We start from the raw sequence: 57022 nt of genomic DNA, 5'->3' as shown, positions 1-57022 counted from the left end.
CCCGGACGTCGACCGACGGGCCGGCCAGGCCGCGATCCTTCGCCTCGACGACGACCTGCTCGATGAGGGTGATCTGCTCCTCGAAGATCTCCTGGAGCCGACCGCGAATCTCCTCGGCCTGGTTGCTGAGTTCGAGGGCGAGGTTGCCGAACAGGCAGCCGGCGACCACGCCGGACTTCTGTTGGCCGACGCGCTGGATCTCCTCGGTCGCCACGAACAGGTCCCGTAGCCGCCGTAGTGGATCGTGCTCGGTGCCGAGCAGTTGCTCCCACTGGCGACGCTGGGCGACCCAGTGCTCGTCGATGACGGCGCGGGCGAGGGCCTGCTTCGATTCGAAGAAGTAGTAGAAGCTGCCCTTCGGCACGCCGGCCGTCGCACAGATCTCGGCCACGCCCAGGGCCGAGTAGCCGCGCTGCTCGATCAGCGTGGCGGCAGCGTCGAGGATCTTGTTCCGCGCGTCACTGGTCCGTCCCATGCTTTGACGATACACGACCGGTCGGCTAGCTTTTAGTAGACCAGTCGTCTAGTGATCGTCCGGTCGGACCTCCAGGTCCGGCCCCCAGGGCTTCGGCCAGTCAGGAAGGGTTCCCATGAGCACCAGTCAGGCACGGAAGGTCGTCGTGGTCACCGGTGCGTCCCAGGGCATCGGCGCCGGCCTCGTCGACGCCTACCGCAAGCTCGGCTACGGCGTGGTCGCGACGTCGCGCTCGATCGGCACGTCCGACGACCCGCAGGTCGTCACCGTCCGGGGGGACATCGCCGACGCCGACACGGCGCAGCGGGTCGTGGACGCCGCCCTCGACCGTTTCGGGCGCATCGACACCCTGGTGAACAACGCGGGCGTCTTCGTCGCCAAGCCGTTCACCGACTACACCGACGAGGATTTCGACCTGGTGACCGGGATCAACCTCGCCGGGTTCTTCCACCTCACCCGGCGCGCCATGCCGCACCTGCTGGCCACCGGTGCCGGTCACATCGTCAGCATCACGACCAGCTTCGTCGACCAGCCCAACTCGAACGTCCCGTCGGTGCTCGCGTCGTTGACCAAGGGCGGCCTCAGCTCGGCCACCAAGTCCCTGGCCATCGAGTACGCGGGTCGCGGCGTACGGGTCAACGCCGTCGCGCCCGGCGTCATCAAGACCCCGATGCACCCGGTCGAGACGCACGAGACGCTCGCTGGCCTGCACCCGGTGGGCCGGATGGGTGAGACCAGCGACGTGGTCGACGCTGTCGTCTACCTCGAGTCCGCCCCGTTCGTCACCGGCGAGATCCTGCACGTCGACGGTGGCCAGAACGCCGGTCACTGACCTGACCCGATCCCGCAAAGGAGCAGATGATGCCGATCGTCACCATCCAGATCACCCGCGAGGGCAGCACGCCCGGCGCGTCCGCGGCGACCGCAGAGGAGAAGGCCGCCCTGATCAAGGGCGTGAGCGAGTTGCTGCGCGACGTCCTGAACAAGCCGCTGACGTCGACCTTCGTGGTGATCGACGAGGTCGCGACCGAGAACTGGGGTCGCGGCGGCCTCCCGGTCGACCAGTTCCGGCAACAGCAGAGCGCCCAGGCGTCCTAGACCCGGCCCCTCGCCGGTGCGGCAGAGCCTCCGCATCGGCGAGGGCAGGCCCCGTCGTCGGTAAGCCGTCCGGGCTGCTCCGAGGTCGTGAGCCGGGCGCCGACGACCCCGAATCGGCCTTAAGGGGCGTTAAGTCGCGGATCCCTCTCCTGGTGGCGGGCGCGTCGAGACGACCGTCGTCGATCCGTCTCTCCGGTAGAGGCGTGGGTCACACCATCGGCCGAGGGTCGGAGTGGCGGCCCGGAGGCAGTGCCGGCGTCGCGGCCCGATCAAGATCATTCGATGGGGGCGAGCGGACCGGTGCGTCGCCGTTCGTCCGGTCGTCGCGGATCGTGCCTGCTGGCGGGGCATGTCAAGGGTGGGTGGGGTCGATCCCGGCGGGGGCTACCATTTGACAACGTTGCCACCGGCACGCGAGGGTGCCTCGAGGGGCTGCGGGGGCGGCTGTGACGGGCGAATACTGCGCTACGTCTATATTGCCGGATTGTTACATTTTCAACAGGCCCTCGCCTTGCGGATGACCCTCCGGCCGCAATACGTTGCCGTCAACAACAAAACCAAGTGAAGGTTCAACCTTCCGGAGGCAACCGATGACGTTGGCGAGGTGGTACGAGCTATGAGCGACGTGCCGATCCTCCTTGAGATGCGCTCCATCACCAAGGAGTTCCCCGGAGTCAAGGCCCTCTCCGACGTCAACCTGGTGGTTCGCGCCGGCGAGATCCATGCCATCTGCGGCGAGAACGGTGCGGGCAAGTCCACGTTGATGAAGGTGCTCAGCGGGGTCTACCCACACGGCAGCTACGACGGCAAGATCGTCTACCAGGGGTCGGAGAGCAAGTTCTCCGACATCCGGGCCAGCGAGAACGCCGGCATCGTGATCATCCACCAGGAGCTCGCGCTCATTCCAGGAATGTCGATCGCCGAGAACATCTTCCTCGGCAACGAACCGCGCAAGCGGGGCGCGATCGACTGGAAGGCCGCGAACCGGATGGCGCTGGACCTGATGGCCCGGGTCGGTCTACAGGAAGACCCGGACACCCTGGTCAAGGACATCGGCGTCGGCAAGCAGCAGCTCGTGGAGATCGCCAAGGCGTTCGCCAAGGACGTGAAGCTGCTCATCCTGGACGAGCCGACCGCGGCGCTGAACGAGGCCGACTCCCGGCACCTGCTGGACCTGCTGCGCGGCTTCCGCTCCCGCGGCATCACCTCGATCATGATCTCGCACAAGCTGAACGAGATCGAGGCGATCGCCGACCAGATCACCATCCTGCGCGACGGGCGGACCGTGGAGACCCTCGACGTCAAGGCGGACGGGGTCGACGAGGACCGGATCGTGCGCGGCATGGTCGGTCGCGAGCTGAGCAGCCGGTTCCCGGATCGCACCCCGAAGATCGGCGACGTCTTCTTCGAGGTCCGCAACTGGAACGTCCGGCACCCGATCTCCGCCGACCGGCAGGTCTGCAAGAACGAGAGCTTCGTGGTGCGCCGCGGTGAGATCGTCGGCTTCGCCGGTCTGATGGGCGCGGGCCGCACCGAACTCGCGATGAGTGTCTTCGGCCGCTCCTACGGGGTGTACGAGTCGGGCACGATCATCAAGGACGGCAAGGAGATCGTCCTGAAGTCGGTGGCGGACGCCATCGACCACGGGCTCGCGTACGTCAGCGAGGACCGCAAGGCGATCGGCCTCAACCTGCTCGACGACATCAAGTCGTCGACGGTGGCCGCCAAGCTCTCCAAGATCTCGCACCACGGCGTCCTGAGCCAGGTCGAGGAGTACCAGGCGGCCGAGGCGTACCGCAAGGAGTTGCGGACCAAGGCCCCGACGGTCGACGAGGGCGTCTCCAAGCTCTCCGGTGGCAACCAGCAGAAGGTCGTCCTGGCCAAGTGGATGTTCACCGACCCGGACCTGCTGATCCTCGACGAGCCGACGCGCGGTATCGACGTCGGCGCGAAGTACGAGATCTACGGCATCATTCAGCGGCTCGCCGACCAGGGGAAGGGCGTCGTCGTCATCTCCTCGGAGCTGCCTGAGCTGATCGGGCTCTGCGACCGCATCTACACCGTGTTCGAAGGTGCCATCACGGGCGAGATCGCCCGGGCGGACGCGGACCCGGAGACCCTCATGAAGCAGATGACCTCGACGAAGAAGTTGGCCACCCGATGAGCCGTATCAAGGACCTTCAGAAGAACCTGTTCGGAGGCACGACCTCCAACGCCCGCCAGTTCGGGATGATCTTCACCCTGGTGGCGATCGTCGTCCTGTTCCAGATCCTGACCGACGGCCTGACGCTGCGGTCGGACAACCTGATCGCGCTGTTCCAGCAGAACTCGTACATTCTGATTCTGGCCATCGGCATGCTCATGGTGATCGTGGCCGGGCACATCGACCTCTCGGTCGGCTCGGTCGCCGCCTTCGCGGGCATCCTGGTGGCCAAGTCGATGGCCGAGTGGTCGCTGCCCTGGCCGGTCGCCATCCTGTTCGGCCTCGCGATCGGCGCGATCATCGGTGCCTGGCAGGGCTTCTGGGTCGCGTACATCGGGGTGCCGGCGTTCATCGTGACCCTGGCCGGCATGCTGCTGTTCCGTGGTGGCAACCAGTTCATCGGTAACGCCAACACGATCCCGGTACCGGAGGGCTTCCGGGAGATCGGCTCCGGCTTCCTGCCCGAGTTCGGTCCGAACACCGGCTACAACAACGCGACGCTGCTGCTCGGCTTGCTGGCGGCGGTAGCCGTGGTGTGGCGGGAACTCAAGGCCCGCAGGACCCGTCAGGCGATGGATGCCGACCCGGCACCCGTGTGGATCTCGATCCTGCGGATGGCCGTCATGGTCGGGGTGATCGCCTTCGCCTCGCTGCGCTTCGCCAGCGGTCGCGTCGGCACCAGCTTCCCGATCTCCGGCATCATCCTGGTGCTCCTCGTGATCGCGTACTCCTTCTACACCCGCAACACGGCCGGTGGCCGGCACATCTACGCGGTGGGCGGCAACTCCCGGGCGGCCGAGCTGTCCGGCGTGAAGCTCAAGCGGGTCAACTTCTTCGTCATGATGAACATGTCCGTCCTGGCCGCGCTGGCCGGCATGATCTTCGTGGCCCGTTCGGCGGCCTCCGGCCCGCAGGACGGCAACGGCTGGGAGCTGGACGCCATCGCCGCGGTCTTCATCGGTGGCGCGGCCGTCTCCGGCGGTATCGGCACCATCAGCGGCTCGATCGTCGGTGGTCTCGTCATGGCCGTGCTCAACAACGGCCTGCAGTTGATGGGCGTGGGCACCGACCGCGTCCAGATCATCAAGGGCCTGGTCCTGCTGCTGGCCGTCGCGATCGACGTCTACAACAAGAGCCAGGGGCGCTTCTCCATCATCGGGAGCCTGATGCGGCCGTTCCGCCGCGAGGACTCCGCCCCACCCGCCTCACCGCCGGACGCGGAGCGCGAGCCCGCCAAGGCAGCGGTGTCCGGCTGACGGCCACCGACCTCACCACCCGTCTCATCATCGAGAAAGGCAAGTCCTCACCATGCGTAAATTCTTTGGCACGTCGGTGGTCGCGGTCAGCGCCGCCGCCATGCTGGCCCTCGCGGGCTGCGGCTCCGGCCGCGACGGCGACAGTGGCTCCAACGGCGAGGCCGCCAAGGGCTTCGCGGCGAACTCGCTGATCGGCGTGGCCCTTCCGGCCAAGACCTCGGAGAACTGGGTCCTCGCCGGTGACCTGTTCACCAACGGCCTCAAGGAGGCCGGTTTCCAGGCTGACGTGCAGTACGCCGGCGCGTCGACCACGGTCGCCGACCAGCAGGCCCAGATCACCGCCATGACCACCAAGGGCGCCAAGGTCATCGTCATCGGCGCGACCGACGCCGCGCAGCTGTCGACCCAGGTCGCCGCGGCGCACGCCGCCGGTGCCAAGGTGATCGCGTACGACCGCCTCATCACCAACACGCCGGACCTCGACTACTACGTCGCGTTCGACAACTTCAAGGTCGGCCAGCTCCAGGGCCAGGCCCTGCTGGACGGCATGAAGGCCAAGAAGCCGAACGGCCCGTACAACATCGAGCTGTTCTCCGGCTCGCCGGACGACAACAACGCCGGTGTCTTCTTCAACGGCGCGATGGACGTGCTCAAGCCGGAGATCGACAAGGGCAACGTCGTCGTCGCCTCGGGCCAGAAGGACGTCAAGCAGACCGCCATCCAGGGCTGGAAGGCCGAGGGTGCGCAGGCCCGGATGGACCAGCTGCTGACCTCGACCTACGGCAACAAGGAGCTGGACGGCGTCCTCTCCCCGAACGACACCCTGGCCCGCGCGATCCTGACCTCGGTCAAGGGCGCTGGCAAGCCGACCCCGGTCGTCACCGGTCAGGACTCCGAGGTCGAGTCGGTCAAGTCGATCGTCGCTGGCGAGCAGTACATGACGATCAACAAGGACACCCGCAACCTGGTGAAGGAGACCATCAACATGGTCAAGGCCCTCCAGGCTGGTAACGCTCCGCAGGTGAACGACACCAAGTCCTACAACAACGGCAGCAAGGTCGTCGACACGTACCTGCTCCCGCCGGTCGCCGTCACCAAGGCGAACGCGGCTGAGGCGTACGCCAACGACCCGAAGCTCGCGCCGCTCACCAAGTAGTCAGCGCACCTAGGTAGCAACGCCGATGGGTCCCGGGTCTTCACTACCGGGACCCATCGTCGTCCCCGCACCCCCGCACCAACCGGCATCGACCCGGAAGGAGGTCTGACCGTGGCGACACCAGTGCGGGCCAGGCCAACCGGCGTCGGCCGTGCCACCGACTCACCGTTGCCGTCGGTCCCCGGCGCCAGCCAGGAGGAGATCCGGCGGCAGAACCTCGGCGCCGTGCTGCGCCACGTCCACCTGCACGGGCCGACCTCCCGCGCCGAGCTGACCGGCCGCCTCGGCCTCAACCGCAGCACCATCGGCGCCCTCGCCGCCGACCTGGTCGCCAGTGGCCTGGTCACCGAGGACGTACCCACCACGGCCCGCCGCGCCGGCCGCCCCTCGCTGGTGATCAGCCCCCGTTCCGACCGGGTCTACGCACACGCCCTGAGCATCGACGCGGACCGGCTGCGCGCCGCCCGGGTCGGTCTCGGCGGACGCATTCTCGACCTCCGCGAAGTCGCCCGACCCGATGGCATGTCGGCGGTCGACGCCGTCCGGCCGCTCGCCGACCTGGTCCGTGACATGGAACGATCCGTGGCCCCCGACGCGCTGCTGGTCGGCGGCGCGGTCGCGGTCACCGACACCACCCGCAACCCGGACGGCAGGATCAGCGTCGCGAGCGTCGAGGCGACCCTCGGGGCCGCACTCGAGGCCGAGCTGAGCGCCTGCCCGGGCTTCGTCGCCGGCGACCTGGCCGACATCGCCGGCCTGGCCGAGCACGTACGGGGCGTGGCCGCCGGCGTCGACGATCTCATCTACCTGCACGGCGACCTCGGCATCAGCGCCGGCATCATCGTCGGTGGTCGATTGGTGATCGGCCACCGGGGCCACAGCGGCAAGGTCGGCCACATGGTGGTCAACCCGAATGGTCTGCCCTGCGGCTGCGGGTCACGTGGTTGCTGGGAGACCGAGATCTCCGAAGCCGCGTTGCTGCGGCATGCCGGCCGGGACCCGAGCGACCGCGCGGCGGTGGCCGAGGTGCTGCGCGCGGCGGCGGACGGCGACCGGACCGCCCGCGCGGCGGTCGCGCAGGTCGCCGACTGGCTCGGCTTCGGTGTGGCCAACCTGGTCAACGTGGTCAACCCGGACGCCGTGGTGTTCGGTGGGTCGCTTCGCGACATCTTCACCGCCGGCGCCGACGTGGTCCGCCAGCGACTGGACACCATGCCGCTGCCGGCCTCCCGCGAGCACCTGCGGCTGCGCGCGGCGGCACTCGGCCGCGACGCCGTCCTGATCGGCGCCGCCGAGTTGGCCTTCGAGAAGCTGCTGGCCGATCCGCTCAACGTCGGCGTCGCCGGTCAGCTGGATTCCTAGGGGATCTCCCGCACCACGCTGGTGCCGCTGCCTGGCCGGGACTCCCAGGTCCAGCTCTCGCGAAGCTCCAGGCGACCGTCGGCCGACACCCCCACCTCGGTGACGCAGTGCCCGGCGGAGGTCTGCCCGTCGGCGTTGAGTTGGACGTAGCGAAAGTCCAACCGGTCGCCCTCCCGGGTGCCGACGAGGTAGCCGCGCCGGATGGACCCACCGGTGTACTCGGCCCACACCTCACCGGCCCGTTCGTGGTACGCGAAGACCGTCTCGGTGCCCACCTCGCCCGTCACCACATCCGTCACCGGGGCAAACCGTCGGCCGTCCAACGAGATCGTCATGCCACCGACGCTAGTCGATCCACTGCTCCCGTACGGCATACCGTATGTTGTACGGTAAGGCCGGATGCTCGACGCGGGAAGGGGACAGGCGTGACGACGAACGGTGCGGCGATAGCCGCGGAGGGGTTGCGGAAGCGGTATCGGGACCGGTTCGCTCTGGACGGCTTCGACCTTCGGGTGGACACCGGAACGGTGTGTGGCCTGCTCGGCCCCAACGGGGCCGGCAAGACCACGTCGGTGCGGATCCTGTCCACCCTGCTGCGGCCGGACGGAGGGCGCGCCGAGGTCGCCGGGTTCGACGTGACCCGCCAGCCCGACGAGGTGCGCTACCGGATCGGTCTGGTGGGGCAGCACCCCGCGCTCGACGAGGCACTCAGTGGCCGGCAGAACCTGCTGCTCTTCGGCCGGCTGTTCCACCTGGGGCGCCGCCGGGCCGAACGGCGGGCGGTCGAGTTGCTGGAGCGGTTCGGTCTCGTCGACGTCGGTGAGCGACCGGTCCGCGCGTACTCCGGGGGCATGCGTCGCCGGCTGGACCTGGCTGCCGGCATGGTCCTGGCCCCGGCCGTGCTGTTCCTCGACGAACCCACCACCGGGCTGGACCCGCGCGGTCGCAACGAGGTGTGGGAGTCGATCCGGGAGTTGGTCCGTGCGGGCACCACAGTGCTGCTCACCACCCAGCACCTGGACGAGGCCGACCAACTCGCCGACCGGATCTCGGTGGTCGAGGCCGGCCGCGTCATCGCCGAAGGCACCCCGGACGAGCTGAAGGCACGGCTCGGCGGCGACCGGATCGAGTTGGTCCTGGGGGAGACCGCCGATCTCGCCGTCGCCGTCGCGCAGATGCGTCGGGTGGTCGACGACGAACCAACTGTCGACGTGGACCGGCGCGCGGTGAGCGTCGGTGTCGGGCACCGCGCCGGTGCACTCGTCGAGGTGCTGCGGGCGCTCGACGCCGCGCAGGTCACGGTGGCCGACGTTGCCCTCCGTCGTCCCACTCTGGACGACGTCTTCCTGCACGTCACCGGCCACCGGGCCAGCGCGGAGGCGGCCGCGTGAGCGCCCCGGCCGTACCTTCGACGGTGGACCTGACGCCCGGCCGGCCCGCTGCGCTGGCCGACAGCGGCACCCTCGTCTGGCGGGGTCTGGCCCGGTGGCGACGGGACCCCGGGCCCCTGGTCGCGTCGCTCGGCTTCAACATCCTGATCGTGCTGATGTTCGCCTACCTGTTCGGCGGGGCGATGCGGGTGCCCGGCGGAGGCAGCTACCGGGAGTTCCTGATGCCCGGCATGTTCGTGATGACCATGGTGTTCGGCATCAGCCTCACCACGATCGCGGTCGCCGAGGACCTGGAGCGCGGGGTGACCGACCGGCTTCGCTCGATGCCGGTCGCACCGCTCGCCCCGCTCGTCGCCCGAGCGGTGACCGACCTGCTGTTCGCCCTGGTCACCCTCGCGGTGCTGCTGGTCACGGGCCTCACGGTCGGTTGGCGGGCGCACGGCGGGCCCGGTGCCACGCTGGGCGCGGTGGGGTTGATCCTGCTGTTGCGGTTCGCCCTGATCTGGGTCGGCATCTTCCTCGGCCTGGTCACGCGCGGACAGACGGCCGTCGTCGCCGTGCAGACCCTGGAGTTCCCGCTCGGCTTCCTCTCCAACGCGTTTGTCGCACCGGCGACCATGCCGGCCTGGCTCGGCGCGGTCGCCGCGTGGAACCCGCTGTCGGCGACCGTCGGCGCCGCCCGTGAGCTCTTCGGCAACCCGGGCTGGGGTGGTGACTCCTGGGCGGCACAGCACTACCTGTGGTTGGCCGTGGCCTGGCCGATCGCACTGGTCGTCGTGTTCCTGCCGCTCTCGGTCGCCCGGTACCGGCGGCTGAACGGCTGAGCCGCCGACGGACGCGCCCCCGGTGGCTCCCACCACCGGGGGCGCGGTCGGTCAGCCGCCGGGACGCAGCACCCGGCCGGGGCCGGCGGCGTTGTCGGCGGCGGCCTGGGTGCGCTGCGCTCCGGTGACGCACACGTCGTCCCCGATGAACGCCTCTCGCCACACGTAGCCGGCGACGCAGGTGTGCGGGCCGTACGGACCGTTCACCCAGCGGCTCGCGGCGACCGCGTTGTCCGCGAGCACCTGGGATCGGGTGGTGCCGGTCACGCAGACGTAGTCGGACTGGTCGGCGTCGCGCCACACGTACCCGCTGACGCAGGTGTTCGGGCCGGACACCAGTCGGGCCGGGTTGCGACGGGACGCGGCGGCGGAGTTGTCGGCGGCGGCCTGGGTGCGCTGCGCTCCGGTGACGCAGACGTCGTCCCCGGCGTACGCCTCTCGCCACACGTAGCCGGCGACGCAGGTGTGCGGGCCGTACGGACCGTTCACCCAGCGACTCGTCGCGGCGGCGTTGTCCGCCCACACCTGGCTGCGGGTGGCGCCGGTGACGCAGACCAGGTCGCCGGCGCGGGCCTCGCGCCAGACGTACCCCTGGAGGCAGCGGTTGACCACGTCGGTGGTGACGGTCACCGAGGCGGTGTTGCCGGAGAGCCAGTTCACGCCGATCTGCACGCCGTTGGCGTTGAGCGACTGGGCCGGACCGCCGCCGGGGCCGGTGCGCAGCAGGGTGGGGGTGCCGTTGCGGACCTCGTGCAGCAGCACCGTGTCGGCCGGGATGCCGGCGCTCCAACCGGTCTTCCGCCGGAACTCGACGGTGTAGTAGTGGAACAGGTCGGCCGGGTCGAACGGGATCCGGACCAGCTGCGGGCCGCTCGCGGCGGGCACCTCCAGCGGTGCCAGGGTGAGGCTGCGCGAGCCGATGCCGTCGGCGGCCATGGTGAAGATCCGGTTCTTCGGCAGCCAGCCCAGCTCGTCACGGTTGGGTCCGTTGAGCCCGACCGCGCTGGTGCCGTAGTTCGCGGTGCCGAAGGCGTAGATGTGCATCGCGCTCATCTCGTCCCACGGGTCGTCGTACTCGCCCGGCTGGGACCACGGCGCGTTCTGGTAGGTGGTGTCGTTGGAGAACGAGTGGCCCAGGTTGTAGCCGTGCAGCATCTCGTGCGCGGCGAAGCCGACGTTCCAGGCGCCCGGGTCGAGCAGCACCCGACCGCCGGCCGCGCCGGAGTCCACCCAGTCGTTGAGCATGACCGCGATCCGGTTGCCGGCGGGCACCGCGTAGCCGGCGGCCGCCGCGGTGTCCACGCAGCGCTGGGTACGGGTCCACCGGTCGATCGACTGGAACTGCGCCAGGGTGTACGGCATCGTGTACCAGCCCCGGACCACCGAGCCGGCCAACGACACCCGGCCTCCCGACTGGTCGGCCAGGTAGTCCGCCACCCCGCCGGTGCCGACGCCGGCCGCGGTGAGGAAGTTGGCGAAGTGCGACGGCGGTTGTGGCTGCGCCGGCTTGTCGCTGAACTTGCACAACAGCACCGACCAGGGGGTCGCGTTGCGGATCGGGCTGGCGTTCGCCGGGGCGGCCGGCAGCGCCACCGCCCCCAGTACGGCGCAGGCGAGCGCCACGGCGGAGGCGGCGACCCGATGGAGGACTCTAGACTTCACGCGAACGCTCCCATCGCTGCGGCCCACCGGACGTGGGCCCTGCGGTCCACATCGGAGCACCGATAGTGACCGGACCGACGCATTCAGTCGCGTTGGCGACGGGCTGGAATCCGACTGCGCTGGTCAGCAGCATGTCGGTGCTCGGCGTTAGGCTCACCGGCGTGGGTGTGCACCAGCTCGATCGCGCGCAGGCACGACGGATCGCCGTGCGCGCCCAGCTGTTGGCCGATCCACGACCGACCGACCTGCTCACGGTGGTGCGGCAACTGACGCTGCTGCAGATCGACCCGACGGCTGCCGTCGCGCCGAGCGCCGACCTGGTCTGTTGGAGCCGGCTCGGCTCGTCGTACCAGCCCGCGCAACTGCGTCAGGCCCTCGAACGGGACCGGACCCTCTTCGAGCACCAGGCCATGCTGCGACCGATGGACGACCTGGGGCTCTACCTCGCGACGATGGCCGCCTGGCCCCGTCACGAGCGGCAACGCGAGTGGCTGCGCGCGAACGACTCGTTCCGGCGGGACGTGCTCGACCTGCTCGGTCGCTGCGGGCCACTGCTGTCCCGCGACATCCCGGACACCTGCGCGGTGCCCTGGCCGTCGTCGGGCTGGACCAACAACCGCAACGTCACCCAGATGCTGGAGTTCCTGGTCGCCCGGGGCGAGGTCGCGATCTCCGGTCGGCAGGGCCGGCAACGGCTGTGGGACGTCGCCGAGCGGGTCTACCCGGCCGGCATATCCGTCGTGGCGTTGGAGCAGGCGCTTCGGGTCCGCAACGAGCGCCGGCTACGTGCGCTGGGCATCGCCCGGGCGAAGACGCCGGTCCTCCCCGGCGAGCCGGCGGAGGTCGGTGACGCCGGTGAGCCGGCGGTGGTCGAGGGAGTTCCGGGGGTCTGGCGGGTGGACCCGGCCGCGCTGGGGCAGCCGTTCACCGGGCGTACGGCGTTGTTGTCGCCGTTCGACCGCCTGGTGCACGACCGGGTCCGCCTCGAAGAGCTCTTCGAGTACGAGTACGTGCTGGAGATGTACAAACCGAAGGCGAACCGCCGGTGGGGCTACTTCGCGTTGCCGATCCTGCACGGCGACCGGCTGGTCGGAAAGGTGGACGCCACGGCCGACCGCCGGCGCGGCACGTTCACCGTGCACGCCGTCCACGAGGACGTGCCCTTCAGTCCGCAGGTGAGCCGAGCCGTGCGCGACGAGCTGCGTGACCTGGCGTCCTGGCTCTCGCTGACCCCGGAGGGTCTGCGCTGACGGGTGATCGCCGAGGCCCCCGCGCCCCGACGAGCACCCGTCGCTGCCCACGCGATCCGACGTGGACGCCTACGCGATCCGGCGGACCCGGCGCACGGCGAGATAGAGCAGCAGCAGGGCGAGGGCGACGAAGACGCCCGTCTCGATGCCCTGGAACAGCCAGAACCGGTCCGCCGGCTGGTAGAGCTGCCAGTTGTACGCGCCCGGCTCGAGGCCCAGCTCGGCCCCGCAGATCCGACCGTCCGGCCCCTTTCCGCCCGGCGGACACTGGATCCGGGTGTCCTCCGCGATCATCGTCCCGTCGGGGTTACGGACGCCCTGGGTGAGGATCCAGTCACCCCGGCTGACCTCCGGAGGTCCGTCCCCCTCGATCGGGAACGTCTGGGTGCGGGCCGGCTGGTAGTGCGGCCGGGCCAGGACTTCCACCGCCGCCCGTACGCCGATGAACCCGGCCAGGGTGATGCCCATGGCGGGCAGCATCCGCTTCCAGACGGTGCCGGCGAAGATGCCGAGCGCCACCGCGAAGAGGGTGTACCCGATCGGGACGACGCCCTGCAGGTCGAAGACGATCATGCCGAACCGGCCCTCGTACGCGGCCTGGGTGAGCGGGTCGACCCACCACGACATGCCCAGCCCGTAGACCGCCGCGAGGATCACGACGGCCGCGCCCACCAGCCCGAACTTCACCAGGGCCCAGCGGGTCCGGCCGACGCCCTGGGTCCAGACGAACCGGTGCGTGCCCTGCTCCACCTCGCGGGCGACCAGCGGGGCACCCCAGAACAGGCCGACCAGCGCCGGCAGGGTGATCAGCAGTACGGCCACCAGGTTGAGGCTGCCGTAGCGCTCGGTGAAGCGGTGGAAGGCCGCGTCGCAGCCGGTCCGGGCCGTTGCTGCCACGTTCGGGTCGTTGAGTTGGCGTACGCACTCCGCCAGCCCGAGGTCGGCGAAGCTGCTCCGCATGGACAGGCCGATCGGTACCAGCAGAGCGGCGAGCGCCGCGAGCCCCAGCAGGGTGTAGAACGCCTGCTTGCGGTGTTGTCGCCAGGTCAACCAGATCATGCTGCTACCCCCCACTCGCTGTGACTGGTCTGCGTGGTCCCGTCGGCCAGGTAGGCCAGCACGACGTCCTCCAGGCTGACCTCGCGGACCGTCCAGGCCGGGTCGGTGACCGGGCCGTCGGTGCGGACCAGCAGCGTGGACTGCCGGTCGGTGTGGCTGGCCCGGACCACGGCGGCGACGCCCCCGATAGCGCCGCCGTCGTGCCGGGGGCCGACCAGTTGGCGATGCTCGGCGACCAGGTCGTCGACCGCGCCGGTGAGCTGCACCCGGGAGGCGTTGAGCACGATCAGGTAGTCGCAGACGCGCTCCAGGTCGGCCAGCAGGTGCGAGGAGAGCAGCACGGTGGTGCCGGACTCCGCGACGCTGCCCATCAGCGACTGGAGGAACTCCCGCCGGGCCAGGGGGTCGAGGCTGGCGACCGGCTCGTCGAGCAGCAGCAGCCGGGGCTGCTTGGCCAGTGCCAGGGCGAGCGCCACCTGGGCTCGTTGCCCACCGGACAGCTTGCCGACCGGCTTGTCCGGCGGTATGCCGAGCTGCGCCAGCCGGGTGCGGGCCAACGTCGCATCCCACCGCTTGTTCAGCTTGCCGCCGGCGATGACCAGCTCGGCGGCGGTGAAGTCCCGGTACAGCGGGGTCTCCTGGGCGACGAACCCGATGTCGGCCAGGCCCTCCGTGTCGCCGTACGGGGATCTGCCGAAGATCCGGACCGCGCCCGCGTCGGGCTTCAGCAGGCCGACGGCCAGGTGCAACAGCGTGCTCTTGCCCGCACCGTTCGGCCCGACCAGCGCGGCGATCCGGCCGGCCGGCAGGTGCAGCGAGCAGTCCCGCAGCGCCCAGGTGCTGCCGTACCGCTTGCCCAGCCGGTCGGCCTCCAAGACATGGTCCATTCTCTGTCCTCTCGTTCCGCTCATGCGGGTTCCTTCTGCGGGGTGTCCTCGGCGAGGGTGGCGCGCAGCGTGGTCTCCACCAGGGCGATGACGTCCTCGGCCGTGAGGCCGGCGGTCTGCGCCCGGTGCAGCCAGGCCACCAGGTCGTCGCGTAGCTCGGCCTGGTTGGGCAGGGACGCGCCGGCCAGGGTGCGCTGGACGAACGTGCCCACCCCGGGTCGGCCGCCGACCAGACCCTCGATCTCCAACTCCCGGTACGCCTTCAGCACCGTGTTCGGGTTGATCGCCAGGGATTGGGCGACGTCCCGGACCTTCGGCAACTGGTCGCCCGGCGTCAGCAGGCCGACCCGTAGAGCCTGTTTCACCTGCTGCACGAGCTGCATGTAGGTGTTCACCTTCGACCGGCTGTCCAGTACGAACTCGATCACTCGCGATGATCCTTCCTGTTGTCCTACGACAGTAGGACTAATAGACAGCTTCACCGGGAAGGTGCCCGCTGTCAAGGCCGGCGCGGCGCGTCCTGCCCGGGCCCGGCGCGGCACCGTCGGCTGCCCGGCGTGTCGGCCGAGGTGGCACCGGTAGGCCACGAATCGGCACCGAGGGGTCAGCCGCTCGGGAAGGAACCGGCAGCGATCCAGGTGGTAGGGGAGGTCTGCGATGGTCACCAACGAACTGACGACGCCGAGGGCTACCCCACTACAGGAAGCCCGCGCCCGTGGGCGGGTACGCGGGCGACTGATCCTGCTCGGCCCGGCGTTCGTCGCTGCGGTCGCCTACGTCGACCCGGGCAACTTCGCCACCAACTCCGCCGCCGGTGCCCGCTACGGCTACCTGTTGGTCTGGGTCGTCGTCGTGGCCAACCTGATGGCGATGCTGGTGCAGACACTCACCGCGAAGTTGGGTCTGGCCACCGGCCACAGCCTGCCCGAGCTGTGCCGGGAACGCCTGCCGAAGCCCCTCAACAAGGCCATGTGGGTGCAGGCCGAGCTGGTCGCCATGGCCACCGACCTGGCCGAGGTGATCGGTGGCGCGGTCGCCCTGTACCTGCTCTTCGGCATCCCCCTGCTGCCCGGCGGGATCATCATCGGCACCACCGCGTTCGCCGTGCTCGCGCTGCGCTCGCGGGGATTCCGCGCCTTCGAGATCGCCATCGCCGTGGGGCTCGGCGTCATCGTCCTGGCCTTCGCGGCGAACCTGCTCGCCGCCGGCTCCGACCCGGGCTCCGCCGTGGCCGGCCTGGTGCCTCGACTCCGGGGCACCGACAGCGTGCTGCTGGCCGCCGGAATCCTCGGTGCCACAGTCATGCCGCACGTCATCTACGTGCACTCCGCACTGACCCGGGACCGCATCCCCGCCTCCGACGACACCGAGCGTCGGATCCTGTTCCGTGGTCAACGCACCGATGTGCTGCTCGCCCTGAGCGCGGCCGGCGCGGTCAACCTCGCCATGCTGTTGATCGCCGCCGCCAGCTTCCGGGGTGGCGGACCGGGTGGCGCGGACAGCCTGGAGGGCGTGCACGCCGGCCTCGGCGAGACCATCGGCACCGCTGCGGCGTTCGGCTTCGCGATCGCTCTGCTGGTCTCCGGGCTCGCCTCCACGAGCGTCGGCACCTACGCCGGCGAGGTGATCATGGAGGGCTTCCTGCGGCGGCGGATTCCGCTGCTGCTGCGCCGGCTGGTCACCCTGGTGCCGGCGCTGGCCGTGCTCGCGATCGGCCTCGACCCCACCCGCGCACTCGTGTTGTCCCAGGTCGTCCTCAGCTTCGGCATCCCGTTCGCGCTGATCCCGGTGGTCGCCTTCACCCGCCGTCGGGACCTGATGGGCAACCTGGTCAACCACCCGCTCACCACCGCCGCCGCGTCCCTGGTGGCCGTCCTGGTGGTCGCGCTGAACGCCTTCCTGCTCTGGCAGGTCGTCGCGGGCTAGACCGGCTGGCAGGCATGGCTGCGTCGGCTCGCCCAGCTCGGCCACGTCGAGGTGGTCAGGTTCGGCGGCCCTCGTCGCGGGCCGGGATCTCCTGGCGCTGTTCGAGGGCGTCCGCCGGGTCGGCGTCGGCCGGCAGCGACGTCACGTCTTCCAGTGCGCCCGCCGGCAGAGCGCCCTGCTCGGCCAGGTCCGCCTCGGACGCTTCGGGGTCGACGTCACCCGACATCCGGTCCGGCGGCCCGTAGTCGACGGCGTTCCGCCGTTGCTCCTGGGCATCCGCCTCCGGCGGAGGGAACGTGTCGCCCTGATCATCCCGGTACGTGCTCATCGGAGCCTCCTCGCGACGGTTGTCGACATGCCACCGGTTCGCTGCCTACCCACCACCACCGCCGTCACGCCCTGAGCTGCCGCGCCACGGCTTCCGTGGTCTCCGGATGGGCGGCCAGCAGTGCGGTCACCGCACCCGGTTCGGCGGGCGGATCGGCCGACGGCAGCCACCCGCAGTCGTGACCGAGCAGCCTGGCGACGGCATCGACGGCCTCCGGATGGGCGGCGAGTAGCACGCCCACCCGCCGCTGCGGCGCGGCGACCGTGACCGCCTGCGGTGGGGACAGGGGCGTCAGCCACGGCGGCACCCAGGAATCCAACTCGGGCAGCGCCCCCGGGAAGGTGCGCCCCGCCTCGCGGACCAGTAACGGGACCAACTCCGGCCCCTGGTCCCGCAGTGTCGTGATCAGGGTGGGCAGCCAGGGCAGCAGCACCGGGTCGGGCAGTCGGGCGAAGGCGGTGGACATCGTCTCGACGACGAACGGTGCCAACCCGGGCACCGGCTCCAGCGCGTGCACGAGGCCGGCAAGATACTGCGGGAAGGCGGGCACCACCAACGGGTTGGCCAGCAGCTCAGCGCACCGGGCCCGTAGCTCGGCCAGCGGTAACAGGCCGAGCTGGTGTCGGCCCGCCCAGAGCAGGGCGACCTTCGCCGGCGCCGTCGGGTGCGACTGCGCCACGGCCAGCTCCAACTGGGACCGGTCGCAGCCCAGCGACAGCGCCAGGCCCTCCACGGAGAACAGGAAGCCGAGCATCGCGGCCACCTGCCGGACCTCCGTCTCCTCCGCGGTGACGGCGGTCGGCAGCAGGGTGCAGTAGTGCGCGTACCCGGTGGTCACGAACGCCTCGCACCAGGCCGGCAGGCTCGGCGCGGTGGTTCGGTAGTGCGCCAGCAGGCCGCGGATGCGGCGCAGCACGTCCGGGGCGTCGTCGACGGTGCGCTCGGCGGCCAGCAGGTCCACCGCCCGCGCACCTAGCTCGTCCACCAGGCGCGGACTGTCGAGCAGTCGAATGGCGTCCTCCACGGCGGCGAGTGCGCCGGAGGCGGTGGCGTCGGGGCCGCGTACCGCCCGGCGCAGTCGTTGCTCCAGGACCTGCTCGACGGTCACCCCTTCGTAACCCAGCTCGATCAGCGCGCGTTGGTTGCGGCCGAGCGCCAGGTCCCAGCTCTCCTGGATCGAGCGGTGCCCGAGCCGGCGCTCACCCATGATCGGGCGCACCGCGTCCGGTGGCAGCAGGTGCCGCAGGATCCACAACAGGTCGGAGCAGGGGGCCAGCTCGGGGTGGCCGCCCAGATCCAGCAGCGCCCGCTGGACGGGCCGCTTCTCCAGGGCGAGACCGAGCGGCTGGAGCCGGTCGAGGACGTCGCGGGCCAGCGGCGGAAGGGAGTCGTAACCGACCTGACCGATCCGGTCGCCGCCGAGCAGGATCTCGCAGAGCCGCCGGACGTCCCGCCGGCCGGGCACCACGTCCTTCTCGATGCAGGTGACCGCCGCGTCGGCGAAGTCGTACGGAGTGGGTCGCACCCGATTGCGGAGGCCGGCCAGCAGGACCGAGGTCTCGAAGACGGCGATCGCGTCGGCCGTGCTGGCCAGGTAGCCGTTGCGGCGGGCGAGCCGGACGATGTCGACGCACCAGCCGCGTAGCTCCGCCTCGTCGAGGCCGTCCAGCTCGGGCGGTGCGGCGAGGAAACCGGTGAGTGCGTCGTTGACCGGGCCGGGGGCGGCGGGTGGCACCGCTGTGGCACGGCCTCGCCGGCCCCGGGTCGCCGCGGTGCGTTGGCCGTCCAGCCGGTACGGGGACAGCCGGTGACGGCTCACCGCCTTCGTCCAGGTCGCCGCGGCGATCGACACCGAGCCGGGCGCCAGGTGGAACTGCGCCTCGATGGCCGAGTGACTGGACGGGATCAGCCCGTACCGCCACCGGGTCTCGGTGCGCGGCGTGATGTCGAAGTCGGCGGCGGTGGAACTCAGCCCGAACTGCTCCACCCGGCTGGCGGCGTGGAACGCGCCGCAGACGTAGAGACAATCGGCGGGATCGACGCCGGAGGTGGCGAGGTGCTGACGCATCCGCGTCCACATGTACCGCTCGCGGTCCTCGTCCCGGTCCAGTCGGTCCGCGTCGGCCGGACGCAACCGTCGGAACAGGCTGCCGACCAGCACCATCACCTGTCGGTAGGTGTCGTAGTCGGCGTCGGCCAGCGGGCGTTCGACGTACTGGTCCCACCACTCCGACCAGTGCCGCACCTTGCCGTGGTGCAGCAGATAGGCCTCCAGCTCCGCGAACCGGGGCCGCAGGTCACCGATCTCCAGCCCGACGGCGTCGCCATGCAGCCCGGACTCGTCGGTCGGGTCGGCGGCCGGCCCGGAGTCGCCGTCCGGGGCGGTCAGATCCTCGCGTGGTGACCACTGGAAGACGTGGTCGGTGGAGCGGTCCACCAGCACCAGTTCCACTCCGGGGGTCTCCAGCGCGTACGCGATGGCCTGGTATTCCGCCGACGCCTCGGTGACCGGCGCGACGACGCTGAGCGGACCCCAGTCGGCGGGAAAGCCGGACAGCTCCGACGCGAACGCCTGCACCGCGACCGGGAGGCGGCAGTTGCGCAGCTCCCCGAGCAGCGGCTGAAGATCCTCACACAGCTCCAGGTAGATCACCCGGGGCTGCTTGGCCCGTAGTCGGCGCACCATCGCCAGCGCGGAGGCCGGCGAGTGGTGGCAGACCGGAAAGATCTCCAGCCGCTCGGCGAGCGCGCGGTCAACGTCGTCGACGATGCCCGCGAGGATCGCACCGAGCGCGTCGGGGGAGCCGGCGAACGTGGAGGCCGCGTCAGTGAGCTGCCCGCGCAGCGCGTCGAAGGGGCCGGCGACGGTGGGTGCGGTCACGACAGGGACGCGATCGCCTGGCGACCGCCGTCGAGGAAGCCGGCCCATCCGTCGTCGTCCTTACGCGCGCGCGGCTCCACCACGCCGTGCAGGTACTTGTTGAGGATCGCCAGGTCCTCCGGGCTGCGCCGGGCCAGCGAGCCGACCAGCGACCCGGCGATCGTGGCCGCCCGCAGTGTGCGGTCGCCGAAGAACTGGCTGTGCAGGATGGCGTCCTCCAGGACGCCGATCTGCTCGGCGGTGGACAGGGCCGACTCCAGCTTCTCGTCGTCGCTGGTCGCGGCGGCGGCACCGGCCCGCAGGTCGGCGAAGCTCTGCAGCAGGATGTCCAGCAGCGTGGGAGGCACGTCCAGCTCGATGCGGTGCCGGCGCAGCAGCTCCTCGGTGCGGAAGCGGACGATCTCGGCCTCGCTGCGCTTGTTGGTCACCACCGGGATCCGGACGAAGTTGAACCGCCGCTTGAGCGCCGAGGAGAGGTCGTTGACGCCCCGGTCGCGGCTGTTCGCGGTGGCGATGATCGAGAAGCCGGGCTGGGCGAAGACGATGTTGTCGTGGTCCAGCTCGGGGATGGCGACGTACTTCTCGGACAGGATCGAGATCAGCGCGTCCTGCACGTCGCTCGTGGAACGGGTCAACTCCTCGAAGCGACCGACCACGCCCTGCTCCATCGCCGTCATGATCGGAGACGGGATCATCGACTCCCGGGACTGCCCCTTGGCGATGACCATGGACACGTTCCACGAGTACTTGATGTGGTCCTCGGTGGTGCCCGCGGTGCCCTGGACGACCAGGGTCGAGTTGCGGCAGATCGCGGCGGCCAGCAGCTCGGCCAACCAGCTCTTGCCGGTGCCGGGGTCACCGATCAGCAGCAGGCCGCGATCCGAGGCGAGGGTGACGATGGCCCGCTCGACGAAGCTGCGGTCGCCGAACCACTTCTGCGGGATCTCCCGGGACAGGCCGTCGGCGCGCTCCGAGCCGAGGATGAACAGACGGACCATGCGGGGGCTCAGTCGCCAGGAGAACGGCTTCGGGCCGGTGTCGACCGACTCGAGGAAGTCGAGCTCGTCGGCGTACGTGACCTCGGCGGGGGCGCGCAGCATCTCGGACATGAGGGTTGCTCTCCTAGGTGAGGAAGTTCTTGAGCTCGACGACGAGTTTGCGGATGTGCCCCGAGATGACCGGGGTGCCGAGGTCCTTGAAACGTTGACGGAACCAGGGGTTGACGCTCTGCTGGCCGGAACTGCTGACAGAGCCGACCGGGATGACCCGTACGCCGGAGCGGTGCACCGCGACGAGGCCGTCGAACAATGGCTGAGACCTGTCGAACTCGTAGAAATCCGAGATCCACACCAGCACCGTGTTCTTCGGCTCGACGATTTTCGGCCGGGCCAGCGCCAGCGCCACCGGCCCGTCGTTGCCACCACCGAGCTGGGTACGGAGCAGCACCTCGAACGGGTCGTGCACCCACGGGGTGAGGTCCAGGGCTCGCGTGTCGTACGCGATCAGGTGCACGTCGACCTTCGGCAAGCCGGCGAAGATCGACGCGAGGATGGTGCAGTTGACCATCGAGTCGACCATGGAGCCGGACTGGTCCACCACGACGATGAGCCGGGCCGGGGTGGTGCGCCGGGCGGTCTGCCGGTAGTAGAGCCGGTCGACGTAGAGCCGCTCGTCCTCCGGGCTCCAGTTGGTCAGGTTCTGCCAGATGGTCCGGTCGAGGTCCAGGTTCCGGAACACCCGCTTGGGGGGCACCGACCGGTCCAGTGCCCCGGCGCTGGTCTGTTGCACCTGCGTTCGCAGCACCTCGGCGACCTCGTCGACGAAGCGCCGGATCAACGCCTTGGCGTTGACCAGTGCCACCCCGGAGAGGTTGGCCTTGTCCCGCAGCAACTGCTCGATCAGGGACATGCTGGGGGTCAACGCCTTGGCCAGCGCCGGGTCGGCGAGCACCTCCCGCAGGTGCATGCGCCGGACCAGGTCACCCTCCAGGCCCGCGAGGGTGGCGCCCAGCCCGCTGCCCTGCCGGCGCAGCTCGCCGGGCTCGCCCCCGAGCGCCTGCTCGAACCAGCCGGCGTCCGACTGCCAGCGGGCCAGTTGGTTGGCGCTGACCGCACCGGAGCCGGTGGCGAACACGTTGAGCAGCACCTTCGACACCAGCGCGGCCCGGCGGACCTCGGCCTCGCCGGGCCGGTGGGCTTCGGCGTCGCTGTCGCCGGGGCCGTCGTCGCCGGGGCCGTCGTCGCCGGGGCTGAGTAGCCCGCGCAGCTCCGCCGCGAGTGCCGGAAAGCGTTGCACGACGGTGTCCACCGAGACCGCCGGGTCCAACAGGGCGGTGGGCAGCCCGAGGTCGTCGACCACGGCGACGCTCGCGGACTCCAGGGTGGGCTGCTCGTCGCGGTCGAACAGGCGCGACAGCAGCCTCCAGTAGAGGACCTGGCGGCGGTTGGCGTCGGCGGACCCGCCGTTGGGGATCGGTTCGGTCATCGGCGCAGCAACCGTCCCGCGCGCTCGCGCAGCACGGCCACGGCGTCGCCCGCCCGAGCCTCCTCCTTGGCGATCTTCGGATCGGTGACACCGCGCGCCCAGTCGCCGTTGTGAGCCTGCACCGCACGTCGTTTCACGGTGGCGCGCACCGCCAGCGGCTGGAGCTGCCACCGACCGTCGTCCCAACGCAGCAGGCCCAGGAAGGTCGACGCGGCGGCGACCAGGTCGGCGGTGAGAGAGCCGGCTGCCGGTAACCGGTCGACGGCCAGCACGACCCGTTCGCCGTCCACCTCGACCGCGAGCGCGCCGTCCTCGTCGTGGACCGGGTTGCCCTCGACGAGCACCGGTTCGGCGATGAGCGTCGGGTGTCGGTCCAGTGGGGCGGTCGAGGCCGCGACCGCCGGGGGCAGCAGCACCCGGGCGGTGGCGAACGGGTCGGCGGGCTCGTCGAGTCGGGCCCGCTCGTCGACCCAGCCCAGATCGCCGCCACGCAGTGGCAGGTCGCTGACGGTCAGCGCCCGCTGCTCGGCCAGCGCGGTGAGCAGCATCGGGTGTGCCGAGAGCAGCCGCCAGACCGCTGGCCCGACGATGGTGTCCACCTTCGCGGCGGCGACCGCCGTGCGGACCAGCCGCGCCGGCCCACCGTCGACCGGCTCCAGGACGGCGTGCAACTGAACCTGCACGGCCGTGTCGTGGGTGTGCACATCCACACCGAGCGGCAGCAGCCGGCCGGAGACCCGTGGCGCCTCGTCGGTCGGCTGGGTGCCCTCGCTGAGCAGCACGCCCCGGGCCCAGAGGTCGGCCCAGCGCCGGGCGGGCACCTGCGCCATGGTGGCGACCGGGGCGCAGGCCCGCAGTTCGGCGGTGAGACCGTCGAGCAGCACCGCGAGTCGGCGTAGCCCCGGCTCGGCCAGGGCCGCCTCGACCACCGTCGCCGCGGCGGAGAGCCGCTCGTGGTCGACGCCGCGCCAGCCGGTGACGGCCACCTCGTGCCACCACGCCCGGGCGCCCGCGAGGGCGGGTAGCGCCTCGGCCGGCCCGGAGACGGCCATCGCCCATGGTGACCGCTGCCGTCCCAGCACCGCGTCGCACTGCCCGAGGAGAGCGTCGTGCGCCGCGCCGAGCAGCGCCGAGCGTGCCCCGGCGAGGGCGGTGAGGTGCTCGGGGCTGACCGACCCGGCGGTGGCCGCGCTGACCGCGGCGGCGACCGGGTCGGCCAGTGGGGTGCCGGCCATCGCGCCGGCGAACGCGGCCAGTGCCACCGCATCCTGCTCGCCGACCCGGCCGAAGCCGTTGGCGAGGGCGTCGTCGAATCCGGCGACCACGTCGAGCGCGTCGGTCAGCCCGACCGGAGCCTCGCGGAGCTGCATGACCTGGGTGCCGCGCATCAGCGGGCCGCCCCGGTCGCCGGGAACCACTGCAGCTCGGGCAGCGCGACCGTGCTGCCCGACTGCTCCAGGTAGGACAGGTGGCGCAGGAAGCGGCTGAACACCATCGCCGCCGATGTCGGCTCGTGCCTGGCGTCCAGCCGGGCCAGCAGTGCCGCACCGCCGGACACCCCGTCACCGACGTCGACCCGCAGGTAACGGGCGACCCGGGCGGCCCCGTACTGGAGGAGCGCCTCGTCGGCGAGCGCCTGCAGGTGCTTGCACGGAGCGCCGCGCAGGCCACCGCACGGCCGGTTGTTGTTGGTGCTGCAGTGATAGGCGTGGGTGCCGGCGGAGACCGACGAGACGTAGACCCGCTCGATGTCCGAGCCGCTGGAGACGACGCCCTGCAACCGCCCGTCAGCCAGTTCGACGAAGGGCACCTTGGCCAGTTTGCGGGGCCGTGCTGGCGGCACCACCGCCAGCACGCTGCGCCGTCGCCATCCGGCTCCGTCGGCGTCCGTCACGTCACGCCCTCCCACCATCGACATACCCAGGGTGATGCGCACGCCTGCCGGGGACCGGCGGCGCTGCGACGACACGATCATGGACGACGGGTACGACAGATCCGGTGGCGGCCCGCCGCCGGGCTGGCGGTCTCCGAGCCGTGGAGCCGGTCAGCCGACCGGTGCCTCGGGCGTCTGGTTCCGGCGGGCACCGGCGGCCAGTCCCAGCGCCAGCAGCGCGCACACCGCGCCGACCAGGAAGAGCAGTGAGGCGGCCGGCTGACCCAGCCACTCCCAGAACGGGTGCCAGGCCGGGTGTGACTCGCCGAGGTGGTGGCGCAGCAGCGACGGGACGGCCAGCAGCACCGGCAGCCACCACAGCACCACGGCCACGCCCAGCAGGACACTCACCGCCCCGCCGCGCCGTCGTCCCGCGGTGCGACGGCTGGCCCAGCCGAAGACCCACCACCCGGCCACCGCGCCCAACAGCGTGCCGAACACCCCGGCGGGGACCACCAGCGGCGGTGGCGCGCGGTGCAGCTCGACCGCAAGGTAGGTGGCGTCGACGGCGGTCTGCGACGAGACCGAGGCGTTCAGGATGGTGTCGCCCCGTCGAGCGGTCAGGGTGGTGTCGGTGATCGGCAGCGGGGTGGCGCACATCTTGTCGGCGCAGCTGATTCCCTCGGCCACCCGCGGGTCGTACACCCGCCAGCCGGCACCGGTCAGGCGGTCCCGGGCCACCGCGACGATCTGCTCGGCGGGCACCGGTGGCGCGCCGAAGGCGGCGGCACCGGTGGCGCTCTCCTGGTATTCACCGCCGTCACCGAACACCAGGGTCTTCACGGTGCCCAGACGCAACGCGTGCCCGTAGACGACGAAGAGCGCGGGCGGGGTGTCGATCTCGCCGAGGTCGTGGCCGGGAAAGGCCATGGTCAGGATGGCGCTGGCCTCGGCCCGGTCGGGTTGCGCTCGGGAGGTCTCCCAGGCGGCCCGGCTGGCCAACGCGCCGGTGAAGAGGCCGCAGACGAGCGCGGCGAGTGGCACCCAGACGACGGCCGCGCCCCTGCTCGGACGGCCCAGGCGGCGGAGCAGCCGCCGCCCGAACGGGCGGGCCGCGGAGGTGTTGGTCCCGGGCATGATCACCTTCCGATCGAGTACGAGGCGGAGCGACGGTACATCGACCAGGGGTGTGGACGGGTACCGCGACTACCACCGTCAGCGGCCGGGATCGGACAAGATGGGCGGGTGGCCGGGGCACGGCCGCGACGAGGAGGACGGGCGATGCGGGTACGCGGGCGGTTGAGCTGGGGGCGGCGTGCCCGGGTGGGGGCGGCGCTGGGGGCTCTGCTCACCGGCGTGGTCGCACCGACGGTGGCACTGACGCCGCCGGCGGCGGGCGCGGCGGCGGTCGGTGCGCCGGTGTGCCAGATTCGCGACGACCGGCTCCGCGAGATCTCCGGGATGGTCGCCACCGACGACGGGTACGTGGTCGTCAACGACGGCGCCGACGACGAGGCCCGTCTCCGGATCTTCTTCCTCGACCAGCGGTGCGCGGTGGTCCGGGCGGTCTCCTACCCGTCCCGGCCCCGGGACACCGAGGACCTGGCCGTCGGCCGGGACGGCACCGTCTGGGTCGCCGACATCGGCGACAACGACCGTTCCCGGACGACGGTCGGCGTGTGGCGGCTGGCACCGGGGGCGAAGCAGCCGGTGTTGCACCGGATGACGTACCCGGATCGCCCGCACGACGCCGAGGCGTTGCTGCTCGACGCCGACGGCCAACCGCTGATCATCACCAAGGGTGGCAGCGGCACCGTGTTCCTGTACCGGCCGACCCGCGCGCTGCGGGCGGGGGCGACGACGCCACTGGCCGCGGCCGGCCAGGTGGTCCTCCCGACGACCAGCACCAGCAACCCGTTCTCGTTCCTCGGGCGGGGTGTGGTGACCGGCGCGGCGACCGCGCCGGACGGGCGTCGGGTGGTGCTGCGCAGCTACGCCGACGCCTTCGAGTACGACGTCCCCGACGGCGACGTGGTCAAGGCGTTGACCTCCGGCACCCCCCGGACCACCCCGTTGCCGGACGAGCCCCAGGGCGAGTCGATCACCTACAGTCGCGACGGCGGGTCGCTGCTCACCGTCTCCGAATCCGCGGACCAGCCGCCGGGCACCCGTCCGACGATCCTGCGCTACCCGACCACGGCCGAGACGGCCACCACCGCGGCCCCGACGGGCTCCACCGGTCCGGTGGCGCCCACGGCGGTCCGTCCGGTCGCCGAGGACACCGGCGGTGCGGCCGACCGGACCTGGCCGCTGGTCGCCGGCGGCGGGACACTGTTGGCCCTGCTCGGGCTGGCCGGCGTGCTGCGGTGGAGGCACACCGCACGTCGCTGAGCGAACGGGGCCGGTGCGGCAGGATGGGTCCATGTCCACGCTGTCCACGTTGCGTCACCCGATCGTCGCCGCTCCGATGGCGGGCGGCCCGTCCACGCCCGCGCTCGCGGCTGCCGTCTCCGCGGCCGGTGGGCTGGGCTTCCTGGCCGCTGGGATGATCGACACCGGCCGGCTGGCCGCCGACGTCGCCGAGGTCCGCGCCCGCACCGACCGGCCGTTCGGGGTCAACCTCTTCCTGCCCGACCCGGGCGGCGTCGACGAGGCTGCCATCCTGGCGTACGCCGAACGGCTCGCCCCGCAGGCCGCCCAGCGCGGGGTCAGCCTGGGTGAACCGGTCGGCGGCGACGACGCGTACCCGGAGAAGCTGGCCGCCCTGCTCGCGGACCCGGTCCCGGTGGTGTCCTTCGTGTTCGGGCTGCCCGAGCGGGCGGCGGTGGCCGCCCTGCGCGAGCGGGGCACCGAGGTGTGGGCAACGGTCACCCGCCCGGACGCCGCGACGGCCGCCGCCGACCTCGGCGTGGACGCGGTGGTGGTGCAGGGCACCGAGGCCGGTGGGCATCGCGGCGGCCTGCCGGACGACGACGACTACGCGCTGCTGCCGTTGCTCCGGCTGACCGCCGCCCGCTGTGACCTGCCGCTGGTGGCCGCGGGGGGCATCGTCGACGGCCCCGCGCTGGCCGCCGTGCTGGCTGCCGGCGCCACCGCCGCGCAGCTCGGCACGGCCTTCCTGCGCTGCCCGGAGGCGGGCAGTTCACCGATGCACCGGGAGGCGGTGGCCGGCACCGCGCCGACCGCGTTGACCCGCTCCTTCACCGGCAAGCGGGCCCGTGGCGTCGCCAACGACTTCCTGCGCCAGTACGACGCCGCGGCACCGACCGGTTACCCACAGGTGCTGCACCTGACGCGTCCACTGCTCGCCGCCGCCCGGCGCGACGGGGACGCGTCGGTCGCGAACGCCTGGGCCGGACAGGCGCACGCGCTGGCCCGGGACCTGCCCGCGGCCGAGGTCGTCGCCGAGGTGAGCGCCGCTGCCCGGGCGGCGCTCACCGCGCTGGTCGAGCGGTCGACCCGCTGGGGATGACCAGCGCGCCGACAACCGGCCCGGGCGGGCGGGGCAGGACGGCCCGCGGACCCGTTAGAGTCTCGCCGTGATCGAGATCGGCGGGCAGGTCGACCTGTCCCACCCACCCGAGCGGGTCTGGCTCGCACTGACCGATCGGGAACTGCTCGGCCGGTGGTTCGCCGAGGCCGAGACGCTGGAGGGCGTACCGGATCGGCTGCTGCTGCACACCGACGGGTTGCCCGGCTTCGAGGCCAACGTCGAGGTCGAGGTGACCGAGCGGCAGGAGCCGGAACGTCTCGTGCTGACCTGCGACGAGGCCGGCCGGCTCAGCGAGCTGACCTGCGTCGTCACGGCCACGACGCAGGGCTGCCGGCTGGAGGTGCGGGAGGTCACCACGCACGGCGGGTGGTCCGTCGAGCAGCAGAAGCCACGCGAGCAGCAACTCCGGCAGGCGCTCACCGTACGACTGCCGGCCATCCTCGACTGGCTCGCCTTCCAGCAGGTCGACCTGCGGCGCGGCGACGGCGGGATGACCGCCGAACTGCCACTGGTCGGCGCTTCCCGCAACGGGTCCGCCCGCGGTGGTCGGCGTCGTCGGCGGGTGATCGCCGTGCTGGTCGGGCTGGCGGTCGTCGGAGGGCTGGCGGCGTGGGTGGCGCTCCCGACCGACGCGGAGCAGAGCGCCGCGCCGACCTCGTCACCGTCACCGTCGCCGTCCGTCACGTCCGTCGCGGTCGCCACCACTCCGCGTTCGACGGCCTCGGCGCGCCCCTCGCGGACGGCCGCGTCGCCGATCGTTCGCCCGAGCCGGACCCCGTCGGTGAAGCCGTCGCCCACCCTCGCGGCGCCACCACCGCCCCCGCCACCGCTGACCGCCCGCTACGAGACCGAGTCCAGCCGGCTGTTCGGCTACACCGGCGAAGTGGTGGTCGGCAACCCCGCCACCACTGCGTCGGGGAACTGGGCCGTGGTGGTCAACCTCGCCGACGGCAGCACGGTCGACGACGTCGAGGGCGCGGACTGGCGGCAGGACGGCAGGGCGGTCACCTTCACCGGCGCGGCCCTGCCGGCCGGAGGGTCACAGACGTTCCGCTTCGACGTACGCGACAACCGGCCCAAGGCCCGGGAACCGGAGAGCTGCACGGTGGGCGGCAACCCGTGCGCCGGCCTCTGACCTAGGCTGCGGTCATGGCACTGCTGCACCGCGCCACGTTGCGCCCCACGAAGCTCGACCTGCTGGCGGCCTGGCTGCCGGACCGATCCTGGTTCGCCGGGCCGATCGGCGCCTCCGGCGCGCTGACCGGCGCCGACGTGGTGAGCCGGGGCGCGTACCGCTTCGACGACCCGGCCGGTGAGGTCGGCATCGAGACGATGCTGGTCGGCACCGCCGACGGGCCGGTCCACCAGGTCCCGCTCACCTACCGCGCCGCGCCTCTCGACGGGGCCGAGGATTGGCTGGTCGGCACCACCGAGCACTCGGTGCTCGGCACCCGCTGGGTGTACGACGGCTGCGCCGACCCGGTGTACGTCACCGCGCTCGCCCAGGCGATTCTCGCCGGCGGTGGGCAGGCGGAGCAGTACTTCGAGGTCGACGGCCGACGCGAGGTGCGCGAGCCGACGGTGACCATCGTGGTCAGCGGCGCCGGCGAGGCCGAGGCGCCCGCGATCGGCGCCGTGCGCCGGGTGGTCGACGAGGACCACACGCTCATCGACACCGACGCCGTCGGGCTGGTCGTCGTCCGCCGGCCGGGCACCGGGGCGGACAGGTCGGCCGGGGCGATGTTGGGCGGCAGCTGGGACGGTCAGCCGACGACCGTGCCGCTGGCGTACGCCGAGCTGCGCTGAGCTGCGTTCTCCCTGCGGATGCGGTGGGCGGCCGGACTTCTCGGGCCGCCCACCGCGTTTCACCACTGGGCCGGAGGCGGGGGCGGCGACACGGGTGGCCGGTCGTCGCAGGTGATGGTGTTGGGCAGTAGCCACGGAGCGAGCCAACCGCCGTCGTTGCCGCCGAGGTCGGTCAGGGTGAACTCCGAACCGGCCGGGGTGAAGTGGAACGAACCGCAGTTGTTGACGCCGACCGCGCCCACGTTGCGGGCGTCCACGTTGGCGAACGAGGCGGACCCGGCCGCGCGGGCACTGACCACCGAGGTGCCGGTGCCGTCGACCCGGATGTCCCGGAACTGCACGTTGTTGATCGAGTAGAGGTCCTTCACCGGCCAGTCGCTGACCAGCATGATCGCGTTGTAGGTGCTGTCGAGGTACGCGTCGCCGGTCACCTGGATGCTCGCGTCGATGCTGCGGTCCAGCGCGAAGATCCAGATCGCGCCCAGTCCGATGTTCCAGTTCAGCTCGTACGTGCCGGCGCGGGCGGTGGTGTTGTTGGTGAACCGCAGGTACCCGGTGAACGGCTCGGCGCCGAACCGGGAACCGGCGTGGATGCCGCTGCCCTCGCGGACCGGGTCGACGACCAGGTTGTGCGAGACGGTGGTGTCGGTGCCGCCGTAGACGGCGATGCCGTTGGCCAGGGTCGGCGACTGCACGGTGTTGTGGTCGAAGGTGTTGCGCGCGTTCGCCGTCTTCTCCGACCACATCGCCAGGCCGTCGTCGCCGGTGTTGCGGACGAAGTTGTGTGCCACCACGGAGTCGGTCACTCCGGTGTGGAAGTTGAGCGCGTCGGCGATCTGGTCGACGATGATGTTGTTGGTGACCCGCACGTTGCGCATCGGCCCGTCGAACCACACACCCACCTTCGTGTGGTGCAGGTAGAGCCCGTCGATGGTCGAGTCACTCATCGCGCCGCCGATGGCGTTCACCTGGTCGGTGTCGATGCGCTCCCGGACGTCGCCCTCGATGGCGAAGCCGGAGAGGTGGACGTTGCGGCTGCCGCCGTCGGCGGCGTCCCGGCCGTAGAACCCGACGCCGGTGTGCACCGAGCCGTCCGGGGCGGGCGTCGGCAGGGCCACCTCGCGGCCCTTGATGACGGTGTGCCAGTTGCCGGCGCCCTCGATGGTCACGTCGTCGACGACGACGTGCCGGTTGACCTGGTAGGTGCCTGGCGGGATGTAGACCTTGAGGTGGGTGCGCCGGGCGAAGGCGATGGCCTTGTCCAGGGCGTCGGCGGAGTCCCGCCGGCCGGTCGGGTCGGCCCCGAAGGCCAGCACGTTCGCCGCGAGCAGCCGGATCCGCGGCGGGGCGACCAGTTCGGAGTCGAGCAGGTCGATGACCGTCCAGGCGGCGGCGCTGCCGGGTGGCGCGGCGAGCCGGATCCTGTCGCCGGCCCGGTAGGTGCGTCCGAGCAGGAGTCGCTGCTCGTCGTAGAAGTGGGTGGGCCGGAACGGGGTGCTGATGCTCGGGTACGGCGTGGTGGCCGCCGGCACGCACTGGCACTCGGTGATCCACCAGTCCGGGTGCAGCAGGCCGGCCTGCGGGTCGTTGGTGAACGGGTACTGGTTGTAGAGCCACGAGTACTGCGACGTGAGCGTCATGGTGCGCAGGTGCTTACCGTTCACCGCGACCCGAAGCGGCGCGGTGATCCCACCGCCCTGCGGCGCGTCCGGGATGCTGTACCGCACGGTGATTCCGTTGGCCGCGCTGGGCAGGACGAACTCCACGTACTCCCCGGGGGTGAGCCGGACCGCCCGGCGGCCGGAGGCTTCCGAGGGCAGCGTGTAGGCGGACCGGTCGGGGCCGATGATCTCGCCGTTGGTGCGGGCGTTCTCGGCCTCCTGCTCGACGAAGCCGACGTTCGCGCCGCGCCCGGCGACCAACGCCGGGTCGAGGGCGGCCCGGGTGACGACGGGCGTCGCGCCGGGGGCGACGGTCGGACCGGCGACGGCCACGGTGGGGGTGACGACCAGCAGGGTGAGGCCGGCCGCGAGCGCGGCTGCGGTGGCGGCCGGCCGGCCGGGGCGTCCCCGCGCCGGCATGATGGTCCGAAACATCGGTGACCCTCCTGGGTGGATGGTGGTGGGAGGTCCGCCCGGCGCCCCCGACGCCCGACATTGATCGTCATGATGTCAGCACCAAACACCGTGCTGCAAGGTTGCAAGCGAACAACGAAAAGAAGCGACAATCAGGCCGCAAGAAATGGACGGTCGTCGAGTTGAGGTGTCGCGCGTCGTCTGCCTCGGCCGGCTCACGTCGGGCGTAGGCTGATCCCCGTGGATCAAGAAGACCGGATCGCCCTGTTCCTCGACTACGAAAACCTCGCGCTGGGCGCGCGCGACCACCGTGGCGGCGCGGACTTCGACTTCCGGCCGATCGCCGACGCGCTGGCCGAAAGAGGTCGGGTGGTGGTTCGTAGGGCGTACGCCGACTGGTCGTACTTCGACGAGGATCGTCGGATGCTCACCCGGTCGCACGTCGAGCTGATCGAGATCCCGCAACGGATGGGCGCGTCCCGCAAGAACGCCGCGGACATCAAGATGGCCGTCGACGCGATCGAGTTGGCGTTCGAGCGCGACTACATCTCCACCTTCGTGATCTGCAGTGGAGACAGCGACTTCACGCCGCTGGTGCACAAGCTGCGCGAGCTGAACAAGCGGGTCATCGGCGTCGGGGTAGAGGGGTCCACGTCGGCGCTGCTCCCGCCGGCCTGCGACGAGTTCCTCTACTACGACCGGCTGGAGGGTCTGGACATCCCGCCGACCCGCAGCCAGCGGGCCCGTCCCTCTCGCCAGACCGGCGCGGACCAGCGTCCGCCCGAGCCCGAGCCCGAGGTGGACCGCCGACCCGCCGGTGAGGAGCCCGGCCGGGACGTGGACACGCTCGCCGTGCTGGTCGCCCAGACGGTGGCCGGGTTGCAGGGCAGCGCCAACGGCGAGGTCACCGCATCCCGGCTCAAGCGCACCCTGCTCCGCAAGGACCCGACGTTCAGCGAGTCCGACTACGGCTTCCGCACCTTTGGCGAACTGCTGCGCCACCTCGCCGAGCGCACCGTGATCGAGTTGGCCGAGGGGCCGGCGAAGGGCGACCCCGAGGTCTCGCTGCCCGAGCACGGCGACCGGGAGGTGGCGTTCGGTCTGCTGAGGGGCGTCGTGGCGGACCTGGGCAGTGGCGGCAACCCGGTGGCGTTGTCCGGGCTGAAGAACCAGGTGCGCCGGGCCCGCCCGGACTTCAGCGAGAAGAAGCTCGGCTACCGCAGCTTCCTACAGTTCTGCAAGGCCGCCGCCACGGTTGGCGCGGTCGACCTGCGCTGGAGCCCGGAAGCCGACGACTACCTCCTGACAACCTGAATCTGACGGCCCGCCGACCTCCCCGGGGGCCTTCGCGCGTCGATCAAGAGGTTTGCGTCATCGGGAGCGCGATTCGTGACGCGAACCTCTTGATCAACAGGGTTCGGGGTGGGAGTGGCGGGGAGGGGGCAGAGTGGGTTCCTGATTCGCTAGTCAGGCGCGGGAGAACCGCCCGTTATGGTCTCGAACCGTCAACACTTGGCCCGAACTGCGCCTGGATTGTCCTCCTTGCCCCGGTCCGGGCATACCTGCGCCGTACCCTCGGCGCGGGAATTGCTATACGGTCGGCGAATGAAGGTGGAGGAGCACTGGTGGAACGGAGACACGACCCCGCGCGGGCGCCGGGACGTGTACATCCGTACTGACGGGCAGGGTTGGGAGGTCCGCGCCCAGATCGGTGGGGCGTCGGGTCGTGAGCGGGTGCAGCAGTGCCCCAGCCGGGCCTCGGCGGCCATCCTCGCCGACGCCTGGCGCGGCACCCACCCATCCTGGCGCGAGCTGAAGCAGCGCTGATCCGGCACCGGGCCGGGTCGGCAACGCTCCCGGGCTTCGGCCCGGCGCGCCCGCCGACCGGCCCGGCGCTCGGTAACGTCGGTCCCGCAATCGCTCACCGGCTCACCCGCCGACCACGCCAGCTCACAGGTCACCGCTCCTGAAGCATGACGGAAGCAACGTCTGCCGGAAGCCCTAACGCCCAATCCGGTTGCGAGCAGTTGTCGCGACCAGGGCCGTGGCCTGTGGGTCGCCGAGGATATTGGATCTCCTTGATCAAGTGATCAGAAATAGGTTCCGGGGAGCGGATTCGGCTACCTTTCATCACTTGATCAGGGGCGACCGGCATGCCTCCGTGTCTCGGTCGACAGTCCGGGTACACGCAGGGCTGCCGGTCGCGCCTGATGGAGGTCGCCCATGTCGCAGGGTCCCGCTGAGGAGAACCCCAGGCTCGACGAGGAGGTCCGGGAGGCCGAGCGCCAACTCGCCAACCTCACCACCACCTCGTCGGACGACGCGCTGACCGACGACGACGCGCGAGCCCCGGACAACGCACCCTCCGAGGAAGACCCTCGCCGGGAGTGACTGCTCGCGACAGCCTCGCGCTCAGGGGCGGGTGATCTCCCGGCGGCTGTGTGCGCCGACCGTGGCCGGCTCCCGCCGGTGCGCGCCAGGGGGGCGGATGGACGAGGCCGTTTCCTGCCCACGGCTCACCGACAACTCGTTGCCGCGCGACCCGACGAACGGCCGTTCCAGCAGGTGGTAGCTGAGGGCGGTGCCGCCCAGGGCGATACCGATGCCGATCACGCCGACCGCGATGCTGGGCAGACCGAGCCAGTTCCTGCTGAGAAGCACGATCGGGAGGGTGTGCCAGAGGTAGAGGCTGTAGCTGATCCGCCCGGTCGCCACCAGCGGTCGCCAGGACAGCAGCCGAACCGGGCCTGCCGGGCGGGCCTCGTAGCCGGAGAGGATGAACAGCACGGCGCACCCGACAGTCAGCGGGAGTGCGACGAGGCGGTAGGCCGGCGAGTAAGGATCGGTGCCGAACGCCGTCCACAGTGCCACGAAGGTGAACGCGGCCACCAGGACCGGACGGCCGCCGATCCGGCGCCTGGGTGTCCAGCCCTGGGCCAGCGGAAAGGCGATCGCGGCGCCGACCAGCAATTCACTGGTGTGGGCGAGGGGGCCGTAGTAGAACCACCAGGCCGGCTGGACAGCCGCGACGAGGTAGAAGGCCCCGGCGGCAAGCAGCGCGAGGCGTACGGCGTGAGCCACCGGCATGCGGCGCAGCCGCAGCACCGCCAGGGGCCAGAGCAGGTAGAAGTACCACTCCACCGAGAGTGACCACGTCATCGAGAAGGGGTCGATCGGTACGCCCCCCAGTGTGATCCACAGCGAAGACGCCTGGACCGCGGCCACGAGACCGTGGCGCAGGGACGTCTCCGGGGAGAGCGCGCTGTCAGGTAGGAGCCAGGCCAGCGCGGTGATGCCCACCAGCAGCCCGACCAGCGGTGGGTAGAGCCGTCGTACGCGGTTCCGTAGGAAGCGCCCGTACGGCGGCACCCGCTTGACGAGCAGCGTGGTGATGATGAAGCCGCTGAGGACGAAGAAGAGGTCGACTCCGATGTAGCCACCCTCGAAGGCGGGGAGCCGCTGGCCGATCCAGTGGACTGCGCATACGGCCAGGATGGCGATGCCGCGGATGCCGTCCAGGTGGTCCACGCGACCCTTCACGCCAGATGTGGGCCTCGGGGAGGCGAGCCTGGTGACCTTGACATCGTTCACCGGTGGAGAATCGCACACTTTGCGAGTCTTATGATGGACTATGCCAGGTTCTGTCCATTGGCGACCCCGCACCTCAGCTCAAGCCCTGGCACCAGGCCCCGGGGGCCTGCCCGGCCGGTACATGCCGGGCAGGCCCACGGAACGCGAAGAGCGTTCAGCGCTTCAGCGTGAAGGTGAAGTCGCCGGAGAGCTTGCCGCTCAACCGGACCGCCGAAACGACCTTCCCCTCGGTGATCAGTCGGTCGACCTCAGCCCGCGACAGACCGAAACCGTCACCGATCAGTCGTGTCGGCCGGACCGGGATCCGTGCCGCGAAGCGGACCGCGACGTCGATCACGTCGCGGTCCAGGTGGTCCGATCGGCCCGTGTCGAGACGCCAGGCGTTGTCCCAGTCCAGGGTGAATCGGTTTCGACGCTGGACCGCCGGCTCCTGGAGCAGTTCGGCGGTCAGGCCGGAATCGTTGGCATGGAGCCGGTCCAGCAGCCCGGGTCGGATGGCGCTCACGGTCATCCGTTCCAGGACGGTGAGCTTCGCCGTCTCCCCGCACGCCGTGCAGAGCGCGAGGAGCCAGACGTCGAGGAGCTTGTGGTTGGCGTTGACGCGGAACTTGCCGCTCGCCCGAAGGCGCTGGGACGCGCACGCGTGACAACGGCGGCGAACGGTGGGCAGGCAGGTGGGCACGACGGCCCAATTTTCGAGCACAGAAGTACACCGGTTTCAGTGAGAAAGTCCGCAGCAAAAAGGAGCGCGGCGCAGATGCGCGACACGCGACAGATCAGCTCTCGGGAGGTCTCACAGGGTGTACAACGGCACGTCCTTGCCTGGACGACTGGTTGCGCAGCACGGTAACGGCGCACGGCGGCGCCGCTCCACTGGTTTTTCGCGCACGTCTCAGCAGCCCGGGTGGCGGGACGCGCCCACCGGTCGGGTGTCAGGCCCCGGTCAGGCGGTCGGGACCGGCAGCACCACGCCCTCGGCCGCCGACCGGTGCGCCAGCTCGATCAACTCGACCGTGTCGACCGAGTCCCGTGGGTCCACCGGCATCGGCGCGCCGTCGCGCAGCGCCGCCGCCACCTGCCTGTAGAAGCTCTGGTACGACCCGGGCTCGGTGGCCACCGGCCGCAGGTCACCCTCGACGCCGAGCATGCCGTACCGCTCCGGCGGGACCTCGCCCCAGCCCGGCTGGTCCGGCCGGCCGCCGTCGTGCAGCGCCGCCTCCTGCACGTCCAGCCCGTAGCTGGTGTAGCCGGCCCGGTCGCCCAGCACCCGCAGGCGAGGCCCGAGCTGGGCGGTCATCGCGCCCATCCACAGGTGCGAGTGCACCCCGTTGGCGTGGGTCAACGCCACGAAGGCGTCGTCGTCGACAGCCGCGCCCGCGCGGCGACGGTCCACCTCCGCGTAGACGCGGTCGACCCGACCGAAGAGCTGAACCGCCTGGTCGACGAGGTGGGCGCCCAGGTCGAAGAGGGCGCCACCGGCCTCCTCGGGCCCGGCCAGTTCCCGCCAGCCCGGCTTGATCGTCGGACGGAAACGCTCGAACCGGGACTCGAAGCGCAGCACCCGCCCCAACTCGCCCTGCTCCACCAGACGGCGGGCGGTCAGGAAGTCACCGTCCCAACGCCGGTTCTGGAACACCGTCAACGGCACCCCACGCTCGGTCGCCTCGTCGACCAGCGCGCGGCCCTCCGCGGCCGTCGCGGCCAACGGCTTGTCCACCACGACCGGCAGCCCGGCCGCGAGCGCCGCCCGCGCCATCGGCACATGCTGCCGGTTCGGCGTTGCCACCACGACTAGGTCCAGATCATCCGGCGTACGCCAGAACTCGTCGGCGTCGTCGACCAGGCGCGCGTCCGGGAAGAGCTGCCCGGCCTGCTCGCGCCGCTGCGGATCGCGGGTCACGATGGCGTCGAGCCGCAGCCCGGGCGTCGCGGCGATCAGCGGTGCGTGGAACACCCGACCCGCCAACCCGTACCCCAGCAGACCAACCCGCAGCTCCTCCGCCATGCCCGTGCCCCCATCTCCCTGGTCCGCGCCCCGATGCGGGCGGTACCGCGGAGGAGAATCTACGCCCCGAGCGGGCCGGCCCGATCTCGGCCCGGTGCTGGTCAGGCCGGTGGGTCGGCCCGCAGGTAGGTGAGGACCGCGAGCACCCGGCGGTTGGTGTCGTCGCTGGGTGGCAGGTCGAGCTTCAGCAGGATGTTGCCGACGTGCTTGCCCACCGCCGCCTCGGTGACGTGCAGCCGGGCGGCGATCGACGCGTTCGACCGGCCCTCGGCCAGCAGCGCCAGCACCTCGCGTTCCCGAGCGGAGAGCGCGGCGAGCGGATCGCGCGGGCGGTGCAGCAGTTGCCGGACCACGTCCGGGTCGATGGCGGTGCCGCCGGTCGCGACCCGACGCAGCGTGTCGACGAACTCGGTGACCTCGGCCACCCGGTCCTTGAGCAGGTACCCCACCCGCTGGCCGTCGCCACTGTCCAGCAGCGCCGCCGCGTACCCGGTCTGCACGTACTGGCTGAGCACCACGACCGGCAGGTGGGGTCGCCCGGCGCGTAACGCGACGGCCGCGCGCAACCCGTCGTCGCGGCGGCCGGGTGGCATCCGGATGTCGGTCAGCACCAGGTCCGGTTCGTGTTCGCGGACCGCGTCCAGCAGCTCGGGCGCGGAGCCGACGGCGGCGCACACCGTGAAGTCGAAGCGGGTCAGCAGCGCGACCAGGCCCTCCCGCAGCAGCACCTCGTCCTCCGCGAGCACCACCCGGGTCAGCGACGGCACGGCAGCTCCACCCGGACCAGGGTAGGCCCGCCGGGCGGACTGGACAGCAGCAGCCGGCCGTCCACGGCGGCGACCCGGTCGGCGAGACCGGTCAGGCCCGTACCCAGGCTCGGGTCGGCGCCGCCACGGCCGTCGTCGGACACCTCGACCACCAGGTCACCGCCGACCCGGGTGAGGCGTACGTCCGCCCGGGTCGCCCCGGAATGCCGGACCACGTTGCCCAGGGCCTCGGACACCACGAAGTACGCGGTGGTCTCGACGATCTCCGGTAGCTCGCCGTCGAGGTCGGCGCGAACGGTGACCGCGACAGTCGACGCGTCGGCCAACTCCTGTGCGGCGCCGGCCAGACCGAGGTCGGTGAGGCTCTGCGGACGGATGCCGTGCACCAGTTGCCGCAGCATCACCATCAGACCCCGGGCCTGGTCGTGCGCCACCGCGAGGGGTCGGGCGGCGGGGGAGTCCTCGGGTACGTCCAGCCGGGCCAGGCCGAGCTGGAGGGTGAGGCTGGTCAGGCGCGGCTGCGCGCCGTCGTGCAGGTCCCGCTCGATCCGGCGCCGTTCGGCCTCGTACGCGCTGACCAGGCGGGTACGGGAACGGGCGACCTCGCGCAACGCCGCCGCGTCCACCGGCGAGGCCAGTGCCCACCGCGCCACGGCGGCCTGGACGGCGGCGAGCAGACCCGCGGCGTACCAGAGCACCGGGATCAGCAGCACCCCCACGATCGCGTACGGAATGGCTTCGCCGGTGCTGTCGATCGGCTGCCAGAGCACCACCGGCTCGTTGGCGTCGCCGGCCAGCCAGGGGCTGGTGACCATCCCGAGGTCGAGCAACACCAGGATCAGGAACACCCAGTACACAACCGGCGTGAACCCGCCCAGCCAGAACAGGTAGGCCACCTCCCGCCAGGTCGCGGCGCTGCGGTAGCGGGCGACCAGGCCCGGCCACGTCGACGAGGGCAACGGACGATTGTCGACGAGCCGGAGCCGCCACCGCTCGCCGGTGGCCAGCGCGAAGCTCACGATCGGGGCCAACGCCAGCAGGATGAGGCTGCTGGTGATCAGGAATAGCATCAGCGCGATGCTCGGCGCTCGACCGTGCCGCCGGAGCGTGCTGGCGGCGGCCAGCATGGGTCCGCCGATGACGACCAGCCCGACGCCGAGAATGCCGGCGATCGGCACTGTGGTCACCAGGTAGGCCAGCGCGCGCCAGGGCCACGCGGAGATCAGCCAGCGGCGGCGGCGTAGCGCCTCGGCCAGGTGCGACGGGTGTTCCGTGGTCATGCAGCAGACGCTAATCGGGAGCGACCGGGTGCCCCAGCCGTCCAGATCCACTCTTCGGGGTATGCCCAGTACTACCCGCGAGCGGGTGTGCGGAGTCCGGAAACGGGAAGAACGCGCCGTCACGCGGCCCGCGTGACCTGTGCTGGCGGCGGCTGGAGAGACATGGGTGCCAGAACCTTCGTGGTGGTCGGCGGGACCAGCGGTCTCGGCCTCGCGGTGGGCCGACTGCTCGTCGACGAGCATCAGGTCGTGGTGTTCGGCAACGTGTCGGCCGAGGTCGCCGCCGCGACCGACGAGCTGGGTTGCGACGGCGCCGTCTGCGACATCTCCTCCTACGAGCAGGTCCGCGACGGGTTCGCCGAGGTGGTCGAGCGCTACGGCACGATCGACGGGGTGGCGGCCTGCGCCTCCATGTGGGCGGGCGGCGACCTGGGGGACCTGTCGGTGCAACACATCCGCCGGGCCGTGGAGATCAACGTTCTGGGCCTCACATACCTGCTGCGGGAGGCGGTGCAGCACCTGCACCGGCAGGGCCACGGCAACGTCGTGTACATCGGCGCGCTGGCGCTGGCGGCACCCCGGCCCGGCATCCCCGTCTACCGGGCCACCAAGAGCTACGGCAACAGCCTTGTCGACTCGCTGGCCGAGGCCCAGCACAGCAATCGGGTCAAGGTGATGCAGCTGCATCCCGGGCCGATGCCGACGCGGCTACAGGAACGGGTGGGCGCCGAGTTCCTGGACGAGGTGTACGCCATGCCCGAACAGGTCGCCACCGAGGTCGTCCGGCTGCTGCTGCTCGAACCCGACGACCTCTACGTCTCCGGTGAGCGCGTGTTGCGCGCGGACGGGCGGTGGTGACGGCCGCAGCCGGGCCCGCTGACCGTCCGGCCTCGGCGTGGGCGCCGCTGCGGACGGCGGTCTACCGCAACCTGTGGCTGGCCCTGCTCGCCGCCAACATCGGCACCTGGATGCAGACCGTCGGCGCGCAGTGGCTGCTGATCAACCACTCCAACGCCTCCACCCTTGTCGCGTTGGTGCAGACCGCCAGTCTGCTGCCGGTGCTGCTGCTGGCGTTGCCCGCCGGGGTGCTGGCCGACAGCTTCGACCGCCGGCACCTGCTGATCGCCGTGCAGCTGTTCCTGGTGGCGGTGGCGGTGGCGTTGACGCTGCTCACCCTGACCGGCCGGATGCCGCCCGCGCTGCTGCTCACCCTCACCTTCGCGTTCGGGGTCGGGCAGGCGCTGACCCTGCCGGCCTGGGCGGCGGTGATCCCGGAGCTGGTGCCGCAGGACCAGCTGCGGTCGGCGTCCGCGCTCGGTTCGATAAGCGTGAACGTGGCGAGGGCGGTCGGGCCCGCAGTGGCCGGCGTGTTGATCGCCCGTACCGGCGTCGCCCCGGTCTTCGGCATCAACGCGGTCGCCTTCGGCATCTTCGCGTACGCGCTGTGGCGCTGGCGGCCCGGTAACGCCCGCGCGGTCGAGGTGCCCGAGCGGTTCACCGCCGCGTTGCGCGCCGGCAGCCGCTACGTACGCCACTCGCCGACCGTCCGCCGGCTGTTGCGCCGTGCGCTGGTCTTCGTGGTCCCGGCCAGCGCGTTGTGGGCGTTGCTGCCGTTGGTGGCGAGTCGGCGGCTGGGGCTGGGCTCCGGCGGGTACGGGGTGCTGTTGGCCGCCCTCGGCGTGGGCGCCATCGCGGGTGGGGTGCTGCTGGCCGTGATCCGCACCCGGCTGTCGGCCAACCAGCTCCTGTTGGTCGCCGGGGCGCTGTTCACAGTGGCGCTGACAGTGGTCGGCACCGTGCGGGTGGTGCCGCTGGTGCTGCTCGCCCTGCTGCCCGCCGGGATGGCCTGGGTGACGGTGCTGGCCAACGTCAACGCCGAGATGCAGCTCTTCCTGCCCAGTTGGGTACGGGCCCGGGGCCTGGCTGTCTACCAGGTGTGCTTCGCCGGTGGGCAGGCCGCCGGTGCGCTGCTCTGGGGTTTGGTGGCGGACATGGCCGGGCTGGTCCTCGCGTACCTGGCGGCGGCGGCGCTGATGCTTGTCGGCACCCTGACGAGTCGGATCTGGCCGTTGCCGGACCTGCGGTCGGTGGACCGGGAACCGGCGGCGTACTGGCCGCAACTGCACCTGGCGCGCGAGCCCGACCCGGGGGTGGGGCCGGTGCTGGTGACAGTGCAGTACACCGTCCGGCCGGAGCGGACCCAACGGTTCCTGGCGGCGATGGACCTGGTGCGTGGCGCGCGGCAGCGGACCGGCGCGATGCGCTGGGGGCTGTTCCGCCCGGCCGAGATGACCGACCGGTTCGTCGAGGTGTATCTGGTGCCTTCCTGGGACGAGCACCTGCGCCAGCACGGTGGCCGGTTGACCGGTGAGGACCGCGCGGCCGAGCAACGGGCCCGGGAGCTGACCGACGGGGAGCTGGAGGTTCGACACCTGGTGCCCGCCGCCGCCGGCCCGACGCTGTCGGACGAGCGCGAGGCGCTCTGATTCCACACGCCCGGGCGTGTGCCCGGGGCAGGCCGACGCGGGCGTACCGCGTACGGCCGCGTTGTTAGGATGGCCGCACCATGGCGAGTGAGCGTAGGGCGACCGCGGACCCGGCCCGCAGCCTGGCCCTTCTCTGGCGCACCCGGGAGCCGACCAGCCGCAGCGCGGGTCCGGCGCTCAGCGTCGACCGGATCGTCCGGGCCGCGACCGACATCGCCGACGCGGAGGGCCTCGACGCGTTGACCATGCGCCGGGTCGGCGAGGCGCTGGGGGTCGGCACGATGTCGGTCTACACCTACGTGCCGGGCAAGGCCGAACTCGTCGCCGTCATGATCGACAGCGCGTACGGCGAGATGCCGCGCCCTACCGTCGAGGGCGGCTGGCGAGCCCGGCTGGAACGGATCGCGCGCGACAACCTGGCGCTCTACCAACGGCATCCCTGGATGCTGCGGGCCGAGACGACCAGACCGGTGCTCGGCCCGCACCTGGTGGCGAAGTACGACCACGAGCTCGGCGCGGTCGCCGACATCGGGCTCACCGACGTCGAGATGGACGCGGTGCTCACCCTCGTGCTCGGCCACGTGAAGAGCGCGGCGCGGGCCGCCTCCGAGGTGGTCGACCTGGAACGCGAGACCGGCATGACCGACGGCCAGTGGTGGCAGTCGCACGCGCCCTGGCTGGAGACCTTCCTGACGGCCGACACCTACCCGACCGCCTCCCGGGTCGGCACCGCGGCGGGCCAGCAGCACGGTGCCGCGTACGGCCCGGAGTACGCCTTCGAGTTCGGTCTGCAACGGGTTCTGGACGGGATCTCGGTGGTGGTCGCCGAGCGGGCGACCGCCGGCTAGCCCGGCACCGCCGTCGGGGCCAGCCGCGCCAGGGTGCGCGCCGACGGGCTGCCCGGCTCGGCGTGGTAGACGACCAGCGACTGGGTGGTGCCGCTGATCGCGAACTTCTCGTAGCGCAGCTCCAACTCGCCCACCTGCGGATGCTGGAACACCCGCAGTCCACCGCCCGCCCGGACGCTGACGTCGTGCCGTGCCCACAACCGTCGAAACCGTTCGCTGCCGGCCGTCAGCTCGTCGACCAGCTCGGTGAGGCGGGGGTCGTCCATCTCCGGGCCGACCTGGGCGCGCAGCCCGGCCACCGCGTTCGCCGCGACCGCCGTCAGGGCGGGGTAGAGCGCTGGCACGCTCGGGTCCAGGAAGACCGCGCGCAGCAGGTTCACCCCGGTCCTGAAGACGGGTGCCAGCGCGGTCGCCAGGGGGTTGGCGAAGAGCACATCCAGGTGCCGGCCGTGCACGAAGGCCGGCGTCTCGGTCCACGACCCGACCAGTTGCCGGACTCCCGTCGGCACCCGCTCCGGCCGTCGCGCCGGGCGGCGGGCCGGGACCGGTCCGCCCAGGCGGTGCAGATGGGCCGTGGCCTCCGCGTCCAGCAGCAGCGCCCGGGCCAGCGCGTCGAGCACCTGCGCCGACGGGTGCCGGTCCCGGCCCTGCTCCAACCGCAGGTAGTAGTCGGCGCTGATGCCGGCGAGCAGGGCCGCCTCCTCACGCCGCAGGCCGGGCACCCGCCGACGGCCGTGCGCGGGCAGCCCGACGTCGCCCGGCCCGATCAGCTCGCGCCGGGCACGCAGATACTCGCCGAGCGGGCCGGCCGTGCTCACCAACCCATCGTAGGAGCGGTGACCGGCCGCCCATCCTGGTCCTGCCACTACCAGGAAAACCAGGACCCGGACACCGCCCGCTGGTTGGGTGACAGTGGCTGAGGTAAGCGTGATCGGAGGATGGGACAGAGATGACTGAGCGAATCGTGACCCCGTTCGGCTTCGCCTCGACCGCCGACGAGGTCGTCGCCGGGGTCGACCTGACCGGCATGCGGGCCGTCGTCACCGGAGGGGCCGCCGGTATCGGCGTCGAGACCGCCCGCTCGCTGGCCGCCGCCGGCGCCGAGGTGGTGCTCGGGGTACGCCGGGTCGCGGCCGGCGAGCAGGCCGCCGCCGACATCGCGGCCAGTATCGGCGCCAACCGGGTCACCGTCCGCGAGTTGGACCTGGCCGACCAGGAATCGGTACGTCGATTCGTCGCCGCCTGGGACCAGCCGCTGCACATCCTGGTCAACAACGCCGGGATCATGGCCCTGCCGGAGTTGGAGCGCACCGCCGAGGGCTGGGAGATGCAGTTCGCCACCAACTTCATGGGGCACTTCGCGTTGACCGTCGGTCTGCACGACGCCCTCGCCGCCGCCGGAGGGGCCCGGGTCGTGTCGGTCAGTTCCAGCGGCAACCTCTTCTCCCCGGTGATCTTCGACGATCTGCACTTCGCGTTCCGTCCGTACGACCCGTTGCTGGCGTACGGGCAGTCCAAGAGCGCCGAGGCGTTGCTCGCCGTCGAGGTGACCCGCCGCTGGTCCGGCGAGGGCATCTACGCCAACGCGTTGAACCCCGGAGCCATCGCCACCGGTCTGCAGAAGCACACCGGTGGGCTGCGCACCCCGAAGGAACGGCAGAAGACGCCGCAACAGGGTGCCGCGACCTCGGTGCTGCTCGCCGCGTCCCCGCTGCTCGACGGCGTCGGCGGTCGCTACTTCGAGGACTGCGCCGAGGCGGCGGTCGTCACCGCGCGGCCGGCCGACTACAGCGGTGTGGCCGCGTACGCGGTCGACCCGGGCAACGCCGAGCGGCTCTGGGAGGTGGCATCGGACCTGATGTCCCGGGGCGTCGTCACCACCGGCCGTTGAGGACGACCGCCGGGCCCGGGGGAACGCGCCCGGTCCCGGCTGCCCAGGTGGTACGACTGGGGCGGCAGTTGACGTCAGGGAAGGCGGGCGATGACGAACGGGCTTGCCGGCCGGCTGCTCCAGCGACGTGAGAACCCCCGCCGGACGTCGTTCCTGGAACTCTTCTTCGACCTGGCGTTCATCTTCGCGCTGACCCGGCTGTCCCGGGCGCTGCTCGACGACATCACCGTGGCCGGCGGCTTCCGGACGCTGATCATGCTGGCGGCGCTCTGGTGGGTGTGGTTCGTGACCGCGTGGTCGGCGGACTGGTTCGACCCGCGCGCCCCGCTGATCGTCGTACTCCTGCTCTGGGTGATGTTCGGCGGCCTGCTGATGGCCTCCGCCGTGCCCACCGCGTTCGACTCGCACGCACTGGTGTTCGCCGTCGCCTACGTCGCCATCCATCTGGGCCGGGGCGCGCTGTTGCTCCCGGCGCTGCGGGGGCATCCGCTACAGGTACGGAGCGCGCGGGTGGCGATCTGGTTCGCGATCTCCGGCGTGCTCTGGATCGTCGGGGCGGTCGTCGCCCCGGCCCGGGAGATACTCTGGGCGCTCGCCCTGCTGCTGGAGTACGCCCTCGCGCGACTGCGTTGGCCCTTCCCGTGGCTCGGGCGCAGCACCTGGCCCGACCTTCAGGTGAACGGGGAGCACCTCTCCGAGCGCTACCAACAGATCTTCATCATCGCGTTGGGTGAGCTGATCCTGATCGCCGGCATGACGTACAGCGATTCTGCTCTGGACCGGGAGAGCACCCTGGCGTTCGTCCTGGCGTTCGTGACCGCGGTGGCCCTCGCCCGTCTCTACCTGGTGCCGGCCGGCACGCGGCTCGGCGCCGCCGTCGTGGCGGCCGGGCCGCCCGGCAGCAAGCTGGCGCTGATGGCCGGCTACCTGCACCTGGTCATGATCGGCGGGGTCCTCGCCACCTCGGTCGCGATGGAGATGACGATCGATGATCCGGGCACCCGCGACCAGGGACAACTGGCCCTGGGCGTGATCGGTCCCGCGCTGTTCCTGACCGCCCGGATCCTGCTCGCGGCTGCGGTCGACAGCGGCCTGCCCTGGGCGCGCCTGATCGGCGTGCCGGCCCTCATCGTGGCCGGGCTGGCGACCTGGAACCTCCCGCAGCTGGTCAGCAGCGCGGTCGTCGCCGGGGTGTTGCTGCTGATCGTCCTGGTTGACGCGATGCCCATACCGTGGCAGGCCGACGCGGCCAGCCGGCAGCACGGGTAGCCGCCCCGATGTCGGAGGGAGCAGGGCAGCACGGCGGCCCACGGCGCGAGCACGACGTGGTGGAGTTGCGGGTGCACGGCGTGTCCGGGGCAGAGCCCAGAGTCATTCTCGATCAGGCACCGGCCCGGCAGGTCGCCGGCGACGACAGCGGGGGCTTCCACCGCGCCGAACGGTCCGACAGCGGCGGCCCGGACGCGGTGACGCTCGAGGCGTACCGCTGGGGTGACCTCCCCTCGGGCACCGTGGCCCGGACCCTCTCCCTGGTCTTCCTGCTGCCGTTCATGCTCAGCAACCTGGCGGTGTGGATGCGGCCCACGGCCCGTCACAGCGCCGCCGGGGTCACCGTGCTGTGCCGACTCCTCGCGCTCGATCTCACCGTGCTGTACGTGGTGTCCGTCGCCGGGGCCGCGCTCGACCTGCTCGCCTGGCGGTGTCTCGGTGCGACGCGCTGCAGAGGCCCGTTCGACGCGATGTTCGGTCTCGACGGGCGGCAGGTCGGGCTGCGGCTGGCCGTTCTGTCGCTCCTGCCGCTCGCCGCCGTGGCGTTCCTCCGGCTGCTCGGCAGCCGCCGGCCCCGCCCGGCCGGCAAACCCCTGTGGGTCGTCGAGCCACTCGTGGGGCGGCTGCGGGCGATCCACGTGGCCGCCGCGCTCGCCGTGCTCAGTCTGATACTGCTCGCGGCCCGTACGGCAGACGGCGCGACGGCCGTGACGGCCCTGCTGCTGACGCTCAGCGTCGCGGTGCTGCTGGCCTGTGCCGGACTGCTCGTCGTCCCCGGCCTGCTGGACCGGGCGGCAACCATGCGGATGGTCACCCGAACCGCCACCACGGTGCGCGCGGTGGCCGTCGGCCTGACCGTGGCCACCCTCGCCACCATCGTCCTGGACCAGCGTGCCTGGCCCTCGTCCGCCGCGCTGCCCGGCTACGACACCATCGCGACCTGGGCGTTGCTCGCGGAGATGATCCTGCTCGTGTCGCTGAGTGCGCTGGTGCTGTGGCATCACGGTCGCGGGGAACGCCGCAACGCGCTACCGCGGGGGTTGGGCGCAGCGGTGGTCGCGGCCTTCGCGGTCGGCCTCGCCGGAGCGTTCTCGGCGAACCTCGTCTACCAGAGCGGAAACCTGCTGGGCGGCTACCGTGGCGACGGCGGGCCGCCGCTGCCGTACCAGTGGACGATCCTGGCGTTCTTTCTGCACGTCGCCGTCGGCGTCATGGTGTGCGGGGCGTTGACCCTGCTGTCTCGGCCACACCGTCGCCGCGCGGCAGCGGCGGTGACGGCCCGCGACTTTCCGACGGTGACGCCGCAGGGCGTGGGGCGGCTGCGCCAGGTGAGGAAGGCGGTCGCCCGGGCGCGGTTCGCCGAGTGGCTGGGACTGCTCGCCGTCGCGTGGGCCGCGCTCGCCGTGATCGGGCTGGCCACCGGCCTGTCGAGGCTGTTCGACCTGGCACCGGACGAACTGGCGACGCGGGCTCTCGGGCTTCCGGCCGGGGTGGTCGGCATGGGGCTCGCCCTGGGTAGCTACCTCGTGGCGGCCCTGGTGGTGGCCCTGCTCCTGGGTGGGGCGTTCGCCTACCGCACGGCGTGGTTTCGCCGGCACGTCGGCATCCTGTGGGACCTGGGCACCTTCTGGCCCCGGGCGGCGCACCCGTTCGCGCCTCCGAGCTACGCCGACCGGGCGGTACCGGAGCTGGCGGAGCGGATCACCCAGTTGACCGAGCGACATGACGGGGTGCTGCTCTGTGGGCACAGCCACGGGTCCGCGCTGCTCGCTCTCGCGGTGCTGCGGCTGCCTCCGCGCGCCCGTCAGCGGGTCGCGCTGCTCACCTACGGATCGCCGCTGGATCGCCTGTACGCCCGGCTCTTTCCCGCCTACCTCAACGAGGAGGTGCTACGACAGGTCGGGAAGCGGATCGAGTGGCGATGGCTCAACCTGTGGCGGGACACCGACCCCGTCGGTGGCTGGATCTTCGCCGCGCACCGGCCCGGTGATCCACCCCCGGACCCGACCGATCCGGCCGGCCGCGTCGACCGGCGGTTGCGGGATCCGGCGGACCTGCTGCCAGCGCCGGGGGAGCGCCGTCCGCCGCCGATTCTGGGGCACCATCCGGGCGAGTCCGACCCCGAGTTCACGGTGGCGGTGAGCGAGCTCGTGGGCCGCCTCCGTCGTTCTGGCTGAGGTCTCCTGACCAGGGGAGCCGCACTGCGCGGACTCGGTGCGGCTCAGGGATCCTCGGGCGAACGGTCGGTCTCCGCCACCATCGCGCGGACCTTCCGCAGGGTGGCGTCTGGGGCACGGATCGCGGCCCTCCAGCGGTCCAGCGTCCGGGTGAGCACCCGGACCACGAACTGCAACTGGTTGACCTGCTCGCGAAGCACGCCCAGCTCGGATCGCGCGCCTGACGCCTCGCCCTCCAACTGGGCGATCCGGGTCTGCAACGGCTGCACCAGGGTGAGGGCGGCCTCGGTGAGGGTGTCGGCGGCGTCGGCCTTGAACTTGCTCCGCTGCACCACCACGGTGGCGATCGCGGCGAGGCCGGTGCCTCCGCCGATGATGCCGAGCACGCTGAGCGCCAGCTGCACCCAGTAGGGTGCGGCCGGCGCCGGGGAGGTAATCACGTGACACCTGCCTGCAGGGGTTCGTAACTGACAACTTCGCAAGCCCGGGCCAGGCGGCGCAGGCCGACGGCGATCTGCGTGGCCCGCCAGAGCGATCCGACCGTCACCGCCACGACGAACGACGTCGCGGCGAGGGATTGTCGACCCGACATGGTCACCAGGGCCACCGCGTACATGCCGGTGATCGTGCCGAGCACCAGTACCGACGCGAGTTCGAGGCCGAGCCCGGTGGAGAGCCGGCCGGGCCACAGGATGCCCAGCATCCCGCCCACACCCACCGCGACCAGCCCCAGCTCCCAGGCGATCTGGACGGGCCCGGGCATGGCCGTCTGCACGGAGATCGGCCGGACGTCGAGGGTCATCATCAGAACGCCACAGACGGGTGCCGCGACCAGGGCGGCGATCTCGTACGGTTCGTGTCGGGATCGGATACGGGAGGTTCCCACGGCAACTCCTTGGTCGGGGACCGGCCTCCCGCAGCGGCAAACGGGCCGGTGCCGTCCGATCGCGACCATGGAGCGGCATGCGGCGCTGGTGCGTTGCGGCTGGTCAGTCGTAAGGCGAGGAGGGAGCGACTCGACGTCGTTGGCTGCCGGTATCTGCCTGTTTAGCACCGATGACCGGTCATCGTCCACTGGGTGTCGCGTCGCATTACCGCAGGTCAAAGCCTGTTCAGGCCCGGTTTCCGCGGATCGGGTCGGATGGAGTGCGGCGACCCGACCACGTCACCAGCTCGGTAGCCAAGAGTGTCGTAAATTTTACCGATGGTGATGGAGGTGTGGTCGGGTCGCCGATCGGTCAGCGGTCGAGCAGCGCCCGCAGCGCCTGGACCACCTCGGCCGGTGCCTCCTCCGCCATGAAGTGCCCGGAGGTGACCGTCCGGTGCTCCAGGTCGGGTGCCCAGGCCCGCCACACCCCGGCTGCGTCGTAGCCCAGCGCGGCACCCCAGTCCTGTTGGAGCACGGTCACCGGCATGCGCAGTTTGTTGCCGGCCTCGCGGTCGGCGGTGTCGTGGGCCACGTCGATGCCGGCCGACGCGCGATAGTCGGCGACGATCGAGGTGACCGCGTTACGGGACGCCCGCAGGTAGGCCGCCCGCACGTCCGCCGGCAGCGACTCCGGGTCACGGGTCCAGGCGTCGAGGAAGTGGCCGAAGAAGGCGTCGGGGCTGCCACCGATCAACTCCTCGGGCAGTCCGGGTGGCTGCGCCATGAGGTACAGGTGGAACGCGACCGCCGCGCTCGTGCCGTGCAGCACCTCCCACATGTCCAGGGTCGGCACCACGTCGAGCAACGCGAGCCGGCTGATCGCCGCCGGGTGGTCCAGGCCGGCGCGGAAGGCGACGAGCGCACCCCGGTCGTGGCCGGCCAGCGCGAACCGTTCGTGACCGAGTGCGCCGGCCAGCGCCACGACGTCGGCCGCCATGGTGCGTTTGGCGTACCCGGTGCCGTCGGTGTCGACGGGCTTGTCGCTGTCGCCGTAGCCGCGCAGGTCGGGGCAGATGACCGTGTGGTCGGCGGCCAGGTCGGCCGCGACGTGCCGCCACATGAGGTGGGTCTGCGGGAAACCGTGCAGTAGTACGACCGCTGGTCCGGATCCGCCCACGGCGGCGTTGAGCGTCACACCGTCGGCGACGCTCACGCGCCGGTAGTCGAATCCGTTGATCCTGGGGTCCACGGGAGAACCTCTCTGCTGAGCAGTGCCGGCTGGGGCGGTCGCCCCACGCCGTCGTACGTCGTCGAGCCTGCTCCGCGCTGATCAGCGGACGGTCAGCGTCGGATCAGTGCGGGCTGGCCGTCGCGCCTAGATTGATGCCATGACCAGGCAGCCGACGGCACCGGACACCGTGACCTTCGGCGTCCTCGGGCCGGTGACCGCCGTCACCGGGCGTGGTCCGGCGCCGCTGCGCGGGCACCGGCACCGCCTGGTGCTGGCCCGTCTGTTGATCGCCCAGGGGCGGGTGGTGCCGGTGCAGCGTCTGGTCGACGACCTGTGGGAGGTCGCACCGGACGGCGCGGTGGGCGCGATCCGGACCTTCGTCGCCGACCTGCGCCGGGCACTGGAGCCCGATCGGCCACCCCGGCAGCCGCCCCGGATCCTGGTCACCGAGCCACCGGGGTACGTGCTGCGGGTCGCCCCGGACGCGGTGGACGCCGGCCGGTTCGAGGCAGCCGTCGGCGAGACGGGCCAACTGCTCGCGGCGGGACGTCCAGCGCCGGCCCTGACCGCCCTGGACGAGGCACTCCGGCTCTGGCGGGGGCCCGCGTACGCGGACTGCGCGAACGAGGTCTGGGCGGCTGCCGAGATCAACCGACTCGACGAGTTGCGGATGCTGGCCGTCGAACGGCGGGCGGAGGCTCTGTTGGCACTGGGTCGGCCGGACGAAGCCGCCGCCGACCTGCCGGCTCACCTGGCCAGCTATCCGCTGCGGGAGGACGCCTGGCGGTTACTCGCGGTGGCCCGGTACCGCGCCGGTCGGCAGGGAGACGCGCTGGCCGCACTGCGCGAGGCGCGCAGCGTCCTGGCGACCGAGTTGGGCGTGGACCCGGGGCCCGAGTTGCAGAGGCTGGAAGCCGACGTCCTGGCCCAGGCGCCGCATCTCACCCCGACCCTCGGTGACGGCGCCACTCCCCGCCTGCGGCGGCTTGCTGGGCCGGGCCCGGCGCGGCAGCGTCCGTTCGTCGGCCGGGACGTGGAACTGGACCGCCTGCGGCAGGCCGCCGAGGCCGCACTCCGACGGCGCAGGCCCACCCTCGCGCTCCTCAGCGGCGACCCGGGTGCCGGAAAGACCGCGATGGCCGAGACGTTGGCCCAGCGGCTCGCCGCCGAGGGCTGGACCACGGCGTGGGGGCGCAGCCCGGAGTACGAGGGCGCCCCGCCGGCCTGGCCGTGGACCCAGGTCACCGACGCGCTCACGGGGCTGGCCGGCGAGGTGAAGGCCGCCGGGCCGGTCGACGAATCGGGCGACCCCGCCGGTAGGCGGTTTCGTCGGCACCGGGCGGTGGCGTCGTTGGTTGCGGCGGTCGCCGACCGGGGGCCGGTGCTCGTGGTCCTCGACGACCTGCACCGCGCCGACGGTGACACCCTGGACCTGCTGACCGCCCTGCTCACCGGGCCGCATCCGGCCACCGGACCGGTGCTCGTTCTCGGCACCTACCGGGCCACCGAGATCAGTCCGGAGCTGACCGCCGCCCTGGCGCGTGTCGCCGGGCTGGAGCCGACCCGGGAGTATCTCGCCGGCCTGTCCGCGCCGGCGACGGGTGAGTTGGCTCGCGCCGTCGTCGGCGCGGCTCTCGCCCCGGCCTCCGCCCAGTTGATCCACGACCGTAGCGGCGGCAACCCGTTCTTCGTCCGAGAGCTGGCCCAGTTGTACGCGAGCGAGGGGGAGGCCGCGCTGGCCTCGGTGCCGCCCGGGGTACGCGACGTGATCCGGCACCGGCTGGCGCAGCTACCCACGCCGACGCGCACCGTCCTGCGGCAGGCTGCCGTGCTCGGCCGGGACCTCGACCTGGAGGTCCTCACCTCCCTGGCGGGCGACTCCGCAGTCGTGTTGGACGCCGTCGACCGCGCCCTGCGGGCCGGTTTCCTCACCGAGCGGGAGCCCGACGGGCGGCTGCGCTTCACCCACATCCTGGTCCGCGACACGCTCTACGCCGACCTGTCCACACCGCGCCGCGCCGCCTGGCACGCGGCCATCGCCGAAGGGCTTCGACAACGAGAACCCGTCGAGCCCGCCGCGATCGCGCACCACCTGCTCCGCGCGGGCGGACGGGCCGCTGCCGGTCGTGCCGGGGTGTACGCCCGCACGGCTGCCGAGCAGGCCGAACACGGCGGCAACCCGCACGAGGCGGCTCGCCTGTGGGGGCAGGTGATCGAGGCGTACGACCGCGCCGGCGGCGTCGAGCAGCGCGAGCGGTTGACCGCACTGCTCGGTCTGGGGCGCGCGCTGGCCGTGACCGGGCGGTTGGCCGAGGCGCGAAGGCGACGTGCCGAGGCGATCACCGCTGCCGAGTCAGCCGGCGATCCGCTGCTGATCGAGGAGGTGCTGGCCGGCTTCGACGTACCCGCGATCTGGACGCGCAACGACGACGACCTGCTCTCTGGGCACATCGTCCGAGCCGCCGAGCAGGCCCTGACCGCGCGCGGTCCGACCGGCTCGGCGCAGCGCAGCCGACTGCTGAGTACCCTCGCGCTGGAGTTGCGTGGCACCACCACCGACCGTGGTCGCCGGGCGGCGTACGAGGCCGAGACGATCGCCCGGACGGTCAACGACCCCGGGCTGCTGGCCTTCGCGCTCAACGCCCGCTTCATGCACACATTCCAGCGCGTCGGCCTGGCTGCTGACCGGGCCCGGATCGGTGGTGAGCTGGTCGACCTGGCCGCCCGGCACGGGTTGGTGACCTTCGAGGTGCTCGGTCACCTCGTCCTGGTCCAGGCGTACTGCGCGCTGGCCGACCGGCCCGCTGCCGACGAGCACGCCCGCGCCGCCGACCGCCTCGCCGAGCGGTACGAGCTGCCGTTGGTCGCGGTCTTCACCAGGTGGTTCGCCGCACTGCGCCTGGCACTCGACGGCGAGTCGGCCGCGGCGGCGGACGCCTACCACGCGGCGGCCGGCCGCCTGCCCGCCGACGGCATGCCGGGCCTGACCCGTGGGCTGCTTCCGCTCGCGCTGCTCGGCCTGCGGCTGGCTGAGGCCGTCGACGACGACCGTCCGCTCGCCGGGGCCGACGGTCTCGACCGACCGGTTCCCGGCCTGGACGGGGCCGGCTGGGCGGCTGCGGACTGGGGGCCGCACGAGCCGTGGGTCCGGCCGTTGCTGCTGCTCGCCGACGGTGATCGGGACGCTGCGGCAGCGGCCTTGCGGGCACTTCCGGACGGGCCACACGATCTTCTCCGGGAGGCGCGTCTCTGCCTCGTCGGTGGGGCGGCGCGTGCCCTCGGTGACCGGGTCACGATGGAACGCGTCTACGCCGAACTGTTGCCGGCGGCGGAGGAACTGGCTGCCGGCAGCGGCGTGCTCACCCTCGGCCCGGTGGCCGGGCACCTCGCGGCCCTGGCCGGCGCACTGGGCCGTGCGGAGGAATCGGCCGAGCATCGCCGGCAAGCCCGCATGGTCACGGCCCGGGCCCGGGCCGCCACCCCCGCCCGCTGATCGCCACCCGCCGCCCACGGCGACTTGCCGATTCTCCTCGGAACCACCGGTGGGTGCGGTCAGATGGAACCACCGGCGCGTCCACCGCCGGCGGCGATCAAGGGGGTACGCCGTGCAGGCGCTCGTCATGATCGTGGTGCTGGGCGCCACCGTCCTGATCGGCACCACGCTCGGCGGACGGTACCGGGTGGCCCCGCCGGTCCTGCTCATCGCGTTCGGGGTGCTGCTCGGCCTGACGCCTCCGCTGTCCGAGGTGACCCTGGAACCCGACCTGGTGCTGCTGATCTTCCTACCGGCGATCCTGTACCGGGAGAGCCTCACCATCAGTCTGCGCGAGATCCGGGCCAACCTTCCGGTGATCGGGTCGCTCGCCGTGGTGCTGGTGGTGCTCACGATGGTCATGGTGTCGTTCACCGCGCAGGCGTTCGGGGTGAACCCCGCCGCCGCCTGGGTGCTCGGCGCGGTCCTCGCCCCGACCGACGCCGCAGCGGTCACCGGGCTCGCGAAACGGCTGCCCCGAAAGCTGCTCACCACCCTGCACGCCGAGAGTCTGATCAACGACGGCACCGCCCTGGTGGTCTTCGCGGTGACCGTGGGTCTGCTCACCCAGAGCGCGGAGCCGGGCGCGCTGGGCATCGGTGAGGAGTTCGTCGGCGCCAGCGTCGGCGGCGTGTTGGCCGGTGTGCTGGTCGGGGCGGCCGTGGTGCTGGTCCGCAAACGGCTCGACGACCCGCTTCGGGAGGGCGCGCTGAGCGTGCTCACGCCGTTCGCCGCGTTCCTGCTGGCCGACGCGGTGCATGCCAGCGGTGTGCTGGCGGTGGTGGTCGCCGGGCTGGTGCTGTCCTATGCCGGTCCACGGGTGATCCGCGCCCGGTCGCGGGTCCTGGCGTACGCGTTCTGGGACCTGTCCACGTTCCTGATCAACGGTGGGCTGTTCGTCCTTCTCGGCACGCAGATACCCCGCGCGGTGCGGGGCATCACCAGCACCTCGCCCGAGCGGGCTCTGGTGATCGTGCTGGTGGTCACGCTGGTCGTGATCGGCACCCGCCTGCTTTTCATCTACCTCACCGCGCGGTTGGCGCGGCTGCGGCGCCGCCGGATGGTGGACGACGGCGGCGGAGGTCCCTCCAACTGGCGGGTGGGGACCGTCGCGGGCTGGTCCGGTTTCCGGGGCGCGGTGTCGCTGGCCGCCGCGCTGGCTGTCCCGACCGTGACGGTCGACGGTCGACCGGTGGTCGAGCGCGACCTGATCATCTTCGTCGCCGCGCTGGTGATCGTGCTGATCATGCTGCTCCAGGGCACCACCCTGCCGTTGGTCGTGCGCTGGGCGGGGCTGGTCGGCGACCCGGAACGCGTCCACGAGGCCCGGAATGCCCGGCGGCGGGCCACCGAGGCGGGCCTGGCCGCCCTGCCCCAGGTCGCCGCCGAGATCGGCGCCGGGGAGGAACAGGTCCGTCGGCTGCAAGCCGAGTACCAGAGGCACCTGGCGGACGTCGACGAGAGCGGGGGGAGCACCGCCGAGGAACGCCGGGTGGAACGCCAACTGCGCCTGAAGGTCCTCGCCCACAAACGTCGGGAGGTCACCCGCCTGCGCGACAACCGGGAGATCGACGACCTGGTGCTGCAGGAACTCCAGGCCGCCCTGGACAACGAGGAGATCCGGCTGCTGGGGCGCGGACCGAACGAGTGAGCGTCAGCGGCTTCCGGTCGCAGCGACTCAGAGCACCTGGTCGAGGAACCGGCGCAGCCGAGGATGCTCGGCCCGTTCGAAGACCGCCTCGGGCGGGCCGGCCTCCAGCACCACGCCCCGGTCCATGAAGGCGACGGTGTCGGCGACCTGCCGGGCGAAGCCCATCTCGTGGGTGACCACCACCATGGTCATGCCCGCGGCGGACAGGTCGGCCATCACCCCGAGCACGCCCTTGACCAGCTCCGGATCGAGTGCCGAGGTGGCCTCGTCGAAGAGCATCACCTCGGGCCGCAGCGCCAGCGCCCGGGCGATCGCCACCCGCTGCTGCTGACCGCCGGAGAGCTGCGCCGGTCGTGCGTCGGCCTTGGCGGCCAACCCCACCAGGTCCAGTTGGGCCCGGGCGACGGCCTCCGCCTCGTCCTCGCCGAGTTTGCGGAGCCGGCGCAGCGCGAGCGTGACGTTGCGCAGCACGCTCATGTGCGGGAAGAGGTTGAACTGCTGGAAGACCATTCCGACCCGCTGCCGCAGGCCGTCCGGGTCGTCGCCCAGCACGCTGCGCCCGTCCAACAGCACGTCGCCACGGTCCGGCTCGATCAGCCGGTTGATGGTGCGCAGGAGGGTGGACTTGCCGGACCCGGACGGGCCGATCACGCAGGCCGTCGCGCCCCGCGGCACCGTGAGGTCGACGCCGCGCAGCACCCGGTTCGGCCCGAAGGCGAGGTGCACGTCGCGTACGTCGAGGCTGACCGAGGTGGCGGTGGTGGTGGTCATCGACGGTCTCCCTGGATCGTGGCGGGCAACGGCAGTTCGTCGTCCTCGTCGTCCGGTGCGGTGGCTGGCCGGCCGTGGCGCAGCCGCCTGTCGATCCAGTTCACGACGTGCGTCAGCGGAACGGTCAGCGCCAGGTAGAAGAGTCCGGCCAGGAGCAGCGCGGACTCGTTGCCGGTGGTGGCCGCGTAGTCCTGCCCGATCCGGAACAGCTCCCGCTGGCTGGCCACCAGGCCGAGGAAGTAGACCAGGCTGGAGTCCTTGATCAGCGCGATGAGCTGGTTGACCCAGGCCGGCAGGACCCGCCGGATGCCCTGCGGAATGATCACCAGCCGCATCGCGTCGCTCCAGGAGAAGCCGAGCGCACGTGCGCCCTCCAACTGGGCGGCCTCCACCGACTGGATGCCGGAGCGGAAGATCTCCCCGATGTACGCGGCGGCGATCAGCGACAGCGCCAGGATCCCCAACGGGTAGGGGTCCGGTCCCCATACCTGCATGCCCAGCGGGGCCAGCCCGACGCCGATCAACAGGATCGTCGCCGCGGCCGGCAGCCCCCGGAACACGTCGGTGTAGACCCGTGCCGGCCAGCGCAACCACCGGCTGCGGGAGATCCCGGCGACGGCCAGCAGCAGCCCCAGCACCGAGCCGAGCAGGGCGGCGGAGACCGCCAGGATCAGCGTGTTCGGCAACCCGACGGTCAACATCTCGGGCAGCGCCTCGCCCATCGCGTCCCAGTCGAAGAACGTCTCCCACAGGGTGCTCAACGGATCCATCGGTCGCCTCTCCTACCGTCCTGCTCGCTCGTCACCGGGTACTCAGGAGGCGGACGACGCGGACGGCGCCGCCGACACCGGCACCGTGCCGCTGCCCGGCTTGAAGTCCGCCGGGACCGGCCGGCCCGGGTAGTACTGGGCCTGCAACCGGCTCCAGGTGCCGTCCGCGATGACCTCGTCGAGGCCCTTGTTCAGCGCCTCGCGCAGCTTGTCGCCGCCCTTGGCGACGGCGTACGCGGTCGGCGCCGGGCTGAGCTGCTTGGCCGCCACGGTGATCTTGCCGTTGCTGTCGGCGGCCGACTTCTCGCCGATCTCGGCCGGGGCGATCCACGCGTCGGCGGTGCCGGCCTTGAGCTGGTTGATCGCGCCGTTGTAGTCCGGCACCCGCACCGGGTC

Annotated in this window: 51 protein-coding genes (2 of these 51 running past the window's edge); 25 read left to right on the top strand and 26 right to left on the bottom strand. The window is 71.7% G+C overall.

Translation table 11 applies throughout. The annotated features are described in order from the left end of the window. Nucleotides 1-475: the 5' portion of a TetR/AcrR family transcriptional regulator gene (locus tag ABGB10_RS23130; protein WP_347663000.1), read on the bottom strand. Its footprint begins 146 nt before the window's first position; the window shows 475 of its 621 coding nt (coding positions 1-475); its start codon is at nucleotides 473-475; the stop codon falls past the left edge of the window. 115 nt (nucleotides 476-590) lie between these two features. On the opposite strand from ABGB10_RS23130, the gene ABGB10_RS23125 reads away from it, so the two are divergent. The 6 genes from ABGB10_RS23125 (at nucleotide 591) to ABGB10_RS23100 (ending at nucleotide 7550) form a co-directional block, all read left to right on the top strand. Further along, entirely contained in the window at nucleotides 591-1307 is a 717-nt protein-coding gene (locus ABGB10_RS23125) for an SDR family NAD(P)-dependent oxidoreductase (RefSeq protein WP_347662998.1), read from the top strand. Nucleotides 1308-1336: 29 nt separating this feature from the next. Then, nucleotides 1337-1573, top strand: coding sequence for a 4-oxalocrotonate tautomerase family protein (locus tag ABGB10_RS23120; protein WP_347662996.1), 237 nt, complete (start codon nucleotides 1337-1339; stop codon nucleotides 1571-1573). A gap of 616 nt (nucleotides 1574-2189) precedes the next feature. After that, nucleotides 2190-3737, top strand: coding sequence for a multiple monosaccharide ABC transporter ATP-binding protein (gene mmsA / locus ABGB10_RS23115; RefSeq protein ID WP_347662994.1), 1548 nt, complete (start codon nucleotides 2190-2192; stop codon nucleotides 3735-3737). Then, nucleotides 3734-5032: a multiple monosaccharide ABC transporter permease gene (gene mmsB, locus ABGB10_RS23110; RefSeq protein WP_347662992.1), complete on the top strand. Its 1299-nt coding sequence runs from the start codon at nucleotides 3734-3736 to the stop codon at nucleotides 5030-5032. Before mmsA ends, mmsB begins: the two co-directional genes overlap by 4 nt. Nucleotides 5033-5084: 52 nt before the next feature. After that, nucleotides 5085-6188, top strand: coding sequence for a sugar-binding protein (locus ABGB10_RS23105; protein ID WP_347662990.1), 1104 nt, complete (start codon nucleotides 5085-5087; stop codon nucleotides 6186-6188). Between the two features lie 168 nt (nucleotides 6189-6356). After that, nucleotides 6357-7550, top strand: a complete 1194-nt coding sequence (locus tag ABGB10_RS23100; RefSeq protein WP_347663029.1) for an ROK family transcriptional regulator — start codon at nucleotides 6357-6359, stop codon at nucleotides 7548-7550. Here ABGB10_RS23100 and ABGB10_RS23095 read toward each other — a convergent pair. Beyond that, nucleotides 7547-7885 carry a hypothetical protein gene (locus ABGB10_RS23095; RefSeq protein WP_347662988.1) on the bottom strand — a complete coding sequence of 113 codons (339 nt, stop codon included), beginning with the start codon at nucleotides 7883-7885 and terminating at the stop codon, nucleotides 7547-7549. The genes ABGB10_RS23100 and ABGB10_RS23095 overlap by 4 nt on opposite strands. A gap of 90 nt (nucleotides 7886-7975) precedes the next feature. Here ABGB10_RS23095 and ABGB10_RS23090 point away from each other — a divergent pair, with 90 nt between their 5' ends. Continuing rightward, nucleotides 7976-8941, top strand: a complete 966-nt coding sequence (locus tag ABGB10_RS23090) for an ATP-binding cassette domain-containing protein (protein WP_347662986.1) — start codon at nucleotides 7976-7978, stop codon at nucleotides 8939-8941. Further along, entirely contained in the window at nucleotides 8938-9765 is an 828-nt protein-coding gene (locus tag ABGB10_RS23085; RefSeq protein ID WP_347662984.1) for an ABC transporter permease, read from the top strand. The genes ABGB10_RS23090 and ABGB10_RS23085 overlap by 4 nt, the downstream gene beginning before the upstream one ends. Before the next feature lie 51 nt (nucleotides 9766-9816). On the opposite strand, the gene ABGB10_RS23080 is transcribed toward ABGB10_RS23085, so the two are convergent. Then, the gene (locus ABGB10_RS23080; protein ID WP_347662982.1) at nucleotides 9817-11427 is read right to left on the bottom strand and encodes a hypothetical protein; all 1611 of its coding nucleotides are present in this window, start codon (nucleotides 11425-11427) and stop codon (nucleotides 9817-9819) included. A 161-nt stretch (nucleotides 11428-11588) separates the two neighbouring features. Here ABGB10_RS23080 and ABGB10_RS23075 point away from each other — a divergent pair, with 161 nt between their 5' ends. After that, on the top strand, nucleotides 11589-12677 hold the full coding sequence (locus tag ABGB10_RS23075; RefSeq protein ID WP_347662980.1) for a crosslink repair DNA glycosylase YcaQ family protein: 1089 nt from the start codon (nucleotides 11589-11591) through the stop codon (nucleotides 12675-12677). Nucleotides 12678-12746: 69 nt separating this feature from the next. On the opposite strand, the gene ABGB10_RS23070 is transcribed toward ABGB10_RS23075, so the two are convergent. The 3 genes from ABGB10_RS23070 to ABGB10_RS23060 are packed head-to-tail and all read right to left on the bottom strand — an operon-like array spanning nucleotide 12747 to nucleotide 15051. Next, nucleotides 12747-13736 carry a transporter gene (locus ABGB10_RS23070; protein WP_347662978.1) on the bottom strand — a complete coding sequence of 330 codons (990 nt, stop codon included), beginning with the start codon at nucleotides 13734-13736 and terminating at the stop codon, nucleotides 12747-12749. Then, on the bottom strand, nucleotides 13733-14623 hold the full coding sequence (locus tag ABGB10_RS23065; protein ID WP_347662976.1) for an ABC transporter ATP-binding protein: 891 nt from the start codon (nucleotides 14621-14623) through the stop codon (nucleotides 13733-13735). Before ABGB10_RS23065 ends, ABGB10_RS23070 begins: the two co-directional genes overlap by 4 nt. 20 nt (nucleotides 14624-14643) lie before the next feature. Beyond that, the gene (locus ABGB10_RS23060) at nucleotides 14644-15051 is read right to left on the bottom strand and encodes a GntR family transcriptional regulator (RefSeq protein ID WP_282307282.1); all 408 of its coding nucleotides are present in this window, start codon (nucleotides 15049-15051) and stop codon (nucleotides 14644-14646) included. A gap of 229 nt (nucleotides 15052-15280) precedes the next feature. On the opposite strand from ABGB10_RS23060, the gene ABGB10_RS23055 reads away from it, so the two are divergent. Then, entirely contained in the window at nucleotides 15281-16549 is a 1269-nt protein-coding gene (locus ABGB10_RS23055) for an Nramp family divalent metal transporter (RefSeq protein WP_347662975.1), read from the top strand. Between the two features lie 55 nt (nucleotides 16550-16604). Here the strand turns inward: ABGB10_RS23055 and ABGB10_RS23050 are convergent, their stop codons facing one another. The 7 genes from ABGB10_RS23050 to ABGB10_RS23020 form a co-directional block, all read right to left on the bottom strand. Further along, complete coding sequence (locus ABGB10_RS23050; protein ID WP_347662974.1) at nucleotides 16605-16877, bottom strand: hypothetical protein; 273 nt, start codon at nucleotides 16875-16877, stop codon at nucleotides 16605-16607. A gap of 64 nt (nucleotides 16878-16941) precedes the next feature. Further along, complete coding sequence (locus tag ABGB10_RS23045) at nucleotides 16942-19758, bottom strand: hypothetical protein (RefSeq protein ID WP_347662973.1); 2817 nt, start codon at nucleotides 19756-19758, stop codon at nucleotides 16942-16944. Continuing rightward, on the bottom strand, nucleotides 19755-20867 hold the full coding sequence (locus tag ABGB10_RS23040) for an AAA family ATPase (RefSeq protein ID WP_145784416.1): 1113 nt from the start codon (nucleotides 20865-20867) through the stop codon (nucleotides 19755-19757). The genes ABGB10_RS23045 and ABGB10_RS23040 overlap by 4 nt, the downstream gene beginning before the upstream one ends. Before the next feature lie 13 nt (nucleotides 20868-20880). Further along, nucleotides 20881-22242, bottom strand: coding sequence for a VWA domain-containing protein (locus tag ABGB10_RS23035; RefSeq protein WP_347662972.1), 1362 nt, complete (start codon nucleotides 22240-22242; stop codon nucleotides 20881-20883). Continuing rightward, nucleotides 22239-23630 (bottom strand): hypothetical protein, encoded by a 1392-nt coding sequence (locus ABGB10_RS23030; protein WP_347662971.1) that lies wholly within the window; start codon nucleotides 23628-23630, stop codon nucleotides 22239-22241. The genes ABGB10_RS23035 and ABGB10_RS23030 overlap by 4 nt, the downstream gene beginning before the upstream one ends. Then, the gene (locus ABGB10_RS23025; protein WP_347663027.1) at nucleotides 23630-24097 is read right to left on the bottom strand and encodes a hypothetical protein; all 468 of its coding nucleotides are present in this window, start codon (nucleotides 24095-24097) and stop codon (nucleotides 23630-23632) included. Before ABGB10_RS23025 ends, ABGB10_RS23030 begins: the two co-directional genes overlap by 1 nt. A 189-nt stretch (nucleotides 24098-24286) precedes the next feature. Beyond that, on the bottom strand, nucleotides 24287-25252 hold the full coding sequence (locus tag ABGB10_RS23020) for a hypothetical protein (protein WP_347662970.1): 966 nt from the start codon (nucleotides 25250-25252) through the stop codon (nucleotides 24287-24289). A gap of 144 nt (nucleotides 25253-25396) precedes the next feature. On the opposite strand from ABGB10_RS23020, the gene ABGB10_RS23015 reads away from it, so the two are divergent. From ABGB10_RS23015 to ABGB10_RS23000, 4 genes are all read left to right on the top strand, one after another. Beyond that, complete coding sequence (locus ABGB10_RS23015) at nucleotides 25397-26506, top strand: hypothetical protein (RefSeq protein WP_347662968.1); 1110 nt, start codon at nucleotides 25397-25399, stop codon at nucleotides 26504-26506. Between the two features lie 31 nt (nucleotides 26507-26537). After that, nucleotides 26538-27587 carry a nitronate monooxygenase gene (locus tag ABGB10_RS23010; RefSeq protein WP_347662967.1) on the top strand — a complete coding sequence of 350 codons (1050 nt, stop codon included), beginning with the start codon at nucleotides 26538-26540 and terminating at the stop codon, nucleotides 27585-27587. Between the two features lie 67 nt (nucleotides 27588-27654). After that, complete coding sequence (locus tag ABGB10_RS23005) at nucleotides 27655-28743, top strand: SRPBCC domain-containing protein (protein ID WP_347662966.1); 1089 nt, start codon at nucleotides 27655-27657, stop codon at nucleotides 28741-28743. A 14-nt stretch (nucleotides 28744-28757) separates the two neighbouring features. Further along, nucleotides 28758-29414, top strand: a complete 657-nt coding sequence (locus ABGB10_RS23000) for a hypothetical protein (RefSeq protein WP_347662965.1) — start codon at nucleotides 28758-28760, stop codon at nucleotides 29412-29414. A gap of 59 nt (nucleotides 29415-29473) precedes the next feature. On the opposite strand, the gene ABGB10_RS22995 is transcribed toward ABGB10_RS23000, so the two are convergent. Beyond that, a complete protein-coding gene (locus ABGB10_RS22995; RefSeq protein WP_347662964.1) occupies nucleotides 29474-31510 on the bottom strand; it encodes a glycosyl hydrolase family 28-related protein in 2037 nt (678 codons plus the stop codon). Between the two features lie 219 nt (nucleotides 31511-31729). Here ABGB10_RS22995 and ABGB10_RS22990 point away from each other — a divergent pair, with 219 nt between their 5' ends. The 3 genes from ABGB10_RS22990 (at nucleotide 31730) to ABGB10_RS22980 (ending at nucleotide 33880) form a co-directional block, all read left to right on the top strand. Next, entirely contained in the window at nucleotides 31730-32803 is a 1074-nt protein-coding gene (locus ABGB10_RS22990) for a PIN domain-containing protein (RefSeq protein WP_347662963.1), read from the top strand. Nucleotides 32804-33094: 291 nt separating this feature from the next. Continuing rightward, entirely contained in the window at nucleotides 33095-33316 is a 222-nt protein-coding gene (locus ABGB10_RS22985) for a hypothetical protein (RefSeq protein WP_030335934.1), read from the top strand. Nucleotides 33317-33712: 396 nt separating this feature from the next. Then, nucleotides 33713-33880 (top strand): hypothetical protein, encoded by a 168-nt coding sequence (locus ABGB10_RS22980; protein ID WP_347662962.1) that lies wholly within the window; start codon nucleotides 33713-33715, stop codon nucleotides 33878-33880. Nucleotides 33881-33901: 21 nt separating this feature from the next. On the opposite strand, the gene ABGB10_RS22975 is transcribed toward ABGB10_RS22980, so the two are convergent. The 5 genes from ABGB10_RS22975 to ABGB10_RS22955 form a co-directional block, all read right to left on the bottom strand. Beyond that, nucleotides 33902-35017: an acyltransferase gene (locus ABGB10_RS22975; protein ID WP_347662961.1), complete on the bottom strand. Its 1116-nt coding sequence runs from the start codon at nucleotides 35015-35017 to the stop codon at nucleotides 33902-33904. 217 nt (nucleotides 35018-35234) lie between these two features. Then, nucleotides 35235-35783, bottom strand: a complete 549-nt coding sequence (locus tag ABGB10_RS22970; protein ID WP_347662960.1) for a DUF1062 domain-containing protein — start codon at nucleotides 35781-35783, stop codon at nucleotides 35235-35237. A 240-nt stretch (nucleotides 35784-36023) separates the two neighbouring features. Further along, on the bottom strand, nucleotides 36024-37085 hold the full coding sequence (locus ABGB10_RS22965) for a Gfo/Idh/MocA family oxidoreductase (protein ID WP_347662959.1): 1062 nt from the start codon (nucleotides 37083-37085) through the stop codon (nucleotides 36024-36026). A gap of 101 nt (nucleotides 37086-37186) precedes the next feature. After that, nucleotides 37187-37852 (bottom strand): response regulator transcription factor, encoded by a 666-nt coding sequence (locus ABGB10_RS22960; RefSeq protein WP_347662958.1) that lies wholly within the window; start codon nucleotides 37850-37852, stop codon nucleotides 37187-37189. Next, complete coding sequence (locus ABGB10_RS22955) at nucleotides 37840-39132, bottom strand: histidine kinase (protein ID WP_347662957.1); 1293 nt, start codon at nucleotides 39130-39132, stop codon at nucleotides 37840-37842. The genes ABGB10_RS22960 and ABGB10_RS22955 overlap by 13 nt, the downstream gene beginning before the upstream one ends. A 162-nt stretch (nucleotides 39133-39294) precedes the next feature. Here ABGB10_RS22955 and ABGB10_RS22950 point away from each other — a divergent pair, with 162 nt between their 5' ends. The 3 genes from ABGB10_RS22950 (at nucleotide 39295) to ABGB10_RS22940 (ending at nucleotide 42466) form a co-directional block, all read left to right on the top strand. After that, the gene (locus ABGB10_RS22950; protein WP_347662956.1) at nucleotides 39295-39990 is read left to right on the top strand and encodes an SDR family oxidoreductase; all 696 of its coding nucleotides are present in this window, start codon (nucleotides 39295-39297) and stop codon (nucleotides 39988-39990) included. After that, nucleotides 39987-41618, top strand: a complete 1632-nt coding sequence (locus ABGB10_RS22945) for an MFS transporter (protein ID WP_347662955.1) — start codon at nucleotides 39987-39989, stop codon at nucleotides 41616-41618. Before ABGB10_RS22950 ends, ABGB10_RS22945 begins: the two co-directional genes overlap by 4 nt. Before the next feature lie 80 nt (nucleotides 41619-41698). Continuing rightward, the gene (locus tag ABGB10_RS22940) at nucleotides 41699-42466 is read left to right on the top strand and encodes a TetR/AcrR family transcriptional regulator (RefSeq protein WP_347662954.1); all 768 of its coding nucleotides are present in this window, start codon (nucleotides 41699-41701) and stop codon (nucleotides 42464-42466) included. On the opposite strand, the gene ABGB10_RS22935 is transcribed toward ABGB10_RS22940, so the two are convergent. Further along, nucleotides 42463-43284, bottom strand: a complete 822-nt coding sequence (locus tag ABGB10_RS22935) for a helix-turn-helix transcriptional regulator (RefSeq protein ID WP_347662953.1) — start codon at nucleotides 43282-43284, stop codon at nucleotides 42463-42465. The genes ABGB10_RS22940 and ABGB10_RS22935 overlap by 4 nt on opposite strands. Nucleotides 43285-43415: 131 nt before the next feature. Here ABGB10_RS22935 and ABGB10_RS22930 point away from each other — a divergent pair, with 131 nt between their 5' ends. The 3 genes from ABGB10_RS22930 to ABGB10_RS22920 all read left to right on the top strand — a co-directional run bounded on the left by ABGB10_RS22930 (nucleotide 43416) and on the right by ABGB10_RS22920 (nucleotide 47803). Continuing rightward, entirely contained in the window at nucleotides 43416-44357 is a 942-nt protein-coding gene (locus tag ABGB10_RS22930) for an SDR family NAD(P)-dependent oxidoreductase (protein ID WP_347662952.1), read from the top strand. Nucleotides 44358-44447: 90 nt separating this feature from the next. After that, a complete protein-coding gene (locus tag ABGB10_RS22925; protein WP_347662951.1) occupies nucleotides 44448-45626 on the top strand; it encodes a low temperature requirement protein A in 1179 nt (392 codons plus the stop codon). Nucleotides 45627-45634: 8 nt separating this feature from the next. Next, nucleotides 45635-47803 (top strand): hypothetical protein, encoded by a 2169-nt coding sequence (locus tag ABGB10_RS22920; protein ID WP_347662950.1) that lies wholly within the window; start codon nucleotides 45635-45637, stop codon nucleotides 47801-47803. Nucleotides 47804-47847: 44 nt separating this feature from the next. On the opposite strand, the gene ABGB10_RS22915 is transcribed toward ABGB10_RS22920, so the two are convergent. The 3 genes from ABGB10_RS22915 to ABGB10_RS22905 form a co-directional block, all read right to left on the bottom strand. Then, nucleotides 47848-48243 carry a hypothetical protein gene (locus ABGB10_RS22915; RefSeq protein ID WP_347662949.1) on the bottom strand — a complete coding sequence of 132 codons (396 nt, stop codon included), beginning with the start codon at nucleotides 48241-48243 and terminating at the stop codon, nucleotides 47848-47850. Beyond that, complete coding sequence (locus ABGB10_RS22910; protein WP_347662948.1) at nucleotides 48240-48689, bottom strand: hypothetical protein; 450 nt, start codon at nucleotides 48687-48689, stop codon at nucleotides 48240-48242. Before ABGB10_RS22910 ends, ABGB10_RS22915 begins: the two co-directional genes overlap by 4 nt. A 352-nt stretch (nucleotides 48690-49041) precedes the next feature. Continuing rightward, a complete protein-coding gene (locus tag ABGB10_RS22905; RefSeq protein ID WP_347662947.1) occupies nucleotides 49042-49920 on the bottom strand; it encodes an alpha/beta hydrolase in 879 nt (292 codons plus the stop codon). A gap of 139 nt (nucleotides 49921-50059) precedes the next feature. On the opposite strand from ABGB10_RS22905, the gene ABGB10_RS22900 reads away from it, so the two are divergent. Together ABGB10_RS22900 and ABGB10_RS22895 are read left to right on the top strand one after the other, a co-directional pair. Further along, on the top strand, nucleotides 50060-53395 hold the full coding sequence (locus ABGB10_RS22900) for a BTAD domain-containing putative transcriptional regulator (protein ID WP_347662946.1): 3336 nt from the start codon (nucleotides 50060-50062) through the stop codon (nucleotides 53393-53395). Nucleotides 53396-53507: 112 nt separating this feature from the next. Beyond that, nucleotides 53508-55085 (top strand): Na+/H+ antiporter, encoded by a 1578-nt coding sequence (locus tag ABGB10_RS22895; RefSeq protein WP_347662945.1) that lies wholly within the window; start codon nucleotides 53508-53510, stop codon nucleotides 55083-55085. A gap of 27 nt (nucleotides 55086-55112) precedes the next feature. Here ABGB10_RS22895 and ABGB10_RS22890 read toward each other — a convergent pair whose 3' ends face one another. The 3 genes in view from ABGB10_RS22890 to ABGB10_RS22880 are tightly spaced (at most 42 nt apart) and all read right to left on the bottom strand, a layout consistent with a single transcriptional unit that may run on beyond the window. Continuing rightward, nucleotides 55113-55856: an amino acid ABC transporter ATP-binding protein gene (locus ABGB10_RS22890; protein WP_347662944.1), complete on the bottom strand. Its 744-nt coding sequence runs from the start codon at nucleotides 55854-55856 to the stop codon at nucleotides 55113-55115. After that, complete coding sequence (locus ABGB10_RS22885) at nucleotides 55853-56626, bottom strand: amino acid ABC transporter permease (RefSeq protein ID WP_347662943.1); 774 nt, start codon at nucleotides 56624-56626, stop codon at nucleotides 55853-55855. The genes ABGB10_RS22890 and ABGB10_RS22885 overlap by 4 nt, the downstream gene beginning before the upstream one ends. Nucleotides 56627-56668: 42 nt before the next feature. Further along, nucleotides 56669-57022 carry the final stretch of an ABC transporter substrate-binding protein gene (locus ABGB10_RS22880; RefSeq protein WP_347662942.1) on the bottom strand. The gene runs 513 nt beyond the window's last position, so only the last 354 of its 867 coding nucleotides appear in the window; the start codon falls outside the window, past its right edge; the stop codon is at nucleotides 56669-56671.

The sequence above is a fragment of the Micromonospora sp. B9E7 genome (assembly GCF_039871815.1).
GTDB lineage: Bacteria > Actinomycetota > Actinomycetes > Mycobacteriales > Micromonosporaceae > Micromonospora.
Note: the sequence above shows the minus strand (reverse complement) of the source record. Positions and strands in the feature narration are given on the sequence as shown.

Bases quoted from the DNA above. Each gene is read 5' to 3' on its own strand.
- ABGB10_RS22995 (WP_347662964.1), bottom strand. From the start codon at position 31,510: ATGTTTCGGACCATCATGCCGGCGCGGGGACGCCCCGGCCGGCCGGCC.
- ABGB10_RS23020 (WP_347662970.1), bottom strand. From the start codon at position 25,252: ATGCCCGGGACCAACACCTCCGCGGCCCGCCCGTTCGGGCGGCGGCTG.
- ABGB10_RS23055 (WP_347662975.1), top strand. From the start codon at position 15,281: ATGGTCACCAACGAACTGACGACGCCGAGGGCTACCCCACTACAGGAA.
- ABGB10_RS23070 (WP_347662978.1), bottom strand. From the start codon at position 13,736: ATGATCTGGTTGACCTGGCGACAACACCGCAAGCAGGCGTTCTACACC.
- ABGB10_RS23105 (WP_347662990.1), top strand. From the start codon at position 5,085: ATGCGTAAATTCTTTGGCACGTCGGTGGTCGCGGTCAGCGCCGCCGCC.
- ABGB10_RS23035 (WP_347662972.1), bottom strand. From the start codon at position 22,242: ATGACCGAACCGATCCCCAACGGCGGGTCCGCCGACGCCAACCGCCGC.
- ABGB10_RS23125 (WP_347662998.1), top strand. From the start codon at position 591: ATGAGCACCAGTCAGGCACGGAAGGTCGTCGTGGTCACCGGTGCGTCC.
- ABGB10_RS23010 (WP_347662967.1), top strand. From the start codon at position 26,538: ATGTCCACGCTGTCCACGTTGCGTCACCCGATCGTCGCCGCTCCGATG.
- ABGB10_RS22950 (WP_347662956.1), top strand. From the start codon at position 39,295: ATGGGTGCCAGAACCTTCGTGGTGGTCGGCGGGACCAGCGGTCTCGGC.
- ABGB10_RS23030 (WP_347662971.1), bottom strand. From the start codon at position 23,630: ATGCGCGGCACCCAGGTCATGCAGCTCCGCGAGGCTCCGGTCGGGCTG.
- ABGB10_RS22930 (WP_347662952.1), top strand. From the start codon at position 43,416: ATGACTGAGCGAATCGTGACCCCGTTCGGCTTCGCCTCGACCGCCGAC.
- ABGB10_RS22965 (WP_347662959.1), bottom strand. From the start codon at position 37,085: ATGGCGGAGGAGCTGCGGGTTGGTCTGCTGGGGTACGGGTTGGCGGGT.
- mmsB (WP_347662992.1), top strand. From the start codon at position 3,734: ATGAGCCGTATCAAGGACCTTCAGAAGAACCTGTTCGGAGGCACGACC.
- ABGB10_RS22885 (WP_347662943.1), bottom strand. From the start codon at position 56,626: ATGGATCCGTTGAGCACCCTGTGGGAGACGTTCTTCGACTGGGACGCG.
- ABGB10_RS22980 (WP_347662962.1), top strand. From the start codon at position 33,713: ATGTCGCAGGGTCCCGCTGAGGAGAACCCCAGGCTCGACGAGGAGGTC.
- ABGB10_RS23050 (WP_347662974.1), bottom strand. From the start codon at position 16,877: ATGAGCACGTACCGGGATGATCAGGGCGACACGTTCCCTCCGCCGGAG.
- ABGB10_RS23040 (WP_145784416.1), bottom strand. From the start codon at position 20,867: ATGTCCGAGATGCTGCGCGCCCCCGCCGAGGTCACGTACGCCGACGAG.
- ABGB10_RS23095 (WP_347662988.1), bottom strand. From the start codon at position 7,885: ATGACGATCTCGTTGGACGGCCGACGGTTTGCCCCGGTGACGGATGTG.
- ABGB10_RS23065 (WP_347662976.1), bottom strand. From the start codon at position 14,623: ATGGACCATGTCTTGGAGGCCGACCGGCTGGGCAAGCGGTACGGCAGC.
- ABGB10_RS22955 (WP_347662957.1), bottom strand. From the start codon at position 39,132: ATGACCACGGAACACCCGTCGCACCTGGCCGAGGCGCTACGCCGCCGC.
- mmsA (WP_347662994.1), top strand. From the start codon at position 2,190: ATGAGCGACGTGCCGATCCTCCTTGAGATGCGCTCCATCACCAAGGAG.
- ABGB10_RS23015 (WP_347662968.1), top strand. From the start codon at position 25,397: ATGCGGGTACGCGGGCGGTTGAGCTGGGGGCGGCGTGCCCGGGTGGGG.
- ABGB10_RS22900 (WP_347662946.1), top strand. From the start codon at position 50,060: ATGACCAGGCAGCCGACGGCACCGGACACCGTGACCTTCGGCGTCCTC.
- ABGB10_RS23000 (WP_347662965.1), top strand. From the start codon at position 28,758: ATGGCACTGCTGCACCGCGCCACGTTGCGCCCCACGAAGCTCGACCTG.
- ABGB10_RS22925 (WP_347662951.1), top strand. From the start codon at position 44,448: ATGACGAACGGGCTTGCCGGCCGGCTGCTCCAGCGACGTGAGAACCCC.
- ABGB10_RS22940 (WP_347662954.1), top strand. From the start codon at position 41,699: ATGGCGAGTGAGCGTAGGGCGACCGCGGACCCGGCCCGCAGCCTGGCC.
- ABGB10_RS23120 (WP_347662996.1), top strand. From the start codon at position 1,337: ATGCCGATCGTCACCATCCAGATCACCCGCGAGGGCAGCACGCCCGGC.
- ABGB10_RS22920 (WP_347662950.1), top strand. From the start codon at position 45,635: ATGTCGGAGGGAGCAGGGCAGCACGGCGGCCCACGGCGCGAGCACGAC.
- ABGB10_RS22890 (WP_347662944.1), bottom strand. From the start codon at position 55,856: ATGACCACCACCACCGCCACCTCGGTCAGCCTCGACGTACGCGACGTG.
- ABGB10_RS22985 (WP_030335934.1), top strand. From the start codon at position 33,095: ATGAAGGTGGAGGAGCACTGGTGGAACGGAGACACGACCCCGCGCGGG.